We start from the raw sequence: 56,307 nt of genomic DNA on the forward strand, positions 1-56,307 counted from the left end.
CCACACCCCTCCCCGCCATGCGCGGCCCCGCCAAAGCCGCCCTCGCCGTATCCCGCCTCCGCGCAGCCGCCGGCACAGACCCGACCGCCGGCACCACCTCCGTACTCCGCGCCTGGGACACCCTTCCGGCCTGGGCCCGCGCCGAGGCCCCCCAGCCCGACACCACCACCCTCTGCCACGGTGACCTCCACCTCGGCCAACTCGTCCGTCACCCGGCCCCGAGCGGCCCCTGGCTGCTCATCGACGTCGACGACCTCGGCGTGGGCGTGCCGGCCTGGGATCTCGGACGCCCGGCCGCCTGGTTCGCCTGTGGGCTGCTGCCGCCCGACGAATGGGACCGTTTCCTCGCCGCGTACCGCGCCGCCGGTGGCCCGGCCGTCCCCGCCCATGGTGACCCCTGGCCCGCGCTGGACGTCCCGGCCCGCGCTCTCACCGCGCAGACCGCCGCCCGGGCGATCACCAAGGCCCTGGCCGAGGGCCGCCTCCTGGACGAGGTCGAGCAGTTGCTCGTCGACGCCTGTGACCGAATGGCTTCGCTCCCCCCTGAGTTGACCCAGGGATACGCAAAGTAGGGTGCAACCGACCGCAGCCGGACAGAGTCTGTCCTGGCGATAGGCGAAGCAGGACCGACCGGCGAGGAGTTGAGCCGACCATGCAGTGTCCGAAGTGTCATGCGCCCATGCACACGTACAACCGCAACGGCGTCCAGATCGAGCAGTGCAGCGGCTGCCGCGGGATCTTTCTCGACTACGGCGAGCTGGAGGCGCTGACCCGCGTGGAGTCCCAGTGGTCCCAGCCGGCCCCGCCGCCTCCGGCCGCCCCGCAGGCATACCCGGCCGCCGCACCGCAGGCCCCGGCCTGGGGCGCCCCGCACGGCGGCCACCACGGCGGTCACTACGGACACAAGCGCCACAAGAGCTTCGGCCACATGCTGTTCTCCAGCTGAGCCGCACCAAGCCGAAAAGAAGCCCCCGGTCATCGACCGGGGGCTTCTTCGTGTGTGGACGATACTGGGATTGAACCAGTGACCTCTTCCGTGTCAGGGAAGCGCTCTCCCGCTGAGCTAATCGTCCTCGGGACCGTGACCGACCATCCAACCGACGATCACGGGCTGCTGCGTGCGCGATACTGGGATTGAACCAGTGACCTCTTCCGTGTCAGGGAAGCGCTCTCCCGCTGAGCTAATCGCGCGGGCCAGACCTTCGATGATCTGTCGAAGATCCAGTGGACGATACTGGGATTGAACCAGTGACCTCTTCCGTGTCAGGGAAGCGCTCTCCCGCTGAGCTAATCGTCCTTGGAGGTGGAGACGGGATTTGAACCCGTGTAGACGGCTTTGCAGGCCGTTGCCTCGCCTCTCGGCCACTCCACCAGGAGTGTAGGGGTTCGGGAAGATCCCCTGTTCCTTCGAGCGGACGACGAGGCTCGAACTCGCGACCTCAACCTTGGCAAGGTTGCGCTCTACCAACTGAGCTACGTCCGCTTGTCGTTTCGGTCCGCTTCCGCGTCCCGGCGACGTGTTGAACTCTAGCGGATTCCCCGGCCAGCACAAAAACACGTTTGTGCAGCGTGCTGCGCTGCACCTGCTCAGGGACCTGTCGATGCCCGTCGAGGGGACATGGCCAGGTCACCCGCAGGACACCGGCCATAGACTCGACTGCGTGCTCGACCTCCCTCCTCTCGCCCGCTTCGGCGACCGCGTCGCCACCGGCCTCCTCGACGTCACCAGCGACCCGGCGGCCCTGGACTCCCGTGGTTTCTGGGCCGTCTGCGCCGACTTCGAGGGCGGTCTGACCTGCGCCCGCTTCCGGGACGTACGCGAGGAGCCGGTGCCCGCTCCTGTGCCGGGGGAGTGGCAGGGCCCGGCCGCGGGTGACTGGACGTCCTCCCTGGATCGCGCCGCGTACACAGCGGGCGTACGGCGTATACGCGAGCACATCGCGGCCGGTGAGGTCTACCAGGCGAACCTCTGCCGTGTCCTCAGCGCGCCGATCGGCCAGGACGCCGACGTGGATGCCCTCACCGCCCTGCTCGCCCGCGGCAACCCGGCGCCGTACGCAGGAACGATCCGGCTGCCCGGGCACGGGGTGGAGATAGCCACCGCGTCCCCCGAGCTGTTCCTGCGCCGGGACGGGCGGGTGGTGGTATCCGGGCCGATCAAGGGCACCGGGCACACCGAGGCGGACCTTCTGGAGAAGGACTACGCCGAGAACGTGATGATCGTCGACCTCGTGCGCAACGACATCGGCCGGGTGTGTGCCACCGGGACCGTGACCGTCCCCGACCTGTGCGCCGTCGAGAAGCATCCTGGGCTCGTCCATCTGGTGTCCACGGTGCGTGGTGAGCTGCGCGCCGGCGCCGGCTGGCCAGAACTCCTCGACGCCGCCTTCCCGCCCGGCTCGGTCACCGGTGCGCCCAAGTCGAGTGCGCTGCGGATCATCGACGCGTTGGAGACGGCGCCCCGCGGACCGTACTGCGGGGGCATCGGCTGGGTCGACGCCGACCGGGGCGTCGGCGAGCTGGCCGTCGGGATACGTACCTTCTGGATCGACCGGGCCGCGGGGGCGCTGCGGTTCGGTACCGGTGCCGGCATCACCTGGGGGTCGGACCCGGAGGGGGAGTGGCGGGAGACCGAGCTGAAGGCGTCCCGGCTGCTCGCGGTAGCGTCGGGAGTGTACGAGGTGAGTGGAGAGGGACTGCAATCGTGAGGATCTGGCTCGACGGCGGGCTGCAGGACATCGAGTCCGCCCGTGTCTCCGTCTTCGACCACGGGCTGACCGTGGGCGACGGCATCTTCGAGACGGTGAAGGCGGTGGACGGCCGTCCGTTCGCGCTGACCCGGCATCTCGACCGGCTGACGCGCTCGGCGCGCGGTCTCGGCCTGCCCGAGCCCGACCACGACGAGGTCCGCCGCGCCTGCGCCGCCGTCATCGAGGCCAACCCGATGCCGCTCGGCCGGCTGCGCATCACCTACACCGGCGGCCACGGACCCCTCGGCTCCGACCGCGGCGAGCACGGACCGACCCTCGTCGTCGCCCTCGGCGAGACCACCCGCCGCCCCGACGCCACGGCCGTCATCACCGTCCCCTGGACCCGCAACGAGCGCGGCGCGCTCACCGGTCTGAAGACGACCTCGTACGCAGAGAACGTCGTCGCCCTCGCCCGCGCCCACCAACACGGCGCCTCCGAGGCCCTGTTCGGCAACACGGTCGGGCAACTCTGCGAGGGCACCGGGTCGAACGTCTTCGTCGTCCTGGACGGCGAGATCCACACCCCGCCGCTCGCCTCGGGCTGCCTCGCGGGCATCACGCGCGCGTTGGCGATCGAGTGGACCGACGCCAAGGAGACCGACCTGCCGCTGGAGGTGCTGGAGCGGGCCGAGGAGGTCTTCCTCACCTCCACCCTGCGGGACGTGCAGGCCGTGCACAGGGTCGACGAGCGCGAACTGCCCGGCTCGGCGGGACCGGTGACCGCCAAGGCCATGCGGATCTTCGACGAGAGGTCCGGGGACGATCTCGATCCCTGACGGTCACGGATACCGCGGACGACAGGCGCGCGCGACGGGCGCGCACAACCGGCCCGGATATTCGGCTGACCGCGGGCGCCTTGGAGGGTAGAACACCCCTGATGACCACGACCCTGCGGCCGACCGAGCCGCTTCAGCGCAATGACGACGGGACGCGTTCGCGCCGCTATCAGGTGTGTGTGAACGGACGTCCAGTGGGCGGCCTGCACCTCGGGACGCATCCCGTCTTCGGTGCCGCGGTGGCCCGGATATCGGAGCTGCGGATCGAGGAACCGGACCGGCGACGCGGCCGGGGCACCGTGGCGGCGCTCGCCGTGGAGGAGGTCGCGCGCGGCTGGGGGTGCAAGCGCATCGAGGCATCGGTCCCCGGCGACGCCGCACCGGCACTGCGGCTCGCCACGGCGCTCGGCTACGTCGTACGCAACCGTGGCATGGAGAAGGCGCTCGGTGACGCCCCGCCCGGTCTGCCGTCGGGAAGCCGGGGGCGACCCTTGACGGAGGCCGAGTACGGGTCCTGGCTGGACAAGAGCCACGAGGGCTACATCCGCAGCTGGGTCGAGCGCGGGGTGCCGGAGGCCGAGGCCCGGGCCAAGTCCGAGCGGGACCACGCCGCGCTGCTGCCGGACGGCCTGCGCACGCCGGATTCGTTCCTCAGCGTCCTCGAGCACGAGGGAACTCCGGTGGGCACCCTGTGGGTGGCCTCGCGTGAAGGCCGCGCCTATGTCTACGACGTCGAGACCGACGCGGCCCACCGGGGCAAGGGACACGGACGCACTCTGATGCTGCTGGCCGAGGCCCAGGCGATCGCCGCGGGACACCGGGCCATCGGGCTCAACGTCTTCGCGGGCAACACCCCGGCCGAGCGGCTCTACGAGTCACTCGGCTACGAGACGAGGCAGTACGCCGTGTACAAGACGTTGCTGTAGCAGTCGGCGTACCGGTGGACAGGGCTTTGCCGCGGCCGGTCGGACCGGCGGCGGTCAGGCGCTGTGTTCCGCGAGCAGCCGGTCCGCGATCTCCTCAATACGCTCGCGCAGCCCCTCCTGGCTCTTGCCGCCGTCGAGCCGCTCGCCGCCGATCACATACGTCGGGGTGCCGGTCACGCCGATCGCCTTGCCCTCGGCCTGGTCGGCGTCGACGATCAGGATGTGCCGGCCGTCGATCAGCGCGGTGTCGAACTCCTCGGCGTCCAGGCCGAGTTCCCGGGCCACCTCGACCAGGAGGGGTTCTCCCTTACGGTCCAGCTCCTCGACCCGGCCCAGCACGGCCTCGACGTACGGCCACCCCTGCCCCTGCTCCAGCGCCTCCTCGGCGGCCTGCGCGGCGGCGAAGGCGTGCTTGTGCTTCTCCAGCGGGAAGTGCCGCAGCCGCAGCTCCAGCCGGTCGCCGTAGCGGGCGCGCAGGGCACGGAGATCGTCGAGGGCGCTGCGGCAGTCGGGGCACTGCAGCTCGCACCAGACGTCGAGGACGGGGGCGGTGGGGCGGTCGGGGGAGGAGTCGCTCATGGCTCCAGTCTCCCAGCACCGGCGCGGACGACCCAATCCGACCTGGCGCTTCGGTGGCCGTCGACCCCGGCCGTACGACTGTGACCGGCACCTGCGAAGGAGACGACCCGGAGATGTCCCTGATGTCGGGCCCAGGCATGGCCGCGCGCGGCTGCCACGGTGCAGGATGGAAGGGACGAAGTGCGCTGACCCGACCCAGTCTGCCTGGAGGACCGGATGATTGCCGAGACCGTCTGTTCAGCCGTCGCCGCGGCCGGCCTGGGCATCGCGGCGGTCACGGCGTACCGCAAGCGTTTCCTCGCGGCCACGCGTATGGCCGCCTACTCCCTGGTGCCCCTCGGCCTGGTGATGACGGGGGTCGTCGACTGGCTGGCGGACACCGCGTTCAGCCCGACGGCCTGGGCCGGCTTCGGGGTCCTCGGCCTGTCCTGGCTGCTGTTCGCGAGCACGCGCGCGGTGGAGCGCCGCCGAGGCGGTACCCGCAAGGAGCGCAAGGAGGCCCGTGCCGCGGGACGGAGCGAGGCGGTGGCTTCGACGACCTCGGCGCCCTCGCTCGGACCGGGCTCCCGTCAGGCGACCCGGCCCGCGACCGCACCGCGAGCCGATGCCGGCGACGACTTCAGCGACATCGAGGCCATCCTCAAGAAGCACGGCATATGACACCCGCATGCAGGACTGAAACGACACAGTGGGTCGCCGCACGGCCGTAAGCGATCAAGACTCGAACCGGACATCACGGAATCCAGCGAACTCCCGCTCATTCCGGGCGTGTTGATCGCGCAGAGAGGTGCAACTACGCCATCATCGGCGCGAGATGCTGGACACGACACAGAGCGAGGCCGCGCCACCTCAGGACGAGCCTCGTGGGTGCCTCTTCGCCCTTTCCCAGCCACCGCTGATGATCTTCCTTGCGGTGATCGGGTGTCTGCTGCTCATGGCTGCGCTGCACGATCTGCTGCTGCTCTGAGCCGTACCCGCGGCCCCCGGCGCCACCCGCCGGGGCCCGCGTCGACACACCGGCCGTGTCGGTCCGTGGGCGAGCGCCGCTCAGCCGGCCGCTTCCTTGCGGCGCGCCCGGTAGGCAGCCACATGCAGACGGTTTCCGCAGGTACGGCTGTCGCAGTACCGGCGTGAACGGTTGCGGGAAAGATCCACGAAAGCGTGCCGGCAGTCCGGCGCCTCACAGCGCCGCAGCCGTTCCTGTTCCCCGGCCACCACGAAGAACGCCAGCGCCATGCCGCAGTCGGCCGCCAGGTGGTCCGCGACGGACGCGCCGGGGGCGAAGTAGTGGACATGCCAGTCGTAGCCGTCGTGGTCGGTGAGCCGGGGTGTGGTGCCCGCGGCGGCGACCAGATCGTTGATCAGCCCGGCCGTGATCCGGGCGTCCGGCTCGGCGAAGATCGCGGCGAACCGCCCGCGCACCTTGCGCACCGCCGACAGATCGAACTCCGAGAGGACCCCGACATCGCTGATTTCGTGCTTTTCTACGAAATCCCCGAGAGCTGCGACGTCGGGCAGCCCGTCCGGAGTCCCGTCGTCCTCCGGTGCGGTGTTCACCAGATCCACCACGGCATCGAGCGCACACCGGGTGTCATGGGTGATCAGCACGTTTCGCTCCCTGGCCTGGGTGTCGGGCGGGGTGCCCGCCGATGCTGGCCGATGGTAATGGCTCACAGAGCCCCCACACCGGCCGCGCCCGCACGCGGCTTCGAATACAACGCCACAACGGCGCCGACGGTTCCCGTCGAACCGGGCAAAGTCGGGAGGATCCAGCTCCGGTTCTGCCCCACGCCACCCTCGCACCGCAGCCCCCACTCGCCACAAGGCACGTCAACGCCGCCCCCGCGGAGCGAGGACGGCGCTGCTGTGTGCCGTATGCGGTTGTCTTGGCCCGAGCCGTCTCCCCGAGTCGACGGCGCCGGGCGGCTTGTGGGGCCTCGCCCTAGCTTTCCGCCAGGATGTGCGAGAGCTCCTGATCGAGATCGAAATGCCGGTGTTCTGTGCCGGGCGGCACAGCGGCATCCGTTCGCTTCAGGAAGGACTCCAGAGCCCGTGCAGGGGCCTCGAGCAGTGCTTCGCCCTCCGGAGAGCTCAGGGCGATGCAGACGACGCCCTGGCCGTGACTGCGCGACGGCCAGACACGGACGTCGCCGGTTCCGGTGGGCCGGTGGAGGCCCTCCGCAAGAAGATCGCGGGCGAACACCCACTCGACGGTTTCCTCGGCTCCGGTGTGGAAGGTGGCGTGCACGGCGTAGGGGTCGGCCGTGTCGTACCGCAGGCCTGCGGGGACAGGCAGGGAGGACTCGCTCGACACAACGAGGCGCAGGTGCAGCTCGCAGCTGACCGTGGTGTTCATAAGCGCCAGGGCCTTTCGCTCAGTGTGCGCTCGGGGATTCGCACGTCGGCGAAATCGACATGCCACCTACGGTGCCGTTGTAAACCCCTCTGAGTGTTTTGCGTGTCTTTACGTAACTCTTCCGGCCGAGGACCCGTTCGCGAGGTACGACCATTCCGGTGACTGGTTTCCGTCCGGTAGGGTTTGGCCGTATGAATACGGGGAGTAACGAGCCGGGCGGGGTTGCCATGGCGGTGGACGAGATCAAAGTGGACGGTGTGAAAAGCGACAGTGAGCAGGGCCTCGGCTCGAAAGCGCCGGAGTTCATCAAGGCGCGTCGTGTGCTGCACCTGAGCTGGCAGGTGGGCATCTTCATCATCGGCCTCGCGATCGTGGTCCTCGGCATCATCATGCTGCCGCTGCCCGGCCCCGGCTGGGTCGTGATCTTCGGCGGTATGGCGGTCTGGGCGACCGAGTTCGTCTGGGCTCAGCTGGTGCTGCGCTGGACCAAGCGCAAGGTCACCGAGGCGGCCCAGAAGGCCCTCGATCCGAAGGTGCGCCGCCGCAACATCATCCTGACGTCGATCGGCCTCGTGATCATTGCCGTGCTCGTCGGCATCTACCTGTGGAAGTTCGGCATCGTCATGCCCTGGAAGATCAAGGACCAGTGATCCGCGACGGGGGTGCGGGCGTCGGCCGGTGCGGGTCCGCGCTGGTCACACGCACCCCCTGACATGGGGTAATGTTCTTCCTGCGTCCGGGCGATTAGCTCAGTGGGAGAGCGCTTCGTTCACACCGAAGAGGTCACTGGTTCGAACCCAGTATCGCCCACCCGGATCCGGCGGCCCGCCTGCGACAGTGCAGGCGGGCCGCCGTTGTTTCCGCGCGCGGAGGGCTGCGCGAGCGGGCCCACCTGCGGTGCGGGCAGGTGCTCCTGTGGGCGGGCGGGGAGTCTGCCCGGCGTGCGGCCGGGAGCGGGCGCACCTCGTCCCGCGGTGCCTCATGGGTGACACCCCGTAAGACCCTGTCCCCGGCCGGGGACAGGGAAGGCGACGCCTCGTCAACTCATCGGCGACAGACGACTTTCGGCCGACCGGTACATGCGTACGGCGGCGCACCTCTCGTTCGATCCACCGACTGCGCGTCTCTCACCTGCGACATCGCACCGGCGACCCGACCGGCCCGCCCTCACGCGTCGTCAACTCCCCGCGCAAGCCCCCAAGAAATTCCTGTCCGAATCATTGACGCACCCCGAGGCCCTCCGTAACTTGTGCCAGCAAGCGCTTACTTGAAACGATTCATGCAGGCGGCAACGACGCTGCGGGGAGGGCCCGACTGTGGGAACCAACAGGAATGTCGACAGGCGCACGATCCTGAAGACGGCCGGCGTCACGGCGGCCACGCTCGGGCTGGCCGCTACGACCGGATGTGGCGGTGACAGCGGTTCCGGCGACGGGACGGTGACACTCCGTTACGCGTGGTGGGGTGGCGAGCCGCGCACCATCGCCATCAAGAAGACGATCGCGCTCTTCGAGAAGAAGTACCCGAAGATCAAGATCAAGCCTGAATTCACCGACTACGAGGCGTTCTGGGAGAAGTTCCAGACCCAGGCCTCCGGTGGAAATCCGCCGGACGTTTTCCAGAATGCGGTCGGCTTCCTGCGCAAGTACGACAAGCGCGGTGTTCTGCTGGATCTCAAGACGCAGGCGGACGCGGGGAATCTGAGCCTGGAGAACTTCCGCAACGGTGTTCTGGCGAACGGTCAGGTCGACGGCAAGCAGATCGGCATACCCGTCGGCGCCAACACCATGGCGCTCGTCATCGACCTCAAGGCTTTCAAGAAGGCAGGCGTGGAGGCGAAGTTCGGCTGGACCTGGGACGAGTACTTCGACGCGCTGCAGACGATCCAGGACAAGCTGAAGATCGCCGGTGACACCGGCTACTTCAGCATCATGTACCTCTACGACCTGTACCTGCGTCAGAACGGCAAGGCCTTCTTCACCGACTCCGATCTCGGCTTCACCGAGGACGATCTGACGCAGTGGTGGGAGGACGGCTACAAGCGCGTACGGTCTGGGCTCGTCGCCGACCCGAAGAAGATCGAGCAGGCCAAGCCGAAGTCGGGTCTGTCGGCCGGGCTCGCCGCGTCCGAGTTCACCTGGGACAACTTCTCCATCCGCTACGAGGGCGAGGGCGAGTCGGACTACGGGCTCGCGCCGATCCCCACCACGGACGGCAAGGCCACCGGCCAGTACCTCGGTTCGCTGATGCTCAGCGCCTTCTCCGGGACCAAGCACCCCAAGGAAGCCGCCCAGTTCATCGACTTCATGGTCCACGACCCCGAGGTCGGCAAGATCATGGGCTACGACCGGGGCATCCTCGCCACGACCGAGCAGTACGACGCGTTCACGCCCACCGACGCCAACAACAAGGGCGTCAAGGCGTACGAGGACGAGGTCGCCCAGGCCGGCGTCCTCGGGAAGATCACCCCGCACCCGTCCGGCGTCGACGTCATCGAGGCGGCGTTCCTGCGGATCGGCGGCGAGGTCGCCCAGGGCAAGACCAAGCCGGCCGACGCCGCCAAGGCGCTGTTCAGCGAGGCCAAGGCCGCGTTCGCGGGCTGAGGGGACGTACCACCATGACGCTCGTCAAGGAAGCGCCCGCGCGCCCGGCCGGGAAGCGGTCCGCCGCTCCCGCCGCCGGGCGGCGCGGGCGGCGCCGCGAGAACCTCGCCGGCTACCTCTTCATGTCGCCGTGGCTCGCGGGGTTCCTGCTGCTCACGGCGGGGCCGATGATCGCGTCGCTGTACTACGCGTTCACCAGCTACAACCTGTTCACGCCGCCCCAGTGGGTGGGGCTCGACAACTTCACGACCATGTTCCAGGACCCGCGCTGGCAGAAGTCGGTCGAGGTCACGCTGAAGTACGTCGTCGTGGCCACCCCGCTGAAGCTGCTGCTCGCGCTCGGTGTCGCGCTGCTGCTCGCGCAGAAGCGGCGCGGGCAGGGCCTGTACCGGGCCGCGTTCTACATGCCCTCGCTCATCGGCGCCAGCGTCTCCGTGGGCTTCGTGTGGCGGGCGCTGTTCTCGGACGACGCGATCGTGGACCGTTCGCAGAAGATCTTCGGTCTCGACGTGGGCGGCTGGATCGGCAACCCGGACTATGTCATCTACGCCCTGGTGGCCCTGAGCATCTGGCAGTTCGGCGCACCCATGGTCATCTTCCTGGCCGGCCTCAAGCAGGTCCCGCGGGAGCTGTACGAGGCCGCCGAGGTGGACGGGGCCGGACCCCTGCGGCGGTTCTGGAACATCACGCTGCCGATGATCTCCCCGGTGCTGTTCTTCAACGTGCTGCTGGAGTCCATCCACGCGTTTCAGGTGTTCGGCTCCGCGTACGTCGTCTCCGACACCCGGTGCGGGCCCGCCGACGCCACGCTCGTCTACACCTGTTACCTCTACCAGAAGGGCTTCAAGGAGGCCCAGATGGGCTTCGCCTCCGCGATGGCCTGGACGCTGGTGATCGCGGTGGCGCTCGTCACGGCGGTCCTGTTCTGGTCGCAGAAGAAGTGGGTGCACTACGAGGAGGCCGCCAAGTGACCAGTGCCACCAGCCCTGCCCTGCGCACCGCGAACGAGCGGCGGCGCACCGGATCGATCGCCTGGCACGTGGGTGCGCTCGTCGTCCTGGCGGTCGTCCTGTATCCCGTGATCTGGGTCGTCGGTGCCTCGTTCAAGCCGAGCAAGGACATCATCGCCAGCCTCGACCTGCTGCCCACCAAGCCGGTCTGGGCGAACTTCTCCGGGCTCGCCGACGGTATCTCCGGCATCTCCATCAGCAGCTTCTTCTGGAACTCGCTGATGTACGCGGCCCTCGCCGTGGCCGGTGTCGTGCTGTCCAGCTCGCTGACCGCGTACGCCTTCGCCAAGATCCGGTTCGCCGGGCGGAACCTGCTGTTCACGCTGATGATCGGCACGCTGCTGCTGCCGTACCACGTGCTGCTCATCCCGCAGTACGTGCTCTTCCGCAACCTCGAGCTCACCGACACGCTGGTGCCGCTCGTCGCGGGCAAGTTCCTGGCCACGGAAGCCTTCTTCGTGTTCCTGATGGTGCAGTTCATGCGCGGGCTCCCCAAGGAGCTGGACGAGGCCGCCAAGCTCGACGGCTGCGGGCATCTGCGCACCTACTGGTCGATCGTGCTGCCGCTGAGCCGGCCCGCGATCATCACCAGCGCGATCTTCACCTTCATCAACGCCTGGAACGACTTCATGGGGCCGTTGATCTACCTCAACACCCCCGAGAAGTACACCGTTTCGCTCGGCCTGATGATGTTCCGCGACCAGGAGGGCATCTCCAACTACGGCAGCATGATCGCGATGTCGCTGGTGGCGCTGGTACCGGTCATCGCCTTCTTCATGGCCTTCCAGCGCTACCTCATCGACGGCATGGCGACGTCCGGACTGAAGTGAAAGGACTGAGGCGGTCACCATGGCGCAAGCACGTGTGAAGGCCCGCGCTCCGCGCAAGGAGTCCGTGTTCGGCGAGCGCTTCTCGGTCTTCGCCGAGTGCCTGCTCACCGGCGTGTGGATCGCCGTGGCCTGCCTCGGAGTGGTCACCTACCCCGCCGCCTTCGCCGCGGGCGCACGGCATCTGCGGCGTCGTACCACCCACGAGGGCGGTGGCCTGCGGGAGTTCGTCGCGGACTTCCGGGCGGCCGTGCGCGGCGGGTGGGCCGTCGGGCTCGCCGGCTGGGCTGCGGCCGCGGCGGTCTGGGTGGACGTCCTGGCGGCGCGGGCCGGGATTCCCGGCGGGGCGTTCGTCGGGGCGGTCGGTCTGTTCGCGCTGATCGGGCTGGCCGTGGCCCTGCTGCGGGCGGCGGCCGTCTGGACGCCGGGTGCCTCCTGGCGGGCGCTGCTCGCGGGCGCCGGGCGCCGGACCGTGCTCGATCCCGCCGGGTCCTTTCTGATCGTCGGCGGGCTGGGCGTCGTAGCCCTGTCCGCCGCGTTCATCGCGCCGCTGGCGGTCCCTGTCCTGGGGGCCGTGGCGGCGGCGGCCGTAGCCGTGGAGGAGCGGTACCGGCGCCGCTGACGGGCGATGCCCTTGCAACAAGGTCGGCGCCCTCGGCGTCGTCTCTCTCTGCCATGCCCCTGACCAGCTGAATGCACCCCGCACGGAAGGAAAGGCCATGTCTCCCATTCCCCGTAGGTCCCTCCTCAAGGCAGCCGCCGTAGCCGGAGCCGCCGCACAGTTCAGCTGGGCTCTAGGAGCGAAGGATGCGCAGGCCGCCCCCAGAGCCGAGGCCGCCGATGCCGACCCCGTGACCCTGGACTGGCTGGAGGACGGCGGCCTGGGCGCAGCGCCCGGCTCGACCCTCGGCGTGCCCTGGCCGAAGGGCGTCTATCAGGAGGACCAGACGTTCGCGGTGACGGATGCGGACGGCAAGTCCGTGCCCGTGCAGTCCTGGCCGATCGCCTACTGGCCGGACGGCTCGCTGAAGTGGACGGCGCACGCCGTGAGTTCGGGCACCGGCAAGCTCACGCTCGCCGCCGGTGAGGCCGCCGTACCGGACAAGAAGGTCACCGTCGACAAGAGCGGCGGAGCGATCACGGTGTCGACCGGGGTCATCACCGCCACGATCGGAAAGTCCGGCGCCACCCTGATCAAGTCGGTCACCCGGGGCTCCACGGAGATCGCCAAGAACGGGCGGCTCGTGCTGATCCGCCAGCCGGAGATCGAGGACGAGGACCAGGGCGCGGTCAGGAGCGAGCGCTTCGAAGGGGCCATCTCCGACGTCACCGTCGAGCAGGAGGGCCCGGTCCGCGCGGTCGTCAAGATCGACGGCAAGCACCGCAAGGGAAGCCGGAGTTGGCTCCCCTTCTCCATCCGGCTCTACTTCTACGCGGGCGCCGACTCCTTCCGCATGGTGCACACCATCACCTTCGACGGCACCCAGGAGCCCGGCAAGGCGAGCGGCGACTTCATCCGCGGCATCGGCGTGCGCTTCACCGTGCCGATGCGCGACCAGTCCTACGACCGCCACATCCGCATCGGCGGCGAGGGCACCGGCATGCTCCGCGAGGCCGTCAAGGGCATCACCGGACTGCGCCGCGACCCGGGGGCGGCCGTACAGGCGGCGCAGTTCGCGGGGGAGAAGCTGCCCGACCCGTCCACCTGGGACCAGCGGGTGACCACCCGGCTGCAGTACATCCCCGAGTGGGGCGACTACACCCTCTCCCAGCTGTCCGCCGACGGCTTCACCCTCAGGAAGAGGACCAAGAAGGGCCACGGCTGGATCGGCGCCGGCGGTGGACGGCGTGCCTCCGGTTTCGGATACGTCGGTGGAGTGAGCGGCGGATTCTCCTTCGGGCTGCGGGACTTCTGGGAGAAGTACCCCGCCCAGCTCGACATCCGTGACGCCCACACCGACGAGGCCGAGGTCACCATGTGGCTCTGGTCGCCCGAGGCGCAGCCCATGGACCTGCGCTTCTACCACGACGGCATGGGCCAGGACACCTACCCCGAGCAGCTCGAAGGCCTCAACATCACCTACGAGGACTACGAGCCGGAGTTCGGTACGCCGTACGGCATCGCCCGCACCTCCGAACTCCTCTTCTGGGCCAACGCCTCGACACCTTCGGCTCAGACGCTGGCTCAACAGGTCGAGGCCGTACGGGTGTTGCCGCAGCTCGCCGCCCCGCCCAAGCAGCTCATCAAGGCCAAGGTCTTCGGCCCGGGCCTGTACTCCGAGCCGGACCGCTCCACGCCCGCCAAGGCCAAGATCGAGGACCACCTCGACTTCCTCTTCACCTACTACAAGGACCAGGTGGAGATGCGCCGTTGGTACGGCTTCTGGGACTACGGCGACATCATGCACACCTACGACACCGTCAGGCACCAGTGGCGGTACGACATCGGCGGCTACGCCTGGGACAACTCCGAGCTCTCGCCGGACCTGTGGCTGTGGTTCGCGTACCTGAGAAGCGGCCGTACGGACATCTTCCGGTTCGCGGAGGCGATGACCCGGCACACCGGTGAGGTCGACGTCTACCACCTCGGCAAATGGGCCGGCCTCGGCACCCGGCACGGCGTGCAGCACTACGCCGACAGCGCCAAGCAGCAGCGCATCGCCAACACGACCTACCGCCGCTACTACTACTTCCTCACCGCGGACGAGCGGGTCGGCGACCTCATGCACGCCAACGTCGACTCCGACGAGACCTTCCTCGTCCTCGACCCGATCCGCAAGATCCGCACCGAGCCGTACACCCCCGACCGGCACGCGCTGTCGATCGGCTTCGGCACGGACTGGAGCGGGCTGGTGTCGGCCTGGCTGACCGAGTGGGAGCGCAAGGGGCCCAAGTGGGAGAAGGCCAAGGCGCGCGTGCTGTCGACAATGGAGACGATCGCCGCCCAGCCCAACGGCTTCGTGCAGGGGACCGGGCTCTACGACCTCGACACGGGCAAGTTCGCCATCGCCGACAAGCCGGTGGTCGGCGTCTCGCACCTCTCCGCCGTGTTCGGTCTCAACGAGCTGTGCGCCGAACTCATCGACCTCGTGGACATGCCGAAGTTCAACGAGGCGTACTTCGACTACTGCCGCTACTTCAACGCCACCAAGGCCGAGCAGGCGGCCCGCTACGGCTCCAACTTCGGCAGCCTGATCCTCTTCCAGGGCCACTCGCGCCTCGACGCGTACGCCGCCGTCCAGACCGGCGACGCGAAGCTCGCCACGCGCGCGTGGCAGAAGTTCTACAACTCCGACGGCTACAAGGAGTCGGCGCCCTGGAGGACGGAGAAGCTGAGCGGCCCGGACGCGCTGGTCCCGGGCAGTGAAGCGGCGTGGGTGTCGACCAACGACACCGCGCTGTACGGCCTCGCGGCCATCGAGAACCTGGCACTGCTGGGCGACAAGATGCCGTCCTAGCACGCCGGTTGGGGCAGGAGGAGCGCCGCCGCACGGGCGGCGGCGCTCGCATGCCCTGGAGTGTGGTACGCGTCACACTGCAAGGCGTGAGTACGCGTACTCAGAACGTACTCAGATATGCGGCGGAAAGCTCCTGGACAGGGGCAGACTCAGGCCATGGACTGGAGCCACTACCGCTTCCGCAGCGTCTGGGCCCTGCCCGCGCCGCCCGCCACCGTCTACGGCCTGCTGGAACAGGCCGAGGACTACCCCCGCTGGTGGCCCCAGGTACGCCAGGTGAACCGGATCGACGACATCACCGGCGTGATCACGATCCGCTCTGCCCTGCCGTACGACATGACCTTCACCGCCCGCGAGGTGCGGCGGGACCCCGAGGCGGGAGTGCTGGAGATCGCCATGTCCGGGGACATCGACGGCTGGGCGCGCTGGACCCTCATGTCGAAGGGCAGCGGGACCATCGCCCGCTACGACCAGGTGGTCGACGTGAACAAGCCGCTGCTGCGGCGTCTCGCCGTACCCGGGCGGCCCGTCTTCCGCGCCAACCACTGGCTGATGATGCGGGCCGGGCGGCGAGGACTGGTGGCGTACTTGGCCGGTGGCCGGCAAGACGGCCATCGAAGCGGCCATGAAGGTGGCGATGAAGGCGGCCATGAACGTGGCCTTGAAGGTGGTCATCAAGCGGTTTGAAGGAAACGCGCGGGGGCCTGTATTGTTCAGTGCGTTCCCGGGCGATTAGCTCAGTGGGAGAGCGCTTCGTTCACACCGAAGAGGTCACTGGTTCGAACCCAGTATCGCCCACCGGGAAAGGCCGGTCCGCAGCAGCGGACCGGCTTTTTTGTACGCCTCGCGCAGCTAGGCGGCTGCCGCCGGCAGGTCCGGCCGTAGGGGCCACGCCGGGTCCACCGCCTCGTCGCTGCCGCTGCGCGCGAACCACGCCTGCAACCCGCGTGCCTGCGCCGCGTGCCACACCGCCTGCAGTGTGTGCAGCTCGGCGGGGGACAGGCGCTCGAGTCGGGCCGCGAAACGGCGCCCCACCGCCCGGACGACCTCCAGCGAGGCCAGCGCGTCGGCCGCCGCGTCGTGCGCGCCGTCCAGCGTGACGCCGTAGTGCGCGCACAGGTCGGTCAGGGTGCGGCGACCCTTGCGATAGCGGTCCAGATGCTTGTCCAGGACGCGCGGATCGAGCACCAGCAAGGGCGTCCTCTCGAACCAGTGGTCCAGCGACGAGGCCCGATGGCGACGCAACTCGCGGTCCAGCAGCGTCAGATCGAACGGCGCGTTCATCACCACGAGCGGCCGGGCCGCCGCGGCCTGTCCGGCCAACTCCTCGGCTATCTCATGCATCACCGGCGCCGGCCAACGGCCGTTGCGCTGGAGATGCTCCTCCGTCAGTCCGTGCACCGCCGTCGCCGCCTCCGGCACCGGCACACCCGGGTTCACCAGCCACCGGGTCACCCGCGGCCGGGTGCCCGGGGCGTCCTGGACGACGACGGCCGCCGAAACAATCCGGTCGGTCTCGACGTCCACGCCTGTCGTCTCCGTGTCGAATGCCGCCAGCGGGCCTTCATACCAGCACGCCATACCTACACAACCCCTCGTTCACCCTTGGCAGCTGACGCACCGTCTTCTGCCCGTTTGGTGATACCCGGGCCGTTTGCGCCGTACGCCGGGAGGACACAACAGGAGTGCGGGTCCATGCAGTTCAGCGGCCCGCCACGGGGATTCACCTGGCGTGGAAGGCTGTTCGTCATGGCGATAGCGCAGCCCGAGCGGGGCGGGCTGCTGCCCGAACGAACGGGCCCTCATCGCGGTTCACTCGCCACTACCGCCTGCATGGAGACACTGCAGGTGGGCTATCTGCACGCCGTGGCGGCGGCCGCCGGGTGCTCCCTGTCGCAGCCGTTTCCGGACAACGGCATCGACTGGCACGTCAGCCACAGCGCGCCCGGCCACACGGTCGACGACGAGGTCACCATAAAGGTGCAGCTCAAGGCCACATACCAGCTCGCGCCGAACCCGCCCGGCCGGTTCTTCTCCTTCACGCTCGACAACGACCACCTGGCGAAGCTCGCCCGCACCCCGGTCTCGGTGCACAAGATCCTGGTCGTGATGATCGTTCCTCGTTCGCAGGAGCAGTGGCTGCGCGCCGGCCACGACCGGCTCGATCTGCGCCACTGCTGCTACTGGGTCAACCTGGCCGGCCACGCGATCACCGGCAGGCGCCGGACCAGCGTGCGGATACCGACCTCACGCATCTTCGACGACCGGGCCCTCTGCGAGATCATGACGCGGGTCGGGACGGGAGGCAGACCATGACGCACCGCCCCCTGGAGGAACCGGTAAGGCCAGTCCGGCCGCACCCCGTCGACGCGGCCTGGGACCGTCCCCCCGAGCCCGGCGAGGTCGACCCCGCCGTGCTCAGCGCCCTGCTGCACCGGCACGGCTGGCAGCGGCGCGGGGGAGCGGCCGGGCGCTACGGCCGCTGGACCCCGCCCGGACCGGGCGGCAACGGCACCAGCCTGCTCGTCCCCGAGTCCCGTGCCTTTCCCGACAGCGACGACCTGCTCGGCGAGGCGCTCATCGCCCTCTCCCGCAGCGGCATGCCCTCCGCGCGCGAGGTGCTGGTCGGGCTCGCCGTGCCGAGCGACGAGGTCCGCTGGTGGCGGGACGCGCCCAGCGGGCCGGCCGGGGCCGCGCCCTGGACCGTCGAGGAGGAGCTGCGCACCGCCGCCCGCCAGATGCTCCTCGCCGCGGCGCTCGCCACGCGCGCGCGTGCCGGCTACTACGGCGCCCGGCACCGCCGCTCGGCCGCCTCGATGCTGGAGAGCGTCCTGGTCGGCTCCGCGTCCGGCGGCCGCGGCCTCACCGCCTTCGTGTCCGTCGGCACGGCCCGCCCACTCGCCGTACGCCTCCACCAGGCCCTCTACGCCGCCCGCGAGGCCATCGACTACCAGCGGGCCACCGGCGGCATGGACGCCTTCGACGGCGCCGTCGAGGCGGGCGTCAGCCGCGAGCTCACCGAGGCCCTGATCGCCCTGGTCCGCGGTACGGAGGGCGCGCGCATCGCCGTCGAGTGGGCGCCCGCGGCCGGGGTGCCCGAGGACTGCGCGGCCGGTGTCGAGCCCGTCGAGTTCTCGCCGGGTGACCTGCCCGTGCTGCGTGAGGCCGGGGCCCGCTATCTGCGCGAGGAGCCGTCCGTGCCGGTGCGGATCACCGGTGCGGTCGTACGCATGCGCAGGTCGGGGCCGCGCGGGGAGGGCACCGTACGGCTGCGTGTCCTCGCCGGCGCCGAGATTCCGCACGTCCGGCTGACGCTGGACGAGGAGGCGTACCGCATCGCCGGGCACGCGCACCTCGTCGGGCTGCCGGTGCGGGTGCACGGGCGGCTGGAGAGCCGCGGCGGCTTCCGGAAGGTCACCGGGGCCTCGGGGGTCGTACCCGTGCAGGTGGACGAGGCCGAGCGGGACCGGCTGATGAAGTCGCTCCAGGAGGACCTGGACTTCTTCGAGGAGGCGTGCGGCGGGGAGGACGCCGGGGACTGACGGGGGCCCTGTGCGGGGCAGTTACGGTTCGGCAGCGCCCCGAAGGGGCGCGGGGCTGTATCACTGTGCGGCTCCGCCGCGTGGGCGCGACCAGCCACGACGAAGCCGCAGACGACCGACGGCCCATCACGGCACTCCTGGCGGAGCGCCTACGTGACCGTTTCGCGGTCGGCCGTCCGGGGTCGGTACGATCGCGTAATGCGCGCGCTCCTGGTATGGCGCCGCCCCACCTTCAGTCAGGAGAGACCGGTGTCAGACGTCCGTGTGATCATCCAACGCGATTCCGAGCGGGAAGAGCGCGTGGTGACGACGGGCACTACGGCCGCCGACCTCTTCGTCGGCGAGCGCTCGATCATCGCCGCGCGCGTGGGCGGCGAGCTCAAGGACCTGTCGTACGTGCTCTCCGACGGCGAGGAGGTCGAGGGCGTCGAGATCTCCTCCGAGGACGGTCTGGGCATCCTGCGCCACTCCACCGCGCACGTGATGGCGCAGGCCGTGCAGGAGCTCTTCCCCGAGGCCAAGCTGGGCATCGGCCCGCCCGTCAAGGACGGCTTCTACTACGACTTCGACGTCGAGAAGCCGTTCACGCCCGAAGATCTCAAGGCCATCGAGAAGAAGATGCAGGAGATCCAGAAGCGGGGCCAGAAGTTCGCCCGCCGCGTCGTCACCGACGAGGCCGCTCGCGAGGAGCTCGCCGCCGAGCCCTACAAGCTGGAGCTGATCGGCCTCAAGGGCGCCGCGTCCAGCGACGACGGCGCGGACGTCGAGGTCGGCGCCGGTGAGCTGACGATCTACGACAACCTGGACGCCAAGACCGGCGAGCTGTGCTGGAAGGACCTCTGCCGCGGTCCGCACCTGCCGTCGACCCGCGCGATCCCGGCGTTCAAGCTGATGCGCAACGCGGCCGCCTACTGGCGCGGCAGCGAGAAGAACCCGATGCTCCAGCGCATCTACGGCACCGCCTGGCCGTCCAAGGACGAGCTGAAGGCGCACCTGGACTTCCTCGCCGAGGCCGAGAAGCGCGACCACCGCAAGCTGGGCAACGAGCTCGACCTGTTCTCCATCCCCGAGCAGATCGGTTCCGGTCTTGCCGTCTTCCACCCCAAGGGCGGCATCGTCCGTCGCGTGATGGAGGACTACTCGCGCCGGCGGCACGAGGAAGAGGGCTACGAGTTCGTCTACACCCCGCACGCGACGAAGGGGAAGCTCTTCGAGACGTCGGGCCACCTGGACTGGTACGCCGAGGGCATGTACCCGCCCATGCAGCTCGACGAGGGCGTGGACTACTACCTCAAGCCCATGAACTGCCCGATGCACAACCTGATCTTCGACGCGCGCGGGCGTTCGTACCGTGAACTGCCGCTGCGCCTCTTCGAGTTCGGGACCGTGTACCGGTACGAGAAGTCGGGCGTCGTGCACGGCCTCACCCGCGCGCGTGGCTTCACGCAGGACGACGCGCACATCTACTGCACGCGCGAGCAGATGTCGGACGAGCTCGACAGGACGCTCACCTTCGTCCTCGGCCTGCTCCGCGACTACGGCCTGACCGACTTCTACCTGGAGCTGTCCACCAAGGACCCGGAGAAGTTCGTCGGCTCCGACGAGGTCTGGGAGGAGGCGACGGAGACGCTGCGCCAGGTCGCCGAGAAGCAGGGCCTGCCGCTGGTTCCGGACCCGGGTGGCGCCGCCTTCTACGGGCCGAAGATCTCCGTCCAGGCCAAGGACGCCATCGGCCGGACCTGGCAGATGTCGACCATCCAGCTCGACTTCAACCTGCCCGAGCGCTTCGACCTGGAGTACACCTCCGCGGACGGCTCCAAGCAGCGCCCGGTCATGATCCACCGTGCGCTGTTCGGCTCCATCGAGCGGTTCTTCGCCGTGCTCCTGGAGCACTACGCGGGCGCCTTCCCGGCGTGGCTGGCCCCGGTCCAGGCGATCGGCATCCCGATCGGCGACGGGCACGTGGACTACCTGGAGAAGTTCGCCGCGGCCGCGAAGAAGAAGGGGCTGCGCGTCGAGGTCGACTCGTCCTCCGACCGTATGCAGAAGAAGATCCGCAACGCCCAGAAGCAGAAGGTGCCCTTCATGGTCATCGCGGGCGACGAGGACATGGCCAACAACGCCGTCTCCTTCCGCTACCGCGACGGCTCGCAGGAGAACGGCATCCCGTTCGACGCGGCCATTGCGAAGATCGCGACGGTGGTCGAGGAGCGGGCGCAGGTCTGACGCTCGTAGGTGACGAAGGCCCTTGGGGAGTTCAGCTCCCGGGGGCCTTTCGTCGTCCTCGCGGGAGAAGGCCTGCAGGAGCCACGAGGCGAACGGGCCGCTCACGGCGCCGAGCAGGCCCAGGTCCACGGCCGTGATCCCGACGGCGACCAGCCGCCCGCGCGCGGTGACGGGGTGATGTCGCCGTAGCCGACCGTGGCGAGGGTCGAGCACGTCCACCACACGGCGTCCCCGAAGGTCCGCATGGTCGCGCCCGGCGCCCCGCGCCCCTGTGCGTAGATGGCCAGGGGGGCTCACGCGCGCGTGCAGGGAGAGCCGACGGCGAGCAGCGCCCAGGCGGCAAACGTCAGCGCGAGGCAGAGGTCGAGCACGGACTCCGGCAGATGACCATGGCCCAGCACGCGGACCGCGTACGAGGCGAGAAAGATCAGTGACGCGACGAAGAGGGCGGCCTCGGTGTGCCGCAATCGGGTGCGAGCCCCGGCGACACGCCGCGAACGGACGAAGCCATATGCTGCACGCATGACGAGTGAGCCGGAGCAGCAGTGGGGAGTGGGGATCCAGGACGCGTTCCAGCGCCTGTGGACGCCCCATCGGATGGCCTACATCCAGGGTGAGAACAAGCCGACCGGTCCCGGCGCGGACGACGGCTGCCCCTTCTGCTCCATCCCGGCCAAGTCCGACGAGGACGGGCTGGTCGTCAAGCGCGGGGAGCAGGTGTACGCGGTCCTCAACCTGTACCCGTACAACGGCGGCCACCTGATGGTCGTGCCCTACCGCCACGTCGCCGACTACACCGACCTCACCGAGCCGGAGACCATCGAGCTCGCCGCTCTGACCAAGCAGGCGATGACGGCTCTGCGGACCGCTTCCGGCGCCCACGGCTTCAACATCGGCATGAACCAGGGCTCGGTCGCCGGCGCCGGCATCGCGGCCCACCTCCACCAGCACATCGTCCCGCGCTGGGGCGGCGACACGAACTTCATGCCGGTGGTGGGCCACACGCGGGTGCTGCCGCAGCTGCTGGCGGACACGCGCAAGATGCTGGCGGAGGCCTGGCCGACGTCTTGAGGCCGACGGTGCCGTGATCAGCCTGTCCGGCGTTTGAGGACGAGGCCGTTCAGGCCGAAGGGGGTCTGGGGGCGCAGCCCCCAGGGACGGCCGCCCAGACCCACCTCACGCGGCTCGACCGCCGGAGGCCTACGCGTCGTACACGTCCGCCTTCCGCGGCGCCACATCCTGCACGGCCGTGCTCAGGAACGCCGAGCGGGTACCGAACTTCTCCGTGTCCACGCCGTTCTCGTCCAGCACCTTGATCGCCGCGGCATGCACCACCCGCAGCACCGGCGTAGCGGCGCGCAGCGCGTCGTCGGCCATGAAGCGGTGCCGCCACGGCTGATCCGCCCACGCGTGCCGGAGCCCGAACGGCTCGGGCAGACCTATCGTCCCGCCGAGCCAGTTCAGCAGCGGCGGATACCAGGAGATCGGTGCGCGGACCGCCAGCCGTACCACCTCGTCGGTGTTGACCAGCGGAAGCTTCACCTTCCGGGTCTCCCACGGCTTGAACGACTTGGTGACCTCCTTGGTCGGCGCCTCGGGCTTCTCCTGGAAGAGCCCGTTCACGGGGCCGAGGGCATGGCCGGTCACCTCGATGCGCAGCGTCTCGTGCAGCACGGTCACCGTGATCAGCATCGTAATGATCAACTGCCCGTCCCACAGCGTCCACTGGACGCCCAGGTAGTGCCGGTCACCGCTGCCGAACTGCTGCTTGTTGCAGATGTCCTGTATGGCGTGCGACTTGACCTGGTACGCGTCGACGTCCGTGCCCTCCGGCCGGGACACCGCCTTCGCGCCCTCGGCGATCGGCGTGACGACCCAGTGCCGTATCGCCGGCTTGGGGAAACCACCGGTGTTCAGCGGACCGCGCTCCAGCATGCGCAGCTGGTCATGGATCGCGCGGATGACGTCCCAGCTGCGGAAGGGGTGGATCTCCCGGTCGGCGTTGGCCGGAACGAGGTTCTCGGCCAGCTGCCAGCTGCCCCAGCGGGTGCCCATGCCGAGTATCCCCTTGGGCCCGGCGTAGAACACGGAGTTGGACTGCTGCTCGGCGCTCAGCTTGGCGAGGGACTGGCGCAGCTGCTCGGCCTGTGTCTCGGTGGGACTGGTCGGCACTGCCTCCGGCACCTTCGCGCCGACGCTGCTGCCGGCCAGCAGGCTGTCCCACCGCCCCCGCAGGTCCTTCGCCGTGCGCTCGCAGATCTGCTTGGCCCAGAACCAGCCGACCACCGGCATAAGGACCGAGGCCCGCGCATACGAGGCCCAGAAACCGGTGAACGGCATGCGGAGAAGGAAGAACACGGCGAGCGCGCCCGCCGCGACGAGCAACACCGAGGCGAGGGCGCCGCCGCGCTTCGCGTCCCGCTTGACGATGGTGGTGCGCAGCGTGAAGACCAGCAGCCAGACCAGGAGGCCGGGCAGAAACAGCACGCCGCAGATCACCATGACGGCGCTGAGCATCCGGTCGCGGGCCTTGCGGATGTTGTTGGCGGCCAGACAGTGCTCGACGACGACCTGCGGCTCGGTGCCGAAGGACTGGATCAGGGGCTTGCGGCCGCTTCCGAGCATGCGGTCGACCACCGCCCGCGAGAAGGCCTCACCCAGGTTGGGCCGGAAGATCTTCGCCCAGCCGCGGCCTGCCTTGACGTCGGTCTGGTGCCATTCGTTGTCGGCCTTCTTGATGTCCTCGAATGGATTGTCCCGGTAGGCCGCCGAGGCCAGCGCGAACGTCGCCGTCTGTCCCTCGCCGGCCGTGCGCGGCACCTGCGGACCGAAGATGTCCGCGTAACCGCTCTCAACGGTCATTCCCGCCCCCGATCGCCGCACTGTCGTTTCTGCGGCCTTCCCGACTTCCGTACTGCGCACACCTGTTGATCAATGATGAGCGTATCCCTCGCCACTGACAATCGTCGGCGGACGGCCGAAGCCGCCCGCCGACGCGGAGGGGAGCGTTCCGCAAAAGCCACTTGGTGGCGCCGGGCGCGAACTACGAGGCGTCGCGCGCCTCTTCACGAATCCTTTCCGCGACCTGCGGCGGCATCGGTTCGTGCCGCGCGTACGAGCGGTTGAAGCGTGCGGTGCCGTGCGACAGCGACCTCAGATCGACGGCGTACCGGCCGATCTCGATCTCGGGCACCTCGGCCTTGATGAGCGTGCGGCCACCGCTGGTCTGCTCGGTGCCGAGGACGCGGCCGCGCCGCCCGGACAGGTCGCTCATCACGGCGCCGACGTAGTCGTCGCCGACCAGGACGGACACCTCGGCCACCGGCTCCAGCAGATGGATCTTCGTGTCGGCCGCGGCCTCGCGCAGCGCGAGCGCGCCTGCCGTCTGGAACGCGGCGTCGGAGGAGTCCACCGAGTGTGCCTTGCCGTCGAGCAGCGTGATCCGGATGTCGACGAGCGGATGCCCGGCCGCAACTCCCTTGGCCGCCTGGGCCCTGACGCCCTTCTCCACCGACGGGATGAACTGCCGCGGCACCGCACCGCCGACGACCTTGTCCACGAACTCGATGCCCGAGCCGCCCGGCAGCGGCTCCACCTCGATCTCGCAGATCGCGTACTGCCCGTGCCCGCCGGACTGCTTCACATGCCGCCCGCGGCCCGCCGACTTGTTCGCGAACGTCTCCCGTAGGGAGACCTTGTGCGGCACGACGTCGACCTGGACCCCGTAGCGGCTGCGCAGCCGTTCGAGGGCGACGTCCGCATGCGCCTCGCCCAGGCACCACAGCACCACCTGGTGGGTGTTCTGGTTCTGTTCGAGTCGCATCGTCGGATCCTCGGCGACCAGCCGGGACAGACCCTGCGACAGCTTGTCCTCGTCCGCCTTGCTGTGCGCCTGGATGGCGAGCGGCAGCAGTGGGTCGGGCATCTGCCACGGCTCCATCAGGAGCGGGTCGTCCTTGGCCGACAGCGTGTCGCCGGTCTCCGCGCGGCTCAGCTTCGCCACGCATGCCAGGTCGCCGGCGATGGCGTGCGTGAGCGTCCGCTGCTGCTTGCCGAACGGCGCGGACAGGGCACCGATCCGCTCGTCGACGTCGTGATCCTCGTGCCCGCGGTCGGCCAGCCCGTGCCCGGAGACATGGACCGTCGCGTCGGGGCGCAGGGTGCCCGAGAAGACGCGCACCAACGACACCCGGCCGACGTACGGGTCGGACGCCGTCTTCACGACCTCCGCGACCAGCGGCCCGTTCGGGTCGCACAGCTTCAGCTCGCGCGGCTTGCCGTCGACCGTGGTGACCCGCGGCGCCTCGCGCTCCAGCGGGGTCGGGAAGCCCCGCGTGATCAGCTCCAGCACCTCGACCGTGCCCAGTCCCTGCCGGGCACCGTCGGTGGCCGGCGCGGCGGCCAGGACGGGGAAGAACGCGCCGCGCGCGACGGCTCGCTCCAGGTCCTCGATCAGCGTCTTGACGTCGATCTCCTCGCCGCCCAGGTACCGGTCCATGAGGGTCTCGTCCTCGCTCTCCGCGATGATCCCCTCGATCAGCCGGTTACGGGCCTCCTCGAGCTCGGGCAACTGGTCCTCGCCCGGCTCGGACCCCTTGCGCTCCCCGGTGGAGTAGTCGAACAGCTGCTGCGACAACAGCCCGATCAGGCCGGTCACGGGCGCGTGCCCGTCCGGGCCCTGCGGACCGTGCAGCGGCAGATACAGCGGGAGCACGGCGTCGGGGTCGTCCCCGCCGAAGGCCTCCGCGCAGATCCGCGTCATCTCCTCGTAGTCGGCCCGCGCCGCCTCCAGGTGCGTGATGACGATCGCGCGCGGCATGCCGACGGCCGCGCACTCCTCCCACACCATGCGGGTCGAGCCGTCCACGCCGTCCGAGGCGGAGACGACGAAAAGGGCCGCGTCCGCCGCTCGCAGACCGGCCCTGAGTTCCCCGACGAAGTCGGCGTATCCGGGGGTGTCCAGAAGGTTGACCTTGATGCCGTCCCATTCGACCGGCACCAGGGAGAGCTGCACCGAGCGTTGCTGCCGGTGCTCGATCTCGTCGTAGTCGGAGACGGTGCCGCCGTCCTCCACGCGGCCCGCCCGGTTCACCGCCCCTGCGGTGAGCGCGAGAGCTTCCACCAGAGTCGTCTTGCCCGATCCGGAGTGGCCGACCAGCACCACATTCCGTACGGACGCGGGGTGGTCGGCCGCTGTAGCCCTGCCGGCGGCTCCGGGGTGTGCGTTCGCCTTGTCGCCCATGATCCTGCCTCCCGTGCACGGTGAGGTCACTGTGGGCGCGGACATACGGATCCGCGTGCGATGGCGGCTCCGATGACGCCCGCGGTTCTTCGAGCTTTCCACTCCCGTCACGGTGCGTCCATACGGCGGACGTGATCGCGCCGTCCGGCTCCGGTGGACCGGGCCGCCAGACCCCTGTATGAGTGCCCGGCGGTCGCCCGCACGCGCGCGTGGCTACGATGGGCCAGCCGGTGGCCAGCAGGGGCCATGCGGCGACACCGACCCTCGGGAAGGCCATGCTGAACAAGTACGCGCGTGCATTCTTCACGCGTGTCCTCACACCGTTCGCCGCGTTTCTGATCCGGCGGGGCGTGAGCCCCGACACCGTCACGCTCATCGGCACCGCCGGTGTGGTCGCGGGCGCGCTGGTCTTCTACCCCATGGGCGAGTTCTTCTGGGGCACGGTCGTGATCACACTCTTCGTGTTCTCCGACCTCGTCGACGGAAACATGGCCCGCCAGCTCGGCCGCTCCAGCCGCTGGGGCGCCTTCCTGGACTCCACGCTCGACCGGGTCGCCGACGGCGCGATCTTCGGCGGCTTCATCCTCTGGTACGCCGGTGGGGGCGACGACCTCGTCCTGTGCGCCGTGTCGATCTTCTGCCTGGCCAGCGGCCAGGTGGTGTCGTACACCAAGGCCCGTGGCGAATCGATCGGCCTGCCGGTCGCGGTCAACGGCCTCGTCGAGCGCGCGGAGCGCCTGGTCATCTCGCTGGTCGCGGCCGGTTTCGCGGGCCTGCACAAGTTCGGGGTACCCGGCATCCAGTACCTGCTGCCCGTCGCCCTGTGGATCGTCGCCGTCGGCAGCCTCGTCACGCTGATCCAGCGGGTCGTCACGGTCCGTCGCGAGTCGGCGGAGGCGGAGGAGGCGGCCGCCGCGCAGGAGAAGCCGCAGAACGCCTCTCAAGGGAGCGAGGCAGCCAAGTGAGTGCCCAGGAGCGGCTCACGGACGCGCTGTACGGCCTCGGCTGGGGCACCGTCAAGAAGCTCCCCGAGCCGGTCTCCGTACGGCTTGGCCGCAGCATCGCCGACCTCGCCTGGAAGCAGCGGGGCAAGGGCGTGCAGCGCCTGGAGAGCAACTACGCGCGCGTGGTGCCCGACGCGAGCCCCGAGCGCCTGGCCGAGCTCTCCCGCGCGGGCATGCGGTCGTACCTGCGCTACTGGATGGAGTCCTTCCGGCTGCCCGCCTGGAGCGCCGAACGCGTCAAGGGCGGCTTCGATCCCAAGGACATCCACCACCTGACCGACGGCCTGGCCGCCGGCAACGGCGTGATCCTCGCCCTGCCGCACCTGGCCAACTGGGACCTCGCGGGCGCCTGGGTCACCACCAAGCTTCAGACCCCGTTCACCACGGTCGCCGAGCGCCTCAAGCCCGAGACGCTGTACGACCGTTTCGTCGCCTACCGCGAGGGCCTCGGCATGGAGGTCCTGCCGCACAGCGGCGGCACCGCGTTCGGCACTCTGGCCCGCAGGCTGCGCGACGGCGGCCTGGTCTGCCTGGTCTCCGACCGTGACCTGTCGGCGTCCGGCGTCGAGGTCGAGTTCTTCGGCGACACGGCCCGCATGCCCGCCGGACCGGCGTTGCTGGCCCAGCAGACCGGGGCGCTGCTGCTCCCCGTCACGCTCTGGTACGACGACTCACCGGTGATGCAGGGGCGTGTGCATCCCCCGATCGAGGTGCCCGAGACAGGTACCCGGGCCGAGAAGACGTCTGTCATGACACAGGCGCTGGCCGACGCCTTCGCCACGGGGATCGCCGAACATCCGGAGGACTGGCACATGCTCCAGCGCTTGTGGCTTGCTGACCTCGAACCACGACCAGCTGACGGCCCGGCCGGGGAGCGCCCGTGAAGATCGGGATCGTCTGCCCATACTCCTGGGACGTGCCGGGCGGCGTTCAGTTCCACATCCGCGACCTCGCCGAGTACTTCATCCGGCTCGGCCACGAGGTGTCCGTCCTGGCCCCGGCCGACGACGACACCCCGCTCCCGCCGTACGTGGTCTCGGCGGGTCGCGCCGTCCCGGTCCCGTACAACGGCTCGGTCGCCCGCCTGAACTTCGGCTTCCTCTCGGCGGCCCGGGTACGCCGCTGGCTGCACGACGGCGAGTTCGACGTGGTCCACATCCACGAGCCTGCCTCGCCGTCGCTCGGTCTGCTGACCTGCTGGGCGGCACAGGGCCCGATGGTTGCCACGTTCCACACCTCCAACCCCCGCTCCAAGGCGATGATCGCCGCGTACTCGATCCTCCAGGCGGCCCTGGAGAAGATCAGCGCCCGCATCGCGGTGAGCGAGTACGCCCGCCGCACGCTGGTCGAACACCTGGGCGGCGACGCGGTGGTGATCCCCAACGGCGTCGACGTCGAGTTCTTCGCCAAGGCCGAGCCCAACCCCGAGTGGCAGGGCGGCACGATCGGCTTCATCGGCCGCATCGACGAGCCCCGCAAGGGCCTGCCGGTGCTGATGGGGGCCCTGCCCAAGATCCTCGCCGCCCGCCCGCAGACCAGGCTGCTCGTGGCGGGCCGCGGCGACGAGAAAGAGGCGGTCGAGTCGCTGCCCAAGGAGCTCCGCTCCCGCGTCGAGTTCCTCGGCATGATCAGCGACGAGGACAAGGCCCGTTTCCTGCGCAGCGTCGACCTGTACGTCGCGCCCAACACCGGCGGCGAGAGCTTCGGGATCATCCTGGTCGAGGCGATGTCGGCCGGCGCCCCGGTCCTCGCCTCGGACCTGGACGCCTTCGCCCAGGTCCTCGACCAGGGCGCGGCAGGCGAACTCTTCACCAACGAGGACGCCGACGCCCTGGCCGAGGCAGCGGTACGCCTCCTGGAGGACCCGGCCCGGCTGGCGGAGCTGCGGGAGCGGGGGAGCGTGCATGTACGCCGCTTCGACTGGTCGACCGTCGGGGCGGACATCCTGTCGGTCTACGAGACGGTGACGGCGGGCGCGGCAGCGGTGGCCGCGGATGAGAGGGCCGGGGGCGGCGGGGGGAGTGGCCTGCGGGCTCGGCTGGGATTGGCGCGGGACTGACGCCGACGGGTGTGAGAGGCCCTCTGGAGCGGTGCAGGGGCTTCGCCTCTGGGACGCCGGTCTGTCCATTTCAGCCCGTCCGGCGTTTGAGGACGAGGCCCGTTCAGGGCCGAAGCGGGGGTCTGGGGGCCGCAGGCCCCCAGGGCGGGGTCGAAGGGGCGGCAGCCCCTGGGGATGGGACGGGTAGGGGCGGCGGGGGCGAGAATCACCCGACGGCCACGCCACCACAGCCCCGCACGGCACTCGGCTGACCCCGCGCCGCTAGTCTGCCGCCCGTGACCGCAACCCTGATCTGGATCCTCGTAGCCCTCGTCGCGATCGGCCTCTACCTGAGCTGGACCGCGGGCCGCCTCGACCGGTTGCACGCCAGAATCGACGCGGCGCGCGCCGCCCTCGACGCACAGCTGCTGCGCCGCGCCTCGGTGGCCCAGGAACTGGCCACCTCCGGCGTACTGGATCCGGCCGCGTCGATCGTCCTGTACGAGGCCGCCCACGCCGCCCGCCAGGCGGAGGAGGAGCAGCGGGAGGTCGCCGAGAGCGACCTGAGCCAGGCGTTGCGTGCCGTGTTCGCCGAGGCCCAGCAGGTGCAGGCGGTACGGGAGGCGCCCGGGGGAGAGGAGGCGGCCCGCGAGCTGACCGAGGCGATCCGCCGGGTACCGATGGCCCGCCGCTTCCACAACGACGCCGTACGGGCGGCACGGGCACTGCGCAGGCACCGCAAGGTCCGCTGGTTCCGCCTGGCGGGCCACGCCCCGTTCCCGATGGCCTTCGAGATGGACGACGAGCCGCCCGTGGCACTGGTCGACAGGGCCGCCTGACCAGCGCGTCCGCGCCCACAGGCCGGAAAAGGATCCACTGGCTTCTCATTGGCCCTTGCTGTGGACTGGTCCACTCCCGTTTCCTCGGTGCTTGCAGTAACCCTCTTTTCACCGAGTGAGGTCATCCGTGTCCACTTCCGAAAACCAGGCTCCCGAGACCGGCACCGCGCGCGTGAAGCGCGGCATGGCCGAACAGCTCAAGGGCGGCGTGATCATGGACGTCGTCACGCCGGAGCAGGCCAAGATCGCCGAGGACGCGGGCGCCGTCGCCGTCATGGCGCTGGAGCGGGTCCCCGCCGACATCCGCAAGGACGGCGGCGTGGCCCGGATGTCCGACCCGGACATGATCGAGGGCATCATCGACGCCGTGTCCATCCCGGTCATGGCCAAGTCGCGCATCGGCCACTTCGTCGAGGCCCAGGTCCTGCAGTCCCTCGGCGTCGACTACATCGACGAGTCCGAGGTCCTCACCCCGGCCGACGAGGTCAACCACTCCGACAAGTGGTCCTTCACGACGCCCTTCGTCTGCGGTGCCACCAACCTGGGCGAGGCCCTGCGCCGTATCGCCGAGGGCGCCGCGATGATCCGCTCGAAGGGCGAGGCCGGCACCGGCAACGTCGTCGAGGCCGTCCGCCACCTGCGCCAGATCAAGAACGAGATCGCCAAGCTGCGCGGCTTCGACAACCACGAGCTGTACGCCGCCGCCAAGGAGCTGCGAGCCCCGTACGAGCTGGTCAAGGAAGTCTCCGAGCTCGGCAAGCTCCCGGTGGTCCTGTTCTCCGCCGGTGGTGTCGCCACCCCGGCCGACGCCGCACTGATGCGCCAGCTCGGCGCCGAGGGCGTCTTCGTCGGCTCCGGCATCTTCAAGTCCGGCGACCCGGCCAAGCGCGCCGCCGCCATCGTCAAGGCGACCACCTTCTACGACGACCCGAAGATCATCGCGGACGCGTCCCGCAACCTCGGCGAGGCCATGGTCGGCATCAACTGCGACACCCTCCCCGAGACCGAGCGCTACGCCAACCGCGGCTGGTAAGCACCCCTCCAGCATCCCTCCAAGGACTGCACGTACATGACTGACGCACCCGTCATAGGCGTCCTGGCCCTCCAGGGCGACGTACGGGAGCACCTCATCGCCCTGGCCGCGGCTGACGCCGTGGCCAGGCCGGTGCGGCGCCCCGAAGAGCTCGCCGAGATCGACGGCCTCGTCATCCCCGGCGGCGAGTCCACGACCATCTCCAAGCTGGCTGTTCTCTTCGGCGTGATGGAGCCGCTCCGCGCGCGCGTGCAGGACGGCATGCCCGTCTACGGCACCTGCGCCGGCATGATCATGCTCGCCGACAAGATCCTTGACCCGCGCTCGGGCCAGGAGACGATCGGCGGCATCGACATGATCGTGCGCCGCAACGCCTTCGGCCGGCAGAACGAGTCCTTCGAGGCGGCGGTCGACGTGAAGGGCGTCGAGGGCGATCCTGTGGAGGGCGTCTTCATCCGCGCCCCCTGGGTCGAGTCCGTCGGCGCCGAGGCCGAGGTCCTCGCCGAGCACGACGGCCACATCGTCGCGGTTCGCCAGGGCAACGCGCTGGCCACGTCGTTCCACCCGGAACTGACCGGCGACCACCGTGTGCACGGCCTGTTCGTCGACATGGTGCGCGCGAACCGGACAGCGGAGTCCTTGTAGGATCTCTGGCGTTCGTTCATAGATGGGTTACGCGAAGGAGACAGGCAGATGTCCGGCCACTCTAAATGGGCCACGACGAAGCACAAGAAGGCCGTGATCGACGCCAAGCGCGGCAAGCTCTTCGCGAAGCTGATCAAGAACATCGAGGTCGCGGCGCGCATGGGCGGCGTGGACCTCGAAGGAAACCCGACGCTCTACGACGCCGTGCAGAAGGCGAAGAAGCAGTCGGTTCCGAACAAGAACATCGACTCCGCGATCAAGCGCGGCGGCGGTCTCGAGGCCGGCGGTGCCGACTACGAGACGATCATGTACGAGGGCTACGGCCCGAACGGCGTCGCGGTGCTCATCGAGTGCCTCACCGACAACCGCAACCGCGCGGCCTCCGACGTCCGCGTCGCCATGACCCGCAACGGCGGCAACATGGCCGACCCCGGCTCCGTGTCGTACATGTTCAGCCGCAAGGGCGTCGTCATCGTCCCCAAAGGCGAGCTGACCGAGGACGACGTCCTCACCGCCGTCCTGGACGCGGGCGCCGAGGAGGTCAACGACCTCGGTGAGTCCTTCGAGGTCATCAGCGAGGCCACCGACCTGGTCGCGGTCCGTACCGCCCTCCAGGAGGCCGGCATCGACTACGACTCCGCCGACTCCAGCTTCGTGCCGTCCGTCCAGGTAGAGCTGGACGAGGAAGGCGCCAAGAAGATCTTCAAGCTGATCGACGCGCTCGAGGACAGCGACGACGTCCAGAACGTCTTCGCCAACTTCGACGTCAGCGACGAGATCATGGAGAAGGTCGACGCCTGAGCGCCGGGGAGTCCGGCCAAGACATGAGAAGGGCCCGCCGAAGGAGACTTCGGCGGGCCCTTCTCATGTGTGGTCCTGCGTCAGGAGACCGTTCAGCCGCTGACGCTCTTGAGGTCGCCGGTGTGCTTCATGCTGCCCTTGCCGTCGGCCTTGACGGTGTCGGCCTTCATGTAGTCGACCGCGCCGTCCTTCCACCAGATGTTGATGGTGGCCTTGTGGTTGCAGATGTTGTGGTAGTAGACGGTGGTGGTCGAAACACCGTCGCCCCACGAGTAGTTGAAGCAGCCGCTGCGGCCCTCGTGCTTCGCCTTGGTGGCCGCCTGCGCGGGAGTCGCCACGGCCACACCCGCCAGCAGGACGGACGCGGTCACGGCAGCAGCCTTCGCGATGTTGCGCATGGAATCCCCGGTTCTTTTGTGCAAGTGGTCGACGCGAACGTTCCGTTCGCGACAACGCGGACGGTGGTCTGCCGTCCGCGACGCTTGGGAAGCTATAAGCGATCAAGTGTGCGAAGCAACGGAGAACGATCGCCACTGCCCTGCTTTCTGATGACATGTCGCTAATACCATGCCACCGGACCATGATCCTTTGCCTTCCCTTTGATCTTGCTCTGGGCCCCCGTCCGGCCGGCGTCGCGTTGTCGGTGCCGCCGGATAGCCTGGCTGCGCAGGACGGACAGGGAACTGAACACGTGGACGAGGGAAGCGAAGGAGTCAGGTGCGCGTACTCGGTGTGGACCCCGGACTGACCCGGTGCGGCGTCGGTGTCGTCGAGGGCGTCGCCGGACGCCCGTTGACGATGCGCGGCGTCGGCGTCGTCCGCACGCCTCCGGATGCGGACCTGGGCCACCGCCTCGTCGCCATCGAGCAGGGCATCGAAGCCTGGCTGGACGAGCACCAGCCCGAATTCGTCGCCGTGGAACGCGTGTTCAGCCAGCACAACGTCCGTACGGTGATGGGCACCGCCCAGGCCAGCGCGGTCGCCATGCTGTGCGCCGCCCGCCGTGGCATCCCCGTCGCGCTGCACACCCCCAGCGAGGTCAAGGCCGCCGTCACCGGCAGCGGCCGCGCCGACAAGGCACAGGTGGGCGCCATGGTCACCCGCCTGCTCCGGCTCGACGCACCGCCCAAGCCGGCCGACGCCGCCGATGCCCTCGCGCTCGCCATCTGCCACATCTGGCGCGCACCCGCGCAGAACCGACTCCAGCAGGCCGTCGCCCTGCACTCAGCCAAGGCTTCATCGAAAGGCCGTCTCGCATGATCGCGTTCGTCAGCGGCCCGGTCGCCGCCCTCGCCCCCGACTCCGCTGTGGTGGAGGTGGGCGGGATCGGCATCGCGGTCCAGTGCACGCCGAACACCCTCTCGGGCCTGCGGATGGGCCAGCAGACCAAGCTGGCCACCTCCCTCGTCGTCCGCGAGGACTCGCTGACCCTCTACGGCTTCCCGGACGACGACGAGCGCCAGATCTTCGAACTGCTGCAGACCGCGAGCGGCGTCGGCCCACGCCTCGCCCAGGCCATGCTGGCGGTCCACACGCCGGACGCCCTGCGCCGAGCTGTCTCCACCGGCGACGAGAAGGCACTCATCGCCGTTCCCGGCATCGGCAAGAAGGGCGCCCAGAAGCTGCTCCTGGAACTGAAGGACCGCCTCGGCGAACCGCTCGGCGCACCTTCCGTCGGCACACCGGTCACTCAAGGCTGGCGCGATCAGCTGCACGCCGCCCTGATCGGCCTCGGGTACGCGACCCGCGAGGCCGACGAGGCCGTGTCCGCCGTAGCCCCGCAGGCAGAAGCGGCCGGGGGCACGCCCCAGGTCGGCCAGTTGCTGAAGGCGGCCCTGCAGACCCTCAACAGAGCGCGCTGATCGACAGCCCTGACGACACCGGCGTACGACAGAATCTGCCTACCGGCCCCTCCTCCGACACCCACCGCGACCCCCGAGGCACACTCCATGAACTGGGACGACACGACCGACACCCCCGCCGCCGAGCGGCTCGTCGGTGCGTCCGCCGACCGTGAGGACCAGGCCGTCGAGGCCGCCCTGCGCCCCAAGGACCTGGACGAGTTCATCGGTCAGGAGAAGGTCCGCGAGCAGCTCGACCTCGTCCTGCGCGCCGCACGCGCGCGTGGCGCCACCGCCGACCACGTTCTGCTCTCCGGTGCCCCGGGCCTCGGCAAGACCACCCTCTCCATGATCATCGCGGCCGAGATGGGCGCCCCCATCCGCATCACGTCCGGCCCCGCCATCCAGCACGCCGGCGACCTCGCCGCGATCCTCTCCTCCCTCCAGGAGGGCGAGGTCCTCTTCCTCGACGAGATCCACCGCATGTCCCGGCCCGCCGAGGAGATGCTCTACATGGCGATGGAGGACTTCCGCGTCGACGTCATCGTCGGCAAGGGCCCCGGCGCCACCGCCATCCCGCTCGAGCTCCCGCCGTTCACCCTGGTCGGCGCCACCACGCGCGCCGGTCTGCTGCCGCCCCCGCTGCGCGACCGCTTCGGCTTCACCGCGCACATGGAGTTCTACGAGCCGACCGAGCTGGAGCGCGTCATCCACCGCTCGGCGAGCCTGCTCGACGTCGAGATCGAGACCGACGGCGCCGCCGAGATCGCCGGCCGCTCCCGAGGCACGCCCCGCATCGCCAACCGCCTGCTGCGCCGCGTCCGCGACTACGCCCAGGTCAAGGCCGACGGGATCATCACCAGGGACATCGCGGGGGCCGCCCTCGCCGTCTACGAGGTCGACGCCCGAGGCCTCGACCGGCTCGACCGCGGCGTCCTGGAGGCCCTGCTGAAGCTGTTCGGCGGCGGCCCGGTCGGCCTGTCCACGCTCGCGGTGGCGGTGGGGGAGGAGCGCGAGACCGTCGAGGAGGTCGCCGAGCCCTTCCTCGTCCGGGAGGGCCTGCTCGCCCGCACTCCGCGTGGTCGTGTCGCCACCCCCGCGGCCTGGGCGCATCTCGGCCTCACGCCGCCCCGCTCGCAAGCTGCGGGAAACGGACAACAGGACCTGTTCGGGGCGTGATGGCGCGGTGACGGCGAGGGCAGTGGCCGGAGCAGGAACCCCGGTGCCATGCTGAGCGTTGTTCCATGCATGCGGACTCGCTTAGACTCCGCCGATGCCGCCTTTGTCGGCGGCACACATACCCCCAACCATCAGGCCGCTCACCATCGCGGTCGTGTGAAGGAAGTACCGACCCGTGAGTCTCGTGACCCTCCTCCCGTTCATCGTGCTCATCGGGGCCATGTTCCTGATGACCCGGTCGGCCAAGAAGAAGCAGCAGCAGGCGGCCGACATGCGGAACCAAATGCAGCCCGGCAGCGGCGTCCGCACCATCGGGGGCATGTACGCGACGGTCAAGGAGGTCAGTGACGACACGGTCCTCCTTGACGCCGGCCCGGGCGTGGAGCTCCTCTTCGCCAAGAACGCGATCGGTGCCGTCCTCTCCGACGACGAGTACAACCGCATCGTGCACGGCATCGAGCACGACCTGAAGTCCGACGTCGTCCCGGACGACGCCTCCTCCCTCACCGAGACCGACGAGACCGCCGCCGACGCTGCCGCCGCCTCCGACGACAAGCCCGTCGACCTCGGCAAGAAGGACGAGGCCGAGGAGCCGTCCGACGACGCCGTGGCCGCCGACGCGAAGACGGACGGCGAGCAGAAGAAGACCGACGGCGAGTCCGACGCGAAGTAGCCGTGTCCCGGGGCGCGCGGGTGATGCCTGCGCGCCCTGGAACATGCGGATCTCGCAGCGGATCCCGACAACAGTCATGGCCGCTCGCCCCCTGACCTGGCGCGAGGCGGCCCGAGAGGGAGTACGAGAAGGTGGCAGCACCTAAGAAGGGCCGCAACGCGAGCGCCCAGAGCAGGCCAGGGCGCTCGCTGGCCCTCATCCTGATCGCCATCGTGGGCCTCACGGCGGGGATGTTCGCCACGGGGCAGACCACGCCGCGGCTGGGCATCGACCTGGCCGGCGGCACGAGCATCACGCTCCGCGCGGTCACCGAGCCGGGCCAGGAATCCGCGATCAACAAGACCAACATGGACACCGCGGTCGAGATCATGAACCGCCGTGTCAATGGTCTCGGTGTCTCGGAGAGCGAGGTTCAGACCCAGGGCACGAAGAACATCATCGTCAACATCCCCAAGGGCACCAACTCCAAGCAGGCCCGCGATCAGGTCGGCACCACCGCGAAGCTGTACTTCCGCCCGGTGCTCGTCACCGAGATCTCCGGCGCCGCCGCGACGCCCAGTCCCTCGCCGAGCGCCTCCGCGAGCTCCTCGGGCGGGGCGACCGACAAGGCGACCTCCTCGTCCTCTCCCTCGGGCACCCCGTCGGCGACCTCCACCACGCAGGGCCGTGCGGTCACCGACGCCCTGAAGGCGGACCCCACGCCGTCCACGAGCGCCTCCACCAGCGCCTCCCCGTCCCCGAGCAGCAGCTCCGACGCCGCCACGAGCAAACTCGAAGCGCAGTACGCCGCGCTCAACTGTGTGAACGACAAGGCCCGCGCCGACGCCGGCAAGGGCGCCAAGCCCACCGATCCCACGGTGGCCTGCGGCAAGAACTCGTCCGACCAGTGGCAGAAGTACATCCTCGGCCCGGCCGAGGTCGACGGCACCGACGTCAAGAAGGCCCAGGCCGTCTTCAACACGCAGACCGGCGCCGGCTGGACCGTGACCATGGACTTCACGTCCGAGGGCACCAAGAAGTTCGGCGACATCACCGGCAAGCTGGCCAAGAACCAGCAGCCGCAGAACCAGTTCGCCATCGTCCTGGACGGCGACGTCATCTCCGACCCGTCCGTCAACGAGGCCCTGACCGGCGGCAACGCGGAGATCTCCGGCAACTTCACCCAGGAGTCCGCCCAGAGCCTCGCCAACATGCTGTCCTACGGCGCCCTGCCGCTGACCTTCAAGGAGGACAGCGTCACCACGGTGACCGCCGCGCTCGGCGGCGAGCAGTTGCAAGCCGGTCTGATCGCCGGCGCGATCGGTCTCGCCCTGGTCATCCTCTACCTGGTCGTCTACTACCGGGGCCTCGCGCTCATCGCCGTCGCCTCGCTGCTGGTCTCGGCCGCCCTCACCTACGTGATCATGTCCCTGCTCGGCCCGGCCATCGGCTTCGCGCTGAACCTCCCGGCCGTCTGTGGTGCCATCGTCGCCATCGGCATCACAGCGGACTCCTTCATCGTGTACTTCGAACGCGTCCGCGACGAGATCCGCGAGGGCCGCACGCTGCGCCCCGCCGTCGAGCGGGCCTGGCCGCGCGCCCGGCGCACCATCCTGGTCTCCGACTTCGTGTCCTTCCTGGCCGCCGCGGTGCTGTTCGTCGTCACCGTCGGCAAGGTCCAGGGCTTCGCGTTCACGCTCGGCCTGACCACCCTGCTCGACGTGGTCGTGGTGTTCCTGTTCACCAAGCCGCTGCTGACGATCATGGCCCGCAGCAAGTTCTTCGGCAGCGGCCACAGCTGGTCCGGCCTCGATCCCAAGCGACTGGGAGTCCAGCCGCCGCTGCGCCGCACCCGCCGTCCCTCCGCCCCCGTCGAGACGAAGGAGGCGTGAGATGTCGAAGCTCGGCAACCTCGGCGCCCGACTGCACCGTGGCGAAGTCGGCTACGACTTCGTCGGCAACCGCAAGATCTGGTACGGCATCTCCATCCTGATCACCATCACGGCCATCGTCGGCCTGGCGGTGCGCGGCCTGAACATGGGCATCGAGTTCCAGGGCGGAGCGGTCTTCACCACCCCGGCGAAGACCGCCGCCTCGGTCTCCCAGGCGGAGAAGTACGCGGAGGAGGCGTCCGGCCACGACGCCATCGTCCAGAAGCTCGGCAACGGCAGCCTGCGCATCCAGGTCGCGGGCATCGACACCAACCAGGCCGACAGGGTCTCGGCGGAGCTCGCCAAGGACCTCGGCGTCGCCGAGAAGGACGTCACCGGCGAGCTCGTCGGCCCCAGCTGGGGTGAGCAGATCGCCAACAAGGCCTGGCAGGGCCTCGGGATCTTCCTGGTCCTGGTGGTGATCTATCTGGCGATCGCGTTCGAGTGGCGCATGGCACTCGCCGCGTTCGTCGCGCTGATCCACGACATCACCATCACGGTCGGCATCTACGCCCTCGTCGGCTTCGAAGTCACACCAGGCACGGTGATCGGTCTGCTGACGATCCTCGGTTACTCGCTCTACGACACGGTCGTCGTCTTCGACAGCCTCAAGGAGCAGACGAGGGACATCACCAAGCAGACCCGCTGGACCTACAGCGACATCGCCAACCGCTCGATCAACAGCACCCTGGTCCGCTCCGTCAACACCACGGTGGTCGCACTGCTGCCGGTGGCGGGCCTGCTGTTCATCGGTGGCGGTTTCCTCGGCGCCGGCATGCTCAACGACATCTCGCTGTCGCTGTTCGTCGGCCTCGCGGCCGGTGCGTACTCCTCGATCTTCATCGCCACGCCGCTCGTCGCCGACCTCAAGGAGCACGAGCCGCAGATGAAGGCCCTGAAGAAGCGGGTGCTCGCCAAGCGGGCCCAGGCCGCCGCACAGGGCGAGTCCCCGAGCGCCGCGGTCACCGACGAGCCGCTCGGCGACGACCGTGAGGACGCCGCCCCCGCGGTCGTCGGTCCCCGCGACCAGCCCGTCTCTCGCAGCCGGGGCCGCGGCCGACCCTCGGGGAAGCGCCGATGACCGACATCAAGGAGCTCCTGCTCAGCCGTATCCGTGACGTGGCGGACTATCCGGAGCCGGGCGTGATGTTCAAGGACATCACCCCGCTCCTGGCGGACCCGGCGGCGTTCACTGCGCTCACCGACGCGCTGGCCGAGATCGCCGCGCACACCGACGCCACGAAGATCGTCGGCCTCGAGGCCCGAGGCTTCATCCTCGGCGCCCCCGTCGCCGTCCGCGCGGGCATCGGCTTCATCCCGGTACGCAAGGCGGGCAAGCTCCCCGGGGCGACGCTCAGTCAGGCGTACGACCTGGAGTACGGCTCGGCCGAGATCGAGGTGCACGCCGAGGACCTGACCGCGGGCGACCGCGTCCTGGTCATCGACGACGTCCTCGCGACCGGCGGCACGGCCGAGGCCTCGATAGAGCTGATCCGCAGGGCCGGCGCCGAGGTGGCCGGCCTGGCGATCCTGATGGAACTGGGCTTCCTGGGCGGCCGAGCCCGCCTGGAGCCGTCCCTGGCAGGAGCCCCACTGGAAGCACTGCTGGTGGTCTGAGCGCGATACGAAAACGGCCGTCCCAGTACAACTGGGGCGGCCGTTTCGCGCCCCAGAGGGGCGCGGGGCTGTATCAATGTGCGGCTCCGCCGCGTGGGCGCGACCAGCCACGATGGAGCCGCAGTCGGCAATGTGCCTGAAGCCCCGTGTACAAGCTCCGTACACCGCCGAGCCTCCGGCAGGAATCCCGCGGCAGCCCCTCGTGTTTCTCCGGTAGACGGCCCTCACATCGGCCTGAAGGCGATCCTGGGGCGCAGGATCGCTACCATGGGGTCTCCGGAGCCTGACCGGGGGACCCGGATCGCGCACGAGGAGCCCTCTTGCCAGACGAGGCCCAGCACCTGACCGCCGCCAAGCCCGAGTCCGCCTCGGCACCCGCGGCGAAGCCCGCGCCGAACGCGTCGCACGCGAAGAACGACACCCGCGGGACGGTCGAGCATGCCCAGTCCGCGCCCGTCGACAAGTCGGCCGACCAGTCGCGACCCAAGCCCGCCCCACCCGAGCATCCCGCACCGGCAGTCCGCCCGAACACCGGACAGCCCGCCCGCACCGGCTCCTCCAACCGCGTCCGCGCCCGCCTCGCCCGTCTCGGTGTTCAGCGCTCCAACCCGTACAACCCGGTCCTGGAGCCGTTGCTGCGGATAGTGCGCAGCAACGACCCGAAGATCGAGACGGCCACGCTCCGGCAGATCGAGAAGGCCTACCAGGTCGCCGAGCGCTGGCACCGCGGCCAGAAGCGCAAGAGCGGCGACCCGTACATCACGCACCCGCTCGCCGTCACCACCATCCTCGCCGAGCTGGGTATGGATCCGGCCACCCTGATGGCGGGCCTGCTGCACGACACCGTCGAGGACACCGAGTACGGCCTTGACCAGCTCCGCCGCGATTTCGGTGACTCGGTCGCCCTGCTCGTCGACGGCGTCACCAAGCTGGACAAGGTCAAGTTCGGCGAGGCCGCGCAGGCCGAGACCGTGCGCAAGATGGTCGTCGCCATGGCCAAGGACCCGCGCGTCCTGGTCATCAAGCTCGCCGACCGCTTGCACAACATGCGCACCATGCGCTACCTCAAGCGCGAGAAGCAGGAGAAGAAGGCGCGCGAGACCCTCGAGATCTACGCGCCGCTCGCCCACCGCCTCGGCATGAACACCATCAAGTGGGAACTGGAGGACCTCGCCTTCGCGATCCTCTACCCCAAGATGTACGACGAGATCGTACGGCTGGTGGCCGAGCGGGCACCGAAGCGTGACGAGTACCTGGCCATAGTGACCGACGAGGTCCAGCAGGACCTGCGTGCCGCCCGCATCAAGGCGACCGTCACCGGCCGCCCGAAGCACTACTACAGCGTCTACCAGAAGATGATCGTCCGCGGACGCGACTTCGCGGAGATCTACGACCTGGTGGGTATTCGTGTACTTGTCGACACGGTCCGCGACTGCTACGCCGCCCTCGGCACCGTGCACGCGCGATGGAACCCGGTCCCCGGCCGGTTCAAGGACTACATCGCGATGCCCAAGTTCAACATGTACCAGTCGCTGCACACGACGGTCATCGGCCCCAACGGCAAGCCGGTCGAGCTCCAGATCCGCACGTTCGACATGCACCGCCGCGCCGAGTACGGCATCGCCGCGCACTGGAAGTACAAGCAGGAGGCCGTCGCCGGCGCCTCCAAGGTCCGCAGCGACGCACCCAAGTCGTCCGGCAAGGGCAAGGACGACCACCTCAACGACATGGCGTGGCTGCGTCAGTTGCTGGACTGGCAGAAGGAGACCGAGGACCCCGGGGAGTTCCTGGAGTCCCTGCGCTTCGACCTGTCGCGCAATGAGGTCTTCGTCTTCACCCCGAAGGGCGACGTCATAGCGCTCCCGGCCGGCGCGACTCCTGTCGACTTCGCGTACGCCGTGCACACCGAAGTCGGCCACCGCACCATAGGAGCGCGGGTCAACGGCAGGCTCGTACCCCTCGAATCCACCCTGGACAACGGCGACTTGGTGGAGGTCTTCACCTCCAAGGCGGCCGGCGCGGGTCCCTCCCGCGACTGGCTGGGCTTCGTCAAGTCGCCGCGCGCCCGCAACAAGATCCGCGCGTGGTTCTCCAAGGAGCGCCGCGACGAGGCGATCGAGCAGGGCAAGGACGCCATCGTCCGCGCGATGCGCAAGCAGAACCTGCCGATCCAGCGCATCCTGACCGGCGACTCTCTGGTCACGCTCGCGCACGAGATGCGCTACCCGGACATCTCCGCGCTGTACGCGGCGATCGGCGAGGGCCATGTCTCCGCCCAGAACGTCGTGCAGAAGCTCGTCCAGGCGCTCGGCGGCGAGGAGGCCGCCACCGAGGAGATCGACGAGTCGGTCCCGCCGACCCGCGGTCGTAGTCGCAAGCGCCGCTCCAGCGCCGACCCCGGCGTCATCGTCAAGGGCGTCGAGGACGTGTGGGTCAAGCTGGCCCGCTGCTGTACGCCCGTACCCGGCGACCCGATCATCGGCTTCGTCACACGCGGTAGCGGAGTATCGGTTCACCGCAGCGACTGTGTGAACGTGGAGTCACTGTCCCGCGAGCCCGAGCGGATCCTCGAGGTCGAGTGGGCGCCCACCCAGTCCTCGGTCTTCCTGGTCGCCATCCAGGTCGAGGCCCTGGACCGCTCCCGGCTCCTGTCCGACGTCACCCGCGTCCTGTCCGACCAGCACGTCAACATCCTCTCGGCGGCCGTCCAGACCTCCCGCGACCGCGTCGCCACCTCCCGCTTCACCTTCGAGATGGGCGACCCGAAGCACCTCGGGCACGTCCTGAAGGCGGTCAGGGGCGTCGAGGGTGTGTACGACGTGTACCGCGTGACGTCGGCGCGCAGCAGGTCGTAAGGCATACGACGAGAAGGTTGTAAGGCATACGACGAGAAGGGCCCCGTACACGACGTACGGGGCCCTTCTCGTCGCAAAGGCTGTCGTCCGGGCTTGTCAGCCGCCGAACTCCTGCAGGCCCTTCAGCGCCTGGTCCAGAAGCGCCTGACGGCCCTCCAGCTCACGCTCGAGCTTGTCGGCCTTGGCGTTGTTGCCCTGGGCGCGCGCCTGCTCGATCTGGCCCTTGAGCTTGTCCACGGCGGCCTGGAGCTGACCGGTCAGACCCTCGGCACGCGCGCGTGCCTCCGGGTTGGTCCGGCGCCACTCGGTCTCCTCGGCTTCCTGGATGGCCCGCTCGACGGCGTGCATCCGGCCCTCGACCTTGGGGCGGGCGTCCCGCGGCACGTGGCCGATGGCCTCCCAGCGCTCGTTGATCGAGCGGAAGGCCGCACGCGCGCCCTTCAGCTCGCCGATCGGCAGGAGCTTCTCGGCCTCCTCGGCCAGCTCCTCCTTGAGCTTCAGGTTCTCGGCCTGCTCGGCGTCCCGCTCGGCGAACACCGAGCTGCGGGCCGCGAAGAAGATGTCCTGGGCGCCGCGGAAGCGGTTCCACAGGTCGTCCTCGTGCTCGCGCTGGGCGCGCCCGGCAGCCTTCCACTCCGACATCAGCTCGCGGTAGCGCGCCGCCGTCGGACCCCAGTCGGTCGAAGCGGACAGCGACTCGGCCTCGGCGACCAGCCGCTCCTTGGTCTTGCGGGCGTCCTCGCGCTGCGCGTCCAGCTGCGCGAAGTGCGCCTTACGGCGCTTGGAGAACGCCGACCGGGCGTGCGAGAAGCGGTGCCACAGTTCGTCGTCCGACTTGCGGTCCAGCCGCGGCAGGCCCTTCCAGGTGTCCACCAGGGACCGCAGCCGCTCACCGGCGGCCCGCCACTGGTCGGACTGGGCCAGCTCCTCCGCCTCGGTGACCAGCGCCTCCTTGGCGTGCCGGGCCTCGTCGGACTGCTTCGCGCGCTGCTGCTTGCGCTCCTCGCGGCGCTTGTCGACGGTCTCGACCAGCTTGTCCAGGCGGGTCCGCAGGGCGTCCAGGTCCCCGACGGCGTGGTGCGCGTCGACCTGCCCACGGATGTGGTCGATCGCGGTCTGCGCGTCCTTCGCCGACAGGTCGGTGGTCTTCACCCGCTTCTCGAGGAGGCCGATCTCGACAACCAGGCCTTCGTACTTGCGCTCGAAGTAGGCCAGCGCCTCCTCAGGGGAGCCGGCCTGCCAGGAACCGACGACCTGCTCGCCGTCGGCCGTACGCACGTACACGGTCCCCGTCTCGTCGACGCGGCCCCACGGGTCGCTGCTCACAGCGCCTCCTCCACATGATGCCTGCGAGGGGCTTGTGTTCCCCCGGGCATCGTCCACAGTTTCGTCACGGCCAACATAGGCGACCGGCGGGTTGCCTGTCCGCATCCCGCGCGACCGAAATTACGCAGTCGGCGGTCAGGATTTGGTGACCGTCGCCTTGTTGATGACCACCGTCGCATTCGGCGCCCCGTCGCCCTGGCCGGTGCTCTCGCCGGCGCCGGCAATCTTCTTGAGTACCTTCATGCCGGATTCGGAAACGGTACCGAACGGTGTGTAGCTGGGGGGAAGCTGACTGTCCTGGTAGACGAGGAAGAACTGGCTGCCGCCGGAGTTCTTCTGGCCGGTGTTCGCCATCGCGACGGTGCCCGCCGGGTAGATGTTGTCCTTGAGGCTTTTGTCCTTCAGGTTCTCGTCCGGGATCGTGTACCCGGGACCGCCCGTGCCGGTGCCCGCCGGGTCGCCGCACTGCAGGACGTAGATGCCGTCGGTGGTGAGCCGGTGGCACTTGGAGTGGTCGAAGTAGCCCTTGCCGGCGAGGAAGTCGAACGAGTTCACGGTGTGCGGCGCGGCCGAGGCCTTCAGCGCGATGTCTATGTCACCGCACGTCGTCGCGAGCTTCATCGTGTACTTCGCCGGCTTGTCGACGGTCAGCTCCGGTTCCTTCTTCCAGGTCGCCGTCTTGACCTTGCCCTCGGCGGGCTTCTCGCACGGGTCCGTGGGCTTGGTGCTCGCGCTCGGCGTGACCTCCGAGCTCGCGTTCTCCTTGCTGTCGTCCTCCTTGAGGACCCCGGTCGTGTACAGCGCGAGGCTGCCGATGATGACCACCCCGAGCGCGGACGCGATCACCGAGTTGCGCATGCGCGCCTTGCGCCGGGCGGACGTGCGCCGCTGCTGCTGCCGCAAGAACTTCTCCCGGGCGAGCTGACGCCGCCGCTGTTCCTGGCTGACCACCGGGTTCTCTCCTCATGCGTCGTGTGTGTCGACCGGTACGCGTGCGTCCATTGAGCCGATCGCCCGCGTGTGCCCCGTACCGTATATGGGTTCGCTGAGGAATCGGCAGCGCCGGTAGGCTCTGACGACAGGCGGAGCCCGCCGACAAACCACCTGTGTCGACACAAATGTAAGGACGATCGTGCTCATTGCCGGGTTCCCCGCCGGGGCCTGGGGGACGAACTGTTATCTCGTCGCCCCCGCCGCCGGCGAGGAGTGCGTGATCATCGACCCGGGCCACGAAGCGGCCCCCGGAGTCGAGGAAGCACTGAAGAAGCATCGGCTCAAGCCCGTCGCCGTCGTCCTCACCCACGGCCATCTCGACCACGTGGCCTCGGTCGTCCCGGTGTGCGGCGCACACGACGTACCGGCCTGGATCCACCCCGAGGACCGGTACATGATGAGCGACCCCGAGAAGGCGCTCGGCCGTTCCATCGGGATGCAGCTGATGGGCGAGCTGACCATCGGGGAGCCGGACGACGTCAAGGAGCTGACCGACGGGGCGAAGCTGGAGCTGGCGGGGATGGAGCTCACCGTCGCGCATGCGCCCGGCCATACCAAGGGGTCGGTGACCTTCGGCCTGCCCGAGGCGGCGGACATCCCGCCGATCTTCTTCTCGGGCGACCTGCTGTTCGCCGGCTCCATCGGGCGCACCGACCTGCCCGGCGGTGACATGGCCGAGATGCTCGACTCGCTGGCGCGCGTGTGCCTGCCGCTCGACGACTCGACCGTGGTGCTGTCCGGCCACGGCCCCCAGACGACCATTGGTCAAGAGCGCGCCACCAACCCGTATCTGCGGCAAGTGGCCGCAGGCCGCCAAGATCGCGGCGCTGCAGAAGCTCCCCGACGAGGAATGTGACGAGACCTTCCGTGAGCACCTTCAAGGCCCCCAAGGGCACGTACGACCTGATCCCGCCGGACTCCGCCAAGTACCTGGCCGTCCGTGAGGCGATCGCGGCTCCGCTGCGCAACTCCGGCTACGGCTACATCGAGACGCCCGGCTTCGAGAGCGTCGAGCTGTTCGCGCGCGGCGTCGGCGAGTCCACCGACATCGTGACCAAGGAGATGTACGCCTTCGAGACCAAGGGCGGTGACAAGCTCGCCCTGCGCCCCGAGGGCACGGCCTCGGTCCTGCGTGCGGCGCTGGAGGCCAACCTGCACAAGGCGGGCAACCTCCCGGTCAAGCTCTGGTACTCGGGCTCCTACTACCGCTACGAGCGTCCCCAGAAGGGCCGTTACAGGCACTTCTCCCAGGTCGGCGCCGAGGCGATCGGCGCCGAGGACCCGGCGCTGGACGCCGAGTTGATCATCCTGGCCGACCAGGCCTACCGCTCACTCGGCCTCAGCAACTTCCGGATCCTGCTCAACAGCCTGGGCGACAAGGAGTGCCGCCCGGTCTACCGAGCGGCGCTGCAGGACTTCCTGCGCGGCCTGGACATCGACGAGGACACGCGCCGCCGCGCCGAGATCAACCCGCTCCGCGTCCTGGACGACAAGCGCGAGTCGGTCCAGAAGCAGCTCGGGGACGCCCCGCTGCTGCGCGACTACCTCTGCGACGCCTGCAAGGCGTACCACGAGGAGGTCCGCGAGCTGATCACCGCCGCGGGCGTGGCCTTCGAGGACGACCCGAAGCTGGTGCGCGGCCTGGACTACTACACGCGTACGACCTTCGAGTTCGTCCACGACGGTCTGGGCTCCCAGTCCGCGGTGGGCGGCGGCGGCCGCTACGACGGCCTCTCGGAGATGATCGGCGGCCCCGCGCTGCCGTCGGTGGGCTGGGCGCTGGGCGTCGACCGCACGGTGCTCGCCCTGGAGGCGGAGGGCGTGGAGCTCGAACTCCCGTCGTCCACCAGCGTGTTCGCGGTGCCGCTCGGCGAGGAGGCCCGCCGGGTCCTGTTCGCCAAGGTCACCGAGCTGCGCAAGAACGGCATCGCGGCCGACTTCTCCTACGGCGGCAAGGGACTCAAGGGCGCGATGAAGAACGCCAACCGCAGCGGCGCCCGCTACACGATCGTGGCCGGCGAGCGCGACCTCGCCGAGGGCGTCGTACAGCTCAAGGACATGGAGTCCGGCGAGCAGGCGGCCGTCGGCGTCAACGAGATCGTCGCGGAGCTGGAAGCCCGGCTGGGCTGAACTCCGAAAGGGCGGGGACCGGTCAGGGTCCCCGCCCTTTGTCGTCCCGTCGGTGTCCTGAACCGAACGCCATGACCGATCGCACGCCTTTCCTTATGTCCAGCGAACGGTGGGCACGCGTGCGTGTGCGGCACAATGTGCCCTGTCCGGAGGAACTCCAAGTCTCAAGTGACGGATCGGCGTGATGAGCAAGACGACAGTCAAAGACGTCTCCACCGAGCCCGAGCCGGAGCGTGCCGAGACGGTGCCGCAGTCGGCGGGCGGCAGTCGCGCGTTCGCCCTGATGCTGGTGATCACCGGCGCGGCGGGACTGCTTGCCGCGTGGGTCATCACGATCGACAAGTTCAAGCTGCTCGAGGCCAAGGTCGAGGGCAAGACGTTCACCCCTGGCTGCAGCCTGAACCCCGTCGTCTCCTGCGGCAGCGTCATGGAGAGCAAGCAGGCCGCCGCCTTCGGGTTCCCCAACCCGATGCTCGGCCTCGTCGCCTACGGCATCGTCATCTGCGTCGGCATGAGCCTGCTCGGCCGCGCCCGCTTCCCGCGCTGGTACTGGCTCACCTTCAACGCCGGCACCCTGTTCGGCGTCGCCTTCTGCGCCTGGCTGATGTTCCAGTCGCTGTACCGGATCAACGCGCTGTGCCTGTGGTGCTCGCTGGCCTGGGTCGCGACGATCATCATGTTCTGGTACGTGACATCGTTCAACATCCGCAACGGCTTCCTGCCCGCGCCGAACTGGCTGAAGAGCTTCTTCGGCGAGTTCACCTGGGTCATGCCCGTCCTGCACATCGGCATCATCGGCATGCTGATCCTGACCCGCTGGTGGGATTTCTGGACCAGCTGAGGGGCCGGCTGAGGCGCCGGCTGGGCCGGGGCCTTCCGGGGCCCGGCGGGATTGTCAGTGCGGTGAATTAGGGTTTCCAGCGTGGAGCCCGACCTGTTCACCGCCGCCGCAGAAGAACGCCAGGAGAAGGACCCCGCCGGCAGTCCCCTGGCGGTGCGCATGCGCCCGCGCACCTTGGACGAGGTGGTGGGCCAGCAGCATCTGCTGAAGCCGGGCTCGCCCCTGCGCAGACTTGTCGGTGAATCCGGCGGCGGCCCCGCCGGGCCCTCCTCGGTGATCCTCTGGGGCCCGCCCGGCACCGGCAAGACGACCCTCGCGTACGTCGTCTCCAAGGCCACCAACAAGCGCTTCGTCGAGCTGTCCGCCATCACCGCCGGTGTGAAGGAGGTCCGCGCGGTCATCGACGGCGCCCGCCGCGCCACCGGCGGTTTCGGCAAGGAGACCGTCCTCTTCCTCGACGAGATCCACCGCTTCAGCAAGGCCCAGCAGGACTCCCTCCTCCCGGCCGTCGAGAACCGCTGGGTGACCCTGATCGCGGCGACCACCGAGAACCCGTACTTCTCGGTCATCTCCCCCCTGCTGTCCCGCTCCCTCCTCCTCACCCTCGAACCCCTCACCGACGACGACATCAAGGGACTGCTGAGGAGGGCGCTGAGCGACGAGCGCGGGCTGAAGGACTCCGTCGGCCTCCCCGAGGACACCGAGGCCCACCTGATGCGCATCGCCGGCGGCGACGCCCGCCGTGCCCTGACCGCCCTGGAGGCCGCCGCCGGGGCGGCCCTGGACCAGGGCGAGACCGAGATCAGCCTCCGGACGCTGGAGCAGACCGTCGACCGGGCCGCGGTGAAGTACGACCGCGACGGCGACCAGCACTACGACGTGGCCAGCGCTCTCATCAAGTCCATCCGAGGCTCCGACGTCGACGCCGCCCTGCACTACCTGGCCCGCATGATCGAGGCCGGCGAGGATCCCCGCTTCATCGCCCGCCGCCTGATGATCTCCGCCAGCGAGGACATCGGCCTCGCCGACCCGAACGCCCTGCCGATCGCGGTCGCGGCAGCCCAGGCCGTCGCCATGATCGGCTTCCCCGAGGCCGCCCTCACCCTCAGCCACGCCACCATCGCCCTCGCCCTCGCCCCCAAGTCCAACGCCGCAACCACCGCGATCGGCGCCGCCATGGACGACGTACGCAAGGGGCTGGCGGGCCCGGTCCCGCCCCACCTGCGCGACGGGCACTACAAGGGCGCCGCCAAGCTCGGGCACGCGCAGGGGTACGTGTATCCGCACGACCTGTCCGAGGGCATCGCCCAGCAGCAGTACGCCCCGGACGCCATCAAGGACCGCGAGTACTACGAGCCCACCCGGCACGGCGCCGAGGCGCGGTACGCGGACGCCGTCGAGTGGACCAGGAAGCACCTCGGTCGCAAGCGGTCCTGAGCAGCCTGTAGACTCGCTCGAAGTGCTGAGTCCCGTGTCCGGCTCCGGTCGGCGCCTCAGGCGGGACACCCAGCCGGATCTTTTGATCCAGGAGCGTCGCGCACCGTTGTAGGTGTCGCGGGCAGCCCACCACCACCCGGAGTTCCGGGACCGGTCGGTGGGCCGTTCGTGTGCTGCACGTATGTGCCCAGACCAGGGAACGGCTGCCTGGCAAGTCCCTCGTGGACCTGTCGGGATTCCCCGGCTGCGGATTGCGACCTCCCGTAACCCTGAGGCAGCCGAATAAGGAAAAGGAAAAGAAGTGGCGAACCAGTCCCGCCCCAAGGTCAAGAAGTCGCGTGCCCTCGGCATCGCGCTGACCCCGAAGGCCGTCAAGTACTTCGAGGCCCGTCCCTACCCGCCGGGTGAGCACGGCCGTGGCCGCAAGCAGAACTCGGACTACAAGGTCCGTCTGCTGGAGAAGCAGCGTCTGCGTGCGCAGTACGACGTGTCCGAGCGTCAGCTCGTCCGCGCCTACGAGCGTGCCTCCAAGGTTCAGGGCAAGACCGGTGAGGCCCTGATCATCGAGCTCGAGCGCCGTCTCGACGCCCTGGTCCTGCGTTCGGGCATCGCCCGCACCATCTACCAGGCCCGTCAGATGGTCGTTCACGGCCACATCGAGGTCAACGGCCAGAAGGTCGACAAGCCGTCGTTCCGCGTCCGTCCCGACGACGTCGTGATGGTCCGCGAGCGCAGCCGCGAGAAGACCCTCTTCTCCATCGCCCGCGAGGGTGGCTTCGCCCCCGAGGGTGAGACCCCGCGCTACCTCCAGGTGAACCTCAAGGCCCTGGCGTTCCGCCTGGACCGTGAGCCGAACCGCAAGGAGATCCCGGTGATCTGCGACGAGCAGCTCGTCGTCGAGTACTACGCCCGCTGATCCTTCAGCGGCCGTAGGACTTCTGCGCCTGAGCCCGCCGTCTCCCCGCCCTTCCGGGCGGGCGAGGCGGCGGGCTTTTGCATGGGCACGGTCCGACTTCCGGCAACTCGGCTCCGCACGGGCGGTAATCCGGTGCAGAGCGGCACCCCCGGCGCGATAGGCTCGGTGCACGACTTTTTCGATGTAGACCGATGTAGAGGCACGTTTCAGGGAGCGGGTGCACACAGTGTCCGGTGGAGAGGTTGCCGGGATCCTGGTGGCCGTGTTCTGGGCGATCCTGGTCTCCTTCCTCGCCGTCGCGCTGGCGAGGCTGGCCCAGACGCTCAAGGCGACCACCAAACTCGTCGCGGACGTGACCGACCAGGCCGTCCCGCTCCTGGCAGAGGCCTCCACGGCGGTGCGCTCCGCGCAGACCCAGATCGACCGGGTCGACGCGATCGCCTCCGACGTCCAGGAGGTCACGTCGAACGCCTCCGCTCTGTCGACCACCGTCGCCTCCACCTTCGGCGGCCCCCTGGTCAAGGTCGCGGCCTTCGGCTACGGCGTGCGCCGGGCACTCGGCGGCCGCAAGGACGACGGGCCCGCCAAGGCGCCCCCCCGTACCGTGATCGTGGGTCGCACGGTTCCGGCCGCGCGACGGGACAAGCGAAACCTCCGCGGAAAGAGGGACTGAGACCCAGCATGTTCCGCCGTACGTTCTGGTTCACCACGGGCGTCGCCGCCGGTGTGTGGGCCACCACCAAGGTCAACCGGAAGCTGAAGCAGCTGACCCCCGAGAGCCTCGCCGCGACCGCGGCGAACAAGGCGATCGAGGCCGGCCACCGGCTCAAGGACCGCGCGGTGGGCTTCGCGCTCGACGTCCGCGACAACATGGCCCAGCGGGAGGAAGAGCTGGGAGAGGCCCTGGGCATCAACACCGACCCCGAGCTCCCCGCACCCCGGCGGTATGCCGCCATCGAGAACCGCACCAACCCGAAGTACGTCGACAGGACGACGTACTCGAACAACCGGAATGAGGACCACTGATGGAGTCGGCCGAGATTCGCCGCCGCTGGCTGAGCTTCTTCGAGGAGCGCGGGCACACCGTCGTCCCTTCGGCGTCGCTCATCGCGGACGACCCGACTCTGCTCCTCGTCCCGGCCGGCATGGTGCCCTTCAAGCCCTACTTCCTGGGTGAGGTCAAGCCGCCCTTCGCGCGCGCCACCAGCGTGCAGAAGTGCGTGCGCACGCCCGACATCGAAGAGGTCGGCAAGACCACCCGCCACGGCACGTTCTTCCAGATGTGCGGCAACTTCTCCTTCGGCGACTACTTCAAGGAAGGCGCCATCAAGCACGCCTGGGAGCTGCTCACCAGCCCCCAGGACAAGGGTGGTTACGGCCTGGAGCCGGAGAAGCTCTGGATCACCGTCTACAAGGACGACGACGAGGCCGAGCGCATCTGGCACGAGGTCGTCGGCGTGCCGAAGGAGCGCATCCAGCGCCTCGGCATGAAGGACAACTACTGGTCCATGGGCGTTCCCGGCCCCTGCGGCCCCTGTTCCGAGATCAACTACGACCGCGGCCCCGAGTTCGGCGTCGAGGGCGGCCCCGCCGTCAACGACGAGCGGTACGTGGAGATCTGGAACCTCGTCTTCATGCAGTACGAGCGCGGCGAGGGCATCGGCAAGGACAACTTCGAGATCCTCGGCGAGCTCCCGAGCAAGAACATCGACACGGGCCTCGGCCTGGAGCGTCTCGCCATGATTCTGCAGGGCGTGCAGAACATGTACGAGATCGACACCTCCATGGCCGTCATCAAGAAGGCCACCGAGCTGACCGGTGTCGCGTACGGCGACGCCCACGCCTCGGACGTCTCCCTGCGCGTGGTCACCGACCACATGCGTACGTCCGTCATGCTCATCGGCGACGGCGTCACCCCCGGCAACGAGGGCCGCGGTTACGTCCTGCGCCGCATCATGCGACGCGCCATCCGCAACATGCGTCTGCTGGGCGCCACCGGTCCGGTCGTGCTCGACCTGATCGACACCGTGATCGCCATGATGGGCCAGCAGTACCCCGAGCTCGTCACCGACCGCGAGCGCATCGAGAAGGTCGCCGTCGCCGAGGAGAACGCCTTCCTCAAGACGCTGAAGGCCGGCACCAACATCCTCGACACGGCCGTCACCGAGACCAAGGCCGCCGGTGGCAAGGTCCTCGCCGGTGACAAGGCGTTCCTGCTCCACGACACCTGGGGCTTCCCGATCGACCTCACCCTGGAGATGGCCGCCGAGCAGGGCCTGTCCGTGGACGAGGACGGCTTCCGCCGCCTGATGAAGGAGCAGCGGGAGCGCGCCAAGGCCGACGCCCAGGCCAAGAAGACCGGGCACGCCGGCGCCGGCGCCTACCGGGAGATCGCCGACAAGGTCGGCGAGACCGACTTCATCGGCTACAGCGACACCGAGGGCGAGTCCACCGTCGTCGGCATCCTCGTCGACGGCGCCTCCTCCCCGGCCGCCACCGAGGGCGACGAGGTCGAGATCGTCCTCGACCGCACCCCCTTCTACGCCGAGGGCGGCGGCCAGATCGGCGACACCGGCCGTATCAAGGTCGACACCGGTGCCGTCATCGAGATCCGCGACTGCCAGAAGCCGGTCCCCGGCGTCTACGTCCACAAGGGCGTCGTCCAGGTCGGCGAGGTCACGGTCGGAGCCAAGGCCCACGCCTCCATCGACAACCTCCGCCGCAAGGCCATCGCCCGCGCTCACTCGGCCACCCACCTCACCCACCAGGCCCTGCGCGACGCCCTCGGCCCGACGGCCGCCCAGGCCGGTTCCGAGAACCAGCCCGGCCGCTTCCGCTTCGACTTCGGTTCGCCGTCCGCCGTTCCCACGGCCGTGATGACCGACGTCGAGCAGAAGATCAACGAGGTGCTCGCCCGCGACCTCGACGTCCGCGCCGACGTCATGGGCATCGACGAGGCCAAGAAGCAGGGCGCCATCGCCGAGTTCGGCGAGAAGTACGGCGAGCGGGTCCGCGTGGTGACCATCGGCGACTTCTCCAAGGAGCTGTGCGGCGGCACCCACGTGCACAACACCGCCCAGCTGGGCCTGGTGAAGCTGCTCGGCGAGTCGTCCATCGGCTCCGGTGTGCGCCGTATCGAGGCCCTCGTCGGCGTCGACGCCTACAACTTCCTCGCCCGGGAGCACACGGTCGTCGCCCAGCTCCAGGAGCTGATCAAGGGCCGCCCGGAGGAGCTCCCGGAGAAGATCTCCGCCATGCTCGGCAAGCTGAAGGACGCCGAGAAGGAGATCGAGAAGTTCCGCGCCGAGAAGGTGCTGCAGGCGGCCGCCGGTCTCGCGGAGTCCGCCAAGGACGTCCGCGGCATCGCCGTCGTCACCGGCCAGGTGCCGGACGGCACCACGGCCGACGACCTGCGCAAGCTGGTCCTCGACGTGCGCGGCCGCATCCAGGGCGGACGTGCCGCGGTCGTGGCCCTGTTCACGGTCAACAACGGCAAGCCCCTCACGGTCATCGCCACCAACGAGCCCGCCCGTGAGCGCGGCCTCAAGGCCGGTGACCTGGTCCGTACGGCCGCCAAGACCCTCGGCGGCGGCGGTGGCGGCAAGCCGGACGTCGCCCAGGGCGGCGGCCAGAACCCGGCCGCCATCGGTGACGCCGTCGACGCCGTCGAGCGGCTCGTGGCGGAAACGGCCAAGTGAGCGCAGAGACACAGGCGAGCGGCGACGGCCGGGGCATGCGCCGCGGCCGCCGTCTCGCGATCGACGTAGGGGACGCCCGCATCGGGGTCGCCTCGTGCGACCCCGACGGGATCCTCGCCACCCCGGTGGAGACGGTCCCGGGCCGGGACATCCCGGCCGCCCACCGCCGCCTCAAGCAGCTGGTCGAGGAGTACGAGCCGATCGAGGTCGTCGTCGGTCTCCCCCGCTCCCTCAAGGGGGGCGAGGGCCCGGCCGCGGTCAAGGTCAGGGGCTTCGCCCAGGAACTGGCCCGCATGATCGCGCCCGTACCGGTCAGGCTCGTGGACGAGCGGATGACGACCGTGACGGCCAGTCAGGGACTGCGCGCCTCGGGCGTGAAGTCGAAGAAGGGCCGGTCCGTGATCGACCAGGCAGCCGCTGTGATCATCTTGCAGCAGGCGCTCGAATCCGAACGGGTGTCAGGTAAAGCTCCCGGAGAGGGCGTCGAAGTGGTCATCTGATCGCGATACGGTAACGTTCCGCGCGATGCGCCGGTTTTCGAACAGCCGACGCACCAAGAGAGGCGGGACGGGAACCGGATCTTCACAAGCCGCGTGACCGCCGCCTCGCGGCTCAAGGGGATCGATGACTGAGTATGGCCGGGGCCAAGGCTCCGAACCGTGGCATCCCGAGGACCCGTTGTTCGGGGACGGCGGATGGGAAGGGCAGCAGGCCCACACGGGCCGGCAGGCTGCCTACGGCGGCCAGCCGCAGCACTATCCGGAGCAGCCGCAGCAGCCGCAGCACTACGGCGACTGGGGCAACGGCCAGCAGGCCGCCTACGGTCAGGCGCAGCAGTACCAGCAGCAAGGTCAGCAGTACCCGGAGCAGGGCCAGCAGTACCCGCAGCAGTACGAACAGCAGCAGTACGCGGGCCAGGGGCAGCAGTCGTACAACAACAACGGCTGGGTCAACGGCACGCACGCGCACGCCCAGTACCCCGACCCGTCGGACCCCTACGGACAGCAGGCCGCGGCGTACGGCGGTGAGCAGCAGGACTACTACGGCACACCCGACGCGTACCCGCCGCCGGCGCCGCCGAGCCGTCGGCAAGCCGAGCCGGAGCCGTCTCAGACCGACTGGGACCCCGGTCCTGACCAGGGTGAACACGCCTTCTTCGCCGGTGGCGGCGACGAGGACGAAGACGATGCCGACGACGAGTCGGGAGGCGGCCGCGGGCGCGGTGATCGCCGGGGCCGGGGCGGAAAGCCCAAGAAGCGGCGCAGTGGGATGGCCTGTCTGGTGGTCGTTCTGGTGTTCGGCGCAGGCGTGGCCGGAGTCGGATATTTCGGATACCAGTTCTACAAGGATCGTTTCGGCGCGGCGCCCGACTATGCGGGCGACGGCAACGGCGAGCAGGTCACCGTCGTCATCCCCAAGGGCGCGGTCGGCTCCGTGATCGGGCAGAAACTGAAGGAAGCGGGCGTCGTTCAGAGTGTCGACGCGTTCATTTCCGCCCAGAATGCGAATCCCAACGGCAAAACGATCCAGGACGGCGTCTACACGCTGGAGAAGCGCATGTCGGCCGCCAGTGCGGTCGAACTGATGCTCAGTCCGGAGAGTCGCGACAACCTGATCATCGCCGAGGGCTCACGGAACACGGCGGTCTATGCGCTGATCGACAAGCGCCTCGGGGTGGCGGAGGGCACCACGGCGAGCGTCGCGAAGAAGAAGTACAAGGACCTCGGCCTGCCCGACTGGGCGCTGAACCACCCCGATCTGAAGGACCCGCTGGAAGGGTTCCTCTTCCCCTCCAGCTACGCGGCCAGCAAGGGACAGAAGCCGGAAACCGTCCTGAAGGAGATGGTCACCCGGGCCACGGAGAGGTACGAGGCGCTGGGCCTGGAGCAGAAGGCCGAGAGTCTGGGACTCGATGACCCCTGGCAGCTGCTCACGGTGGCGAGCCTGGCGCAGGCCGAAGGCACGAGCCACGACGACTTCCGCAAGATGGCCGAGGTCGTCTACAACCGCCTCAAGCCCGGGAACCCCGAGACTTGGGGCTCTCTGGAGTTCGACTCCACGTACAACTACGTGAAGAACCAGAGCAAGATCGACCTCTCCATCGCCGAGCTGAGGCAGTACAACAACCCGTACAACACGTACTACGTCAAGGGGCTGCCGCCCGGTCCCATCGACAACCCCGGTGAAGAGGCGCTCAAGGGCGCGCTGAACCCGACGAAGCAAGGCTGGTACTACT

The 56,307-nt window shown here is 69.3% G+C and carries 54 protein-coding genes and 7 tRNA genes (1 of these 61 only partly in view); 45 read left to right on the forward strand and 16 right to left on the reverse strand.

The window, feature by feature from the left end; genetic code table 11:
• Positions 1-572 (forward strand): phosphotransferase family protein (locus tag ADL12_RS30765; protein ID WP_159053345.1); only part of this gene is annotated, 572 nt, incomplete at its 5' end.
• An 80-nt stretch (positions 573-652) separates the two neighbouring features.
• Positions 653-946 (forward strand): TFIIB-type zinc ribbon-containing protein, encoded by a 294-nt coding sequence (locus ADL12_RS30770; protein ID WP_079052371.1) that lies wholly within the window; start codon positions 653-655, stop codon positions 944-946.
• A gap of 55 nt (positions 947-1,001) precedes the next feature.
• On the opposite strand, the gene ADL12_RS30775 is transcribed toward ADL12_RS30770, so the two are convergent.
• From ADL12_RS30775 to ADL12_RS30795, 5 genes are all read right to left on the reverse strand, one after another.
• Positions 1,002-1,073 (reverse strand) — tRNA-Val (locus ADL12_RS30775).
• A 46-nt stretch (positions 1,074-1,119) separates the two neighbouring features.
• A tRNA-Val gene (locus ADL12_RS30780) sits at positions 1,120-1,191 on the reverse strand.
• Between the two features lie 34 nt (positions 1,192-1,225).
• Positions 1,226-1,297: transfer RNA gene (locus ADL12_RS30785), tRNA-Val, on the reverse strand.
• A gap of 1 nt (position 1,298) precedes the next feature.
• Positions 1,299-1,372: transfer RNA gene (locus ADL12_RS30790), tRNA-Cys, on the reverse strand.
• A gap of 38 nt (positions 1,373-1,410) precedes the next feature.
• Positions 1,411-1,483, reverse strand: a tRNA-Gly gene (locus ADL12_RS30795).
• A gap of 178 nt (positions 1,484-1,661) precedes the next feature.
• Between ADL12_RS30795 and ADL12_RS30800 the strand changes: the two genes are divergently transcribed.
• The 3 genes from ADL12_RS30800 (at position 1,662) to ADL12_RS30810 (ending at position 4,452) form a co-directional block, all read left to right on the forward strand.
• Positions 1,662-2,708 (forward strand): chorismate-binding protein, encoded by a 1,047-nt coding sequence (locus ADL12_RS30800; RefSeq protein WP_062707655.1) that lies wholly within the window; start codon positions 1,662-1,664, stop codon positions 2,706-2,708.
• Entirely contained in the window at positions 2,705-3,526 is an 822-nt protein-coding gene (locus ADL12_RS30805; RefSeq protein ID WP_062707658.1) for an aminotransferase class IV, read from the forward strand. The genes ADL12_RS30800 and ADL12_RS30805 overlap by 4 nt, the downstream gene beginning before the upstream one ends.
• A gap of 101 nt (positions 3,527-3,627) precedes the next feature.
• Positions 3,628-4,452, forward strand: a complete 825-nt coding sequence (locus ADL12_RS30810; protein WP_062707661.1) for a GNAT family N-acetyltransferase — start codon at positions 3,628-3,630, stop codon at positions 4,450-4,452.
• 54 nt (positions 4,453-4,506) lie between these two features.
• On the opposite strand, the gene ADL12_RS30815 is transcribed toward ADL12_RS30810, so the two are convergent.
• Complete coding sequence (locus tag ADL12_RS30815) at positions 4,507-5,031, reverse strand: DsbA family protein (RefSeq protein WP_062707663.1); 525 nt, start codon at positions 5,029-5,031, stop codon at positions 4,507-4,509.
• A 216-nt stretch (positions 5,032-5,247) separates the two neighbouring features.
• Here ADL12_RS30815 and ADL12_RS30820 point away from each other — a divergent pair, with 216 nt between their 5' ends.
• Both ADL12_RS30820 and ADL12_RS55115 read left to right on the forward strand, forming a co-directional pair.
• Entirely contained in the window at positions 5,248-5,691 is a 444-nt protein-coding gene (locus tag ADL12_RS30820; protein ID WP_062707667.1) for a hypothetical protein, read from the forward strand.
• A 154-nt stretch (positions 5,692-5,845) separates the two neighbouring features.
• Positions 5,846-5,998, forward strand: a complete 153-nt coding sequence (locus tag ADL12_RS55115; protein WP_004002639.1) for a hypothetical protein — start codon at positions 5,846-5,848, stop codon at positions 5,996-5,998.
• Between the two features lie 80 nt (positions 5,999-6,078).
• On the opposite strand, the gene ADL12_RS30825 is transcribed toward ADL12_RS55115, so the two are convergent.
• Together ADL12_RS30825 and ADL12_RS30830 are read right to left on the reverse strand one after the other, a co-directional pair.
• Positions 6,079-6,639: a CGNR zinc finger domain-containing protein gene (locus tag ADL12_RS30825; RefSeq protein ID WP_062707671.1), complete on the reverse strand. Its 561-nt coding sequence runs from the start codon at positions 6,637-6,639 to the stop codon at positions 6,079-6,081.
• A 334-nt stretch (positions 6,640-6,973) separates the two neighbouring features.
• The gene (locus ADL12_RS30830; RefSeq protein ID WP_004002642.1) at positions 6,974-7,387 is read right to left on the reverse strand and encodes an SsgA family sporulation/cell division regulator; all 414 of its coding nucleotides are present in this window, start codon (positions 7,385-7,387) and stop codon (positions 6,974-6,976) included.
• Between the two features lie 191 nt (positions 7,388-7,578).
• On the opposite strand from ADL12_RS30830, the gene ADL12_RS30835 reads away from it, so the two are divergent.
• From ADL12_RS30835 to ADL12_RS30875, 9 genes are all read left to right on the forward strand, one after another.
• Positions 7,579-8,037 carry a TIGR02611 family protein gene (locus ADL12_RS30835; protein ID WP_062707674.1) on the forward strand — a complete coding sequence of 153 codons (459 nt, stop codon included), beginning with the start codon at positions 7,579-7,581 and terminating at the stop codon, positions 8,035-8,037.
• An 88-nt stretch (positions 8,038-8,125) separates the two neighbouring features.
• A tRNA-Val gene (locus ADL12_RS30840) sits at positions 8,126-8,197 on the forward strand.
• Positions 8,198-8,703: 506 nt separating this feature from the next.
• Entirely contained in the window at positions 8,704-9,990 is a 1,287-nt protein-coding gene (locus ADL12_RS30845) for an ABC transporter substrate-binding protein (protein ID WP_062707676.1), read from the forward strand.
• A gap of 14 nt (positions 9,991-10,004) precedes the next feature.
• Positions 10,005-10,961: a carbohydrate ABC transporter permease gene (locus ADL12_RS30850; RefSeq protein ID WP_062707680.1), complete on the forward strand. Its 957-nt coding sequence runs from the start codon at positions 10,005-10,007 to the stop codon at positions 10,959-10,961.
• The gene (locus tag ADL12_RS30855) at positions 10,958-11,830 is read left to right on the forward strand and encodes a carbohydrate ABC transporter permease (RefSeq protein ID WP_062707684.1); all 873 of its coding nucleotides are present in this window, start codon (positions 10,958-10,960) and stop codon (positions 11,828-11,830) included. The genes ADL12_RS30850 and ADL12_RS30855 overlap by 4 nt, the downstream gene beginning before the upstream one ends.
• A gap of 19 nt (positions 11,831-11,849) precedes the next feature.
• The gene (locus ADL12_RS30860; RefSeq protein WP_062707687.1) at positions 11,850-12,449 is read left to right on the forward strand and encodes a hypothetical protein; all 600 of its coding nucleotides are present in this window, start codon (positions 11,850-11,852) and stop codon (positions 12,447-12,449) included.
• A gap of 97 nt (positions 12,450-12,546) precedes the next feature.
• A complete protein-coding gene (locus ADL12_RS30865; RefSeq protein ID WP_062707690.1) occupies positions 12,547-15,285 on the forward strand; it encodes an exo-rhamnogalacturonan lyase family protein in 2,739 nt (912 codons plus the stop codon).
• Between the two features lie 156 nt (positions 15,286-15,441).
• A complete protein-coding gene (locus ADL12_RS30870; RefSeq protein ID WP_079052372.1) occupies positions 15,442-15,972 on the forward strand; it encodes an SRPBCC family protein in 531 nt (176 codons plus the stop codon).
• 39 nt (positions 15,973-16,011) lie between these two features.
• Positions 16,012-16,083 (forward strand) — tRNA-Val (locus ADL12_RS30875).
• Positions 16,084-16,137: 54 nt separating this feature from the next.
• Here the strand turns inward: ADL12_RS30875 and ADL12_RS30880 are convergent.
• Entirely contained in the window at positions 16,138-16,866 is a 729-nt protein-coding gene (locus tag ADL12_RS30880) for a 3'-5' exonuclease (protein ID WP_062707694.1), read from the reverse strand.
• Between the two features lie 168 nt (positions 16,867-17,034).
• Between ADL12_RS30880 and ADL12_RS30885 the strand changes: the two genes are divergently transcribed.
• The 3 genes from ADL12_RS30885 to thrS all read left to right on the forward strand — a co-directional run bounded on the left by ADL12_RS30885 (position 17,035) and on the right by thrS (position 21,053).
• Positions 17,035-17,601, forward strand: a complete 567-nt coding sequence (locus ADL12_RS30885; RefSeq protein WP_062707797.1) for a DUF4365 domain-containing protein — start codon at positions 17,035-17,037, stop codon at positions 17,599-17,601.
• A complete protein-coding gene (locus ADL12_RS30890) occupies positions 17,598-18,827 on the forward strand; it encodes a hypothetical protein (RefSeq protein WP_062707696.1) in 1,230 nt (409 codons plus the stop codon). The genes ADL12_RS30885 and ADL12_RS30890 overlap by 4 nt, the downstream gene beginning before the upstream one ends.
• Before the next feature lie 249 nt (positions 18,828-19,076).
• Entirely contained in the window at positions 19,077-21,053 is a 1,977-nt protein-coding gene (thrS, locus tag ADL12_RS30895; RefSeq protein ID WP_062707699.1) for a threonine--tRNA ligase, read from the forward strand.
• Positions 21,054-21,154: 101 nt separating this feature from the next.
• Here the strand turns inward: thrS and ADL12_RS58155 are convergent, their stop codons facing one another.
• Both ADL12_RS58155 and ADL12_RS58160 read right to left on the reverse strand, forming a co-directional pair.
• Complete coding sequence (locus ADL12_RS58155; protein ID WP_341846384.1) at positions 21,155-21,298, reverse strand: potassium channel family protein; 144 nt, start codon at positions 21,296-21,298, stop codon at positions 21,155-21,157.
• A gap of 48 nt (positions 21,299-21,346) precedes the next feature.
• The gene (locus ADL12_RS58160; RefSeq protein ID WP_159053346.1) at positions 21,347-21,577 is read right to left on the reverse strand and encodes a hypothetical protein; all 231 of its coding nucleotides are present in this window, start codon (positions 21,575-21,577) and stop codon (positions 21,347-21,349) included.
• Here ADL12_RS58160 and ADL12_RS30905 point away from each other — a divergent pair.
• Complete coding sequence (locus tag ADL12_RS30905) at positions 21,576-22,124, forward strand: HIT family protein (RefSeq protein ID WP_062707703.1); 549 nt, start codon at positions 21,576-21,578, stop codon at positions 22,122-22,124. The genes ADL12_RS58160 and ADL12_RS30905 overlap by 2 nt on opposite strands.
• A gap of 129 nt (positions 22,125-22,253) precedes the next feature.
• Here ADL12_RS30905 and ADL12_RS30910 read toward each other — a convergent pair whose 3' ends face one another.
• A complete protein-coding gene (locus ADL12_RS30910) occupies positions 22,254-23,915 on the reverse strand; it encodes a hypothetical protein (protein WP_062707705.1) in 1,662 nt (553 codons plus the stop codon).
• 181 nt (positions 23,916-24,096) lie between these two features.
• Positions 24,097-26,295, reverse strand: a complete 2,199-nt coding sequence (locus ADL12_RS30915) for an elongation factor G-like protein EF-G2 (RefSeq protein WP_062707708.1) — start codon at positions 26,293-26,295, stop codon at positions 24,097-24,099.
• A gap of 218 nt (positions 26,296-26,513) precedes the next feature.
• On the opposite strand from ADL12_RS30915, the gene pgsA reads away from it, so the two are divergent.
• The 7 genes from pgsA (at position 26,514) to ADL12_RS30950 (ending at position 32,655) form a co-directional block, all read left to right on the forward strand.
• Complete coding sequence (gene pgsA, locus ADL12_RS30920) at positions 26,514-27,260, forward strand: phosphatidylinositol phosphate synthase (RefSeq protein WP_063806759.1); 747 nt, start codon at positions 26,514-26,516, stop codon at positions 27,258-27,260.
• Positions 27,257-28,183 carry a phosphatidylinositol mannoside acyltransferase gene (locus ADL12_RS30925; protein ID WP_062707712.1) on the forward strand — a complete coding sequence of 309 codons (927 nt, stop codon included), beginning with the start codon at positions 27,257-27,259 and terminating at the stop codon, positions 28,181-28,183. Before pgsA ends, ADL12_RS30925 begins: the two co-directional genes overlap by 4 nt.
• Positions 28,180-29,358, forward strand: a complete 1,179-nt coding sequence (locus ADL12_RS30930; RefSeq protein ID WP_062707715.1) for a glycosyltransferase family 4 protein — start codon at positions 28,180-28,182, stop codon at positions 29,356-29,358. Before ADL12_RS30925 ends, ADL12_RS30930 begins: the two co-directional genes overlap by 4 nt.
• 275 nt (positions 29,359-29,633) lie before the next feature.
• Positions 29,634-30,176, forward strand: coding sequence for a LemA family protein (locus ADL12_RS30935; RefSeq protein WP_062707718.1), 543 nt, complete (start codon positions 29,634-29,636; stop codon positions 30,174-30,176).
• 127 nt (positions 30,177-30,303) lie between these two features.
• Positions 30,304-31,209, forward strand: a complete 906-nt coding sequence (gene pdxS, locus ADL12_RS30940; protein ID WP_062707721.1) for a pyridoxal 5'-phosphate synthase lyase subunit PdxS — start codon at positions 30,304-30,306, stop codon at positions 31,207-31,209.
• Between the two features lie 36 nt (positions 31,210-31,245).
• Positions 31,246-31,854, forward strand: a complete 609-nt coding sequence (pdxT, locus tag ADL12_RS30945) for a pyridoxal 5'-phosphate synthase glutaminase subunit PdxT (protein WP_062707724.1) — start codon at positions 31,246-31,248, stop codon at positions 31,852-31,854.
• A gap of 48 nt (positions 31,855-31,902) precedes the next feature.
• Positions 31,903-32,655: a YebC/PmpR family DNA-binding transcriptional regulator gene (locus ADL12_RS30950; RefSeq protein WP_062707727.1), complete on the forward strand. Its 753-nt coding sequence runs from the start codon at positions 31,903-31,905 to the stop codon at positions 32,653-32,655.
• 92 nt (positions 32,656-32,747) lie between these two features.
• On the opposite strand, the gene ADL12_RS30955 is transcribed toward ADL12_RS30950, so the two are convergent.
• Positions 32,748-33,053 carry a hypothetical protein gene (locus tag ADL12_RS30955; RefSeq protein WP_062707730.1) on the reverse strand — a complete coding sequence of 102 codons (306 nt, stop codon included), beginning with the start codon at positions 33,051-33,053 and terminating at the stop codon, positions 32,748-32,750.
• Between the two features lie 319 nt (positions 33,054-33,372).
• Here ADL12_RS30955 and ruvC point away from each other — a divergent pair, with 319 nt between their 5' ends.
• The 8 genes from ruvC (at position 33,373) to relA (ending at position 42,730) form a co-directional block, all read left to right on the forward strand.
• On the forward strand, positions 33,373-33,915 hold the full coding sequence (gene ruvC, locus ADL12_RS30960) for a crossover junction endodeoxyribonuclease RuvC (protein WP_062707733.1): 543 nt from the start codon (positions 33,373-33,375) through the stop codon (positions 33,913-33,915).
• Entirely contained in the window at positions 33,912-34,517 is a 606-nt protein-coding gene (gene ruvA / locus ADL12_RS30965) for a Holliday junction branch migration protein RuvA (RefSeq protein ID WP_062707735.1), read from the forward strand. Before ruvC ends, ruvA begins: the two co-directional genes overlap by 4 nt.
• Positions 34,518-34,604: 87 nt before the next feature.
• Complete coding sequence (gene ruvB / locus ADL12_RS30970; RefSeq protein ID WP_062707738.1) at positions 34,605-35,675, forward strand: Holliday junction branch migration DNA helicase RuvB; 1,071 nt, start codon at positions 34,605-34,607, stop codon at positions 35,673-35,675.
• A gap of 175 nt (positions 35,676-35,850) precedes the next feature.
• Positions 35,851-36,348 carry a preprotein translocase subunit YajC gene (yajC, locus tag ADL12_RS30975; RefSeq protein WP_062707741.1) on the forward strand — a complete coding sequence of 166 codons (498 nt, stop codon included), beginning with the start codon at positions 35,851-35,853 and terminating at the stop codon, positions 36,346-36,348.
• Between the two features lie 131 nt (positions 36,349-36,479).
• The gene (gene secD, locus ADL12_RS30980) at positions 36,480-38,219 is read left to right on the forward strand and encodes a protein translocase subunit SecD (protein WP_062707744.1); all 1,740 of its coding nucleotides are present in this window, start codon (positions 36,480-36,482) and stop codon (positions 38,217-38,219) included.
• A 1-nt stretch (position 38,220) separates the two neighbouring features.
• Positions 38,221-39,339 carry a protein translocase subunit SecF gene (gene secF / locus ADL12_RS30985; RefSeq protein ID WP_062707747.1) on the forward strand — a complete coding sequence of 373 codons (1,119 nt, stop codon included), beginning with the start codon at positions 38,221-38,223 and terminating at the stop codon, positions 39,337-39,339.
• Positions 39,336-39,875 (forward strand): adenine phosphoribosyltransferase, encoded by a 540-nt coding sequence (locus tag ADL12_RS30990; protein WP_062707750.1) that lies wholly within the window; start codon positions 39,336-39,338, stop codon positions 39,873-39,875. The genes secF and ADL12_RS30990 overlap by 4 nt, the downstream gene beginning before the upstream one ends.
• 320 nt (positions 39,876-40,195) lie before the next feature.
• Positions 40,196-42,730 (forward strand): GTP pyrophosphokinase, encoded by a 2,535-nt coding sequence (gene relA / locus ADL12_RS30995; protein WP_062707753.1) that lies wholly within the window; start codon positions 40,196-40,198, stop codon positions 42,728-42,730.
• A gap of 96 nt (positions 42,731-42,826) precedes the next feature.
• On the opposite strand, the gene ADL12_RS31000 is transcribed toward relA, so the two are convergent.
• Positions 42,827-44,056: a DUF349 domain-containing protein gene (locus ADL12_RS31000; protein ID WP_062707756.1), complete on the reverse strand. Its 1,230-nt coding sequence runs from the start codon at positions 44,054-44,056 to the stop codon at positions 42,827-42,829.
• 135 nt (positions 44,057-44,191) lie between these two features.
• Complete coding sequence (locus ADL12_RS31005) at positions 44,192-45,007, reverse strand: peptidylprolyl isomerase (RefSeq protein ID WP_062707761.1); 816 nt, start codon at positions 45,005-45,007, stop codon at positions 44,192-44,194.
• Between the two features lie 181 nt (positions 45,008-45,188).
• Here ADL12_RS31005 and ADL12_RS31010 point away from each other — a divergent pair, with 181 nt between their 5' ends.
• The 10 genes from ADL12_RS31010 to mltG all read left to right on the forward strand — a co-directional run.
• Entirely contained in the window at positions 45,189-45,905 is a 717-nt protein-coding gene (locus ADL12_RS31010) for an MBL fold metallo-hydrolase (RefSeq protein ID WP_062707764.1), read from the forward strand.
• Between the two features lie 11 nt (positions 45,906-45,916).
• Complete coding sequence (gene hisS / locus ADL12_RS31015) at positions 45,917-47,179, forward strand: histidine--tRNA ligase (RefSeq protein ID WP_062707766.1); 1,263 nt, start codon at positions 45,917-45,919, stop codon at positions 47,177-47,179.
• Positions 47,180-47,363: 184 nt separating this feature from the next.
• A complete protein-coding gene (locus ADL12_RS31020) occupies positions 47,364-48,020 on the forward strand; it encodes a vitamin K epoxide reductase family protein (RefSeq protein ID WP_062707769.1) in 657 nt (218 codons plus the stop codon).
• A gap of 81 nt (positions 48,021-48,101) precedes the next feature.
• Entirely contained in the window at positions 48,102-49,457 is a 1,356-nt protein-coding gene (locus tag ADL12_RS31025) for a replication-associated recombination protein A (protein ID WP_062707771.1), read from the forward strand.
• A 301-nt stretch (positions 49,458-49,758) separates the two neighbouring features.
• Positions 49,759-50,373: a 30S ribosomal protein S4 gene (gene rpsD, locus ADL12_RS31030; RefSeq protein ID WP_015661793.1), complete on the forward strand. Its 615-nt coding sequence runs from the start codon at positions 49,759-49,761 to the stop codon at positions 50,371-50,373.
• A gap of 226 nt (positions 50,374-50,599) precedes the next feature.
• Positions 50,600-51,046 carry a DUF948 domain-containing protein gene (locus tag ADL12_RS31035; protein WP_062707773.1) on the forward strand — a complete coding sequence of 149 codons (447 nt, stop codon included), beginning with the start codon at positions 50,600-50,602 and terminating at the stop codon, positions 51,044-51,046.
• Between the two features lie 8 nt (positions 51,047-51,054).
• Positions 51,055-51,399: a hypothetical protein gene (locus ADL12_RS31040; protein ID WP_062707775.1), complete on the forward strand. Its 345-nt coding sequence runs from the start codon at positions 51,055-51,057 to the stop codon at positions 51,397-51,399.
• Entirely contained in the window at positions 51,399-54,071 is a 2,673-nt protein-coding gene (gene alaS, locus ADL12_RS31045; RefSeq protein ID WP_062707778.1) for an alanine--tRNA ligase, read from the forward strand. The genes ADL12_RS31040 and alaS overlap by 1 nt, the downstream gene beginning before the upstream one ends.
• 35 nt (positions 54,072-54,106) lie before the next feature.
• A complete protein-coding gene (gene ruvX / locus ADL12_RS31050) occupies positions 54,107-54,571 on the forward strand; it encodes a Holliday junction resolvase RuvX (RefSeq protein WP_062707800.1) in 465 nt (154 codons plus the stop codon).
• Positions 54,572-54,695: 124 nt separating this feature from the next.
• Positions 54,696-56,307 carry the 5' portion of an endolytic transglycosylase MltG gene (mltG, locus tag ADL12_RS31055; protein WP_062707780.1) on the forward strand. Its footprint extends 98 nt past the window's final position, so 1,612 of the gene's 1,710 nt are visible here — the first part of the coding sequence; it begins with the start codon at positions 54,696-54,698; its stop codon lies off the right edge, out of view.

The sequence above is a fragment of the Streptomyces regalis genome (assembly GCF_001509475.1).
Lineage (GTDB): Bacteria > Actinomycetota > Actinomycetes > Streptomycetales > Streptomycetaceae > Streptomyces > Streptomyces regalis.

What these genes read in the sequence shown, in the direction of transcription:
- ADL12_RS30905 (WP_062707703.1), top strand. Translation starts at nt 21,576, where the DNA reads ATGACGAGTGAGCCGGAGCAGCAGTGGGGAGTGGGGATCCAGGACGCG.
- ADL12_RS30990 (WP_062707750.1), top strand. Translation starts at nt 39,336, where the DNA reads ATGACCGACATCAAGGAGCTCCTGCTCAGCCGTATCCGTGACGTGGCG.
- ADL12_RS30860 (WP_062707687.1), top strand. Translation starts at nt 11,850, where the DNA reads ATGGCGCAAGCACGTGTGAAGGCCCGCGCTCCGCGCAAGGAGTCCGTG.
- ADL12_RS30850 (WP_062707680.1), top strand. Translation starts at nt 10,005, where the DNA reads ATGACGCTCGTCAAGGAAGCGCCCGCGCGCCCGGCCGGGAAGCGGTCC.
- ADL12_RS30820 (WP_062707667.1), top strand. Translation starts at nt 5,248, where the DNA reads ATGATTGCCGAGACCGTCTGTTCAGCCGTCGCCGCGGCCGGCCTGGGC.
- ADL12_RS58160 (WP_159053346.1), bottom strand. Translation starts at nt 21,577, where the DNA reads ATGCGTGCAGCATATGGCTTCGTCCGTTCGCGGCGTGTCGCCGGGGCT.
- ADL12_RS30810 (WP_062707661.1), top strand. Translation starts at nt 3,628, where the DNA reads ATGACCACGACCCTGCGGCCGACCGAGCCGCTTCAGCGCAATGACGAC.
- ADL12_RS30770 (WP_079052371.1), top strand. Translation starts at nt 653, where the DNA reads ATGCAGTGTCCGAAGTGTCATGCGCCCATGCACACGTACAACCGCAAC.
- ruvX (WP_062707800.1), top strand. Translation starts at nt 54,107, where the DNA reads ATGCGCCGCGGCCGCCGTCTCGCGATCGACGTAGGGGACGCCCGCATC.
- ADL12_RS30910 (WP_062707705.1), bottom strand. Translation starts at nt 23,915, where the DNA reads ATGACCGTTGAGAGCGGTTACGCGGACATCTTCGGTCCGCAGGTGCCG.
- ADL12_RS30815 (WP_062707663.1), bottom strand. Translation starts at nt 5,031, where the DNA reads ATGAGCGACTCCTCCCCCGACCGCCCCACCGCCCCCGTCCTCGACGTC.
- ADL12_RS30955 (WP_062707730.1), bottom strand. Translation starts at nt 33,053, where the DNA reads ATGCGCAACATCGCGAAGGCTGCTGCCGTGACCGCGTCCGTCCTGCTG.
- ADL12_RS31040 (WP_062707775.1), top strand. Translation starts at nt 51,055, where the DNA reads ATGTTCCGCCGTACGTTCTGGTTCACCACGGGCGTCGCCGCCGGTGTG.
- alaS (WP_062707778.1), top strand. Translation starts at nt 51,399, where the DNA reads ATGGAGTCGGCCGAGATTCGCCGCCGCTGGCTGAGCTTCTTCGAGGAG.
- ADL12_RS30950 (WP_062707727.1), top strand. Translation starts at nt 31,903, where the DNA reads ATGTCCGGCCACTCTAAATGGGCCACGACGAAGCACAAGAAGGCCGTG.
- ruvB (WP_062707738.1), top strand. Translation starts at nt 34,605, where the DNA reads ATGAACTGGGACGACACGACCGACACCCCCGCCGCCGAGCGGCTCGTC.
- ADL12_RS55115 (WP_004002639.1), top strand. Translation starts at nt 5,846, where the DNA reads ATGCTGGACACGACACAGAGCGAGGCCGCGCCACCTCAGGACGAGCCT.
- pdxT (WP_062707724.1), top strand. Translation starts at nt 31,246, where the DNA reads ATGACTGACGCACCCGTCATAGGCGTCCTGGCCCTCCAGGGCGACGTA.
- ADL12_RS30915 (WP_062707708.1), bottom strand. Translation starts at nt 26,295, where the DNA reads ATGGGCGACAAGGCGAACGCACACCCCGGAGCCGCCGGCAGGGCTACA.
- pgsA (WP_063806759.1), top strand. Translation starts at nt 26,514, where the DNA reads ATGGGCCAGCCGGTGGCCAGCAGGGGCCATGCGGCGACACCGACCCTC.
- ADL12_RS30870 (WP_079052372.1), top strand. Translation starts at nt 15,442, where the DNA reads ATGGACTGGAGCCACTACCGCTTCCGCAGCGTCTGGGCCCTGCCCGCG.
- ADL12_RS58155 (WP_341846384.1), bottom strand. Translation starts at nt 21,298, where the DNA reads ATGCGGACCTTCGGGGACGCCGTGTGGTGGACGTGCTCGACCCTCGCC.
- ADL12_RS30830 (WP_004002642.1), bottom strand. Translation starts at nt 7,387, where the DNA reads ATGAACACCACGGTCAGCTGCGAGCTGCACCTGCGCCTCGTTGTGTCG.
- ADL12_RS30885 (WP_062707797.1), top strand. Translation starts at nt 17,035, where the DNA reads ATGGCGATAGCGCAGCCCGAGCGGGGCGGGCTGCTGCCCGAACGAACG.
- ADL12_RS30835 (WP_062707674.1), top strand. Translation starts at nt 7,579, where the DNA reads ATGAATACGGGGAGTAACGAGCCGGGCGGGGTTGCCATGGCGGTGGAC.
- ruvA (WP_062707735.1), top strand. Translation starts at nt 33,912, where the DNA reads ATGATCGCGTTCGTCAGCGGCCCGGTCGCCGCCCTCGCCCCCGACTCC.
- secF (WP_062707747.1), top strand. Translation starts at nt 38,221, where the DNA reads ATGTCGAAGCTCGGCAACCTCGGCGCCCGACTGCACCGTGGCGAAGTC.
- ADL12_RS30865 (WP_062707690.1), top strand. Translation starts at nt 12,547, where the DNA reads ATGTCTCCCATTCCCCGTAGGTCCCTCCTCAAGGCAGCCGCCGTAGCC.
- ADL12_RS31020 (WP_062707769.1), top strand. Translation starts at nt 47,364, where the DNA reads ATGAGCAAGACGACAGTCAAAGACGTCTCCACCGAGCCCGAGCCGGAG.
- ADL12_RS30880 (WP_062707694.1), bottom strand. Translation starts at nt 16,866, where the DNA reads ATGGCGTGCTGGTATGAAGGCCCGCTGGCGGCATTCGACACGGAGACG.
- ADL12_RS30890 (WP_062707696.1), top strand. Translation starts at nt 17,598, where the DNA reads ATGACGCACCGCCCCCTGGAGGAACCGGTAAGGCCAGTCCGGCCGCAC.